The 57671-nt window shown below is 71.8% G+C and carries 49 protein-coding genes and 1 tRNA gene (1 of these 50 running past the window's edge); 22 read left to right on the forward strand and 28 right to left on the reverse strand.

All coding sequences use genetic code 11. The features are described 5' to 3' along the window. The coding region (locus AQJ58_RS10300; protein WP_199844562.1) for a beta-ketoacyl synthase N-terminal-like domain-containing protein at window positions 1–1191 on the reverse strand (1191 nt) is incomplete at its 3' end. A gap of 666 nt (window positions 1192–1857) precedes the next feature. Here AQJ58_RS10300 and AQJ58_RS10305 point away from each other — a divergent pair. The 4 genes from AQJ58_RS10305 (at window position 1858) to AQJ58_RS10320 (ending at window position 5323) form a co-directional block, all read left to right on the forward strand. Next, window positions 1858–2706, forward strand: a complete 849-nt coding sequence (locus AQJ58_RS10305) for a 3-hydroxyacyl-CoA dehydrogenase family protein (protein WP_067247844.1) — start codon at window positions 1858–1860, stop codon at window positions 2704–2706. 63 nt (window positions 2707–2769) lie between these two features. Then, on the forward strand, window positions 2770–3066 hold the full coding sequence (locus AQJ58_RS10310; protein ID WP_067247846.1) for an acyl carrier protein: 297 nt from the start codon (window positions 2770–2772) through the stop codon (window positions 3064–3066). 46 nt (window positions 3067–3112) lie between these two features. After that, complete coding sequence (locus AQJ58_RS10315; RefSeq protein ID WP_067249601.1) at window positions 3113–4198, forward strand: acyl-CoA dehydrogenase family protein; 1086 nt, start codon at window positions 3113–3115, stop codon at window positions 4196–4198. A gap of 18 nt (window positions 4199–4216) precedes the next feature. After that, window positions 4217–5323 carry an HAD-IIIC family phosphatase gene (locus tag AQJ58_RS10320; protein WP_067247848.1) on the forward strand — a complete coding sequence of 369 codons (1107 nt, stop codon included), beginning with the start codon at window positions 4217–4219 and terminating at the stop codon, window positions 5321–5323. Window positions 5324–5332: 9 nt separating this feature from the next. Here AQJ58_RS10320 and AQJ58_RS10325 read toward each other — a convergent pair whose 3' ends face one another. The 17 genes from AQJ58_RS10325 to AQJ58_RS10405 form a co-directional block, all read right to left on the reverse strand. Next, window positions 5333–5986 carry an O-methyltransferase gene (locus AQJ58_RS10325; RefSeq protein ID WP_420712154.1) on the reverse strand — a complete coding sequence of 218 codons (654 nt, stop codon included), beginning with the start codon at window positions 5984–5986 and terminating at the stop codon, window positions 5333–5335. A gap of 94 nt (window positions 5987–6080) precedes the next feature. Beyond that, on the reverse strand, window positions 6081–7436 hold the full coding sequence (locus AQJ58_RS10330; RefSeq protein WP_067249604.1) for an MraY family glycosyltransferase: 1356 nt from the start codon (window positions 7434–7436) through the stop codon (window positions 6081–6083). Window positions 7437–7630: 194 nt separating this feature from the next. Beyond that, window positions 7631–8881 carry a serine hydroxymethyltransferase gene (glyA, locus tag AQJ58_RS10335; RefSeq protein WP_067247851.1) on the reverse strand — a complete coding sequence of 417 codons (1251 nt, stop codon included), beginning with the start codon at window positions 8879–8881 and terminating at the stop codon, window positions 7631–7633. 657 nt (window positions 8882–9538) lie between these two features. After that, the gene (locus AQJ58_RS10340; RefSeq protein ID WP_067247854.1) at window positions 9539–10219 is read right to left on the reverse strand and encodes an arsenate reductase/protein-tyrosine-phosphatase family protein; all 681 of its coding nucleotides are present in this window, start codon (window positions 10217–10219) and stop codon (window positions 9539–9541) included. Then, window positions 10216–10863, reverse strand: a complete 648-nt coding sequence (locus tag AQJ58_RS10345) for an L-threonylcarbamoyladenylate synthase (protein WP_067247856.1) — start codon at window positions 10861–10863, stop codon at window positions 10216–10218. The genes AQJ58_RS10340 and AQJ58_RS10345 overlap by 4 nt, the downstream gene beginning before the upstream one ends. A gap of 67 nt (window positions 10864–10930) precedes the next feature. After that, entirely contained in the window at window positions 10931–11776 is an 846-nt protein-coding gene (prmC, locus tag AQJ58_RS10350) for a peptide chain release factor N(5)-glutamine methyltransferase (protein WP_067247858.1), read from the reverse strand. A 36-nt stretch (window positions 11777–11812) separates the two neighbouring features. Then, window positions 11813–12889: a peptide chain release factor 1 gene (prfA, locus tag AQJ58_RS10355; protein ID WP_067247861.1), complete on the reverse strand. Its 1077-nt coding sequence runs from the start codon at window positions 12887–12889 to the stop codon at window positions 11813–11815. A 108-nt stretch (window positions 12890–12997) separates the two neighbouring features. Further along, the gene (gene rpmE, locus AQJ58_RS10360) at window positions 12998–13222 is read right to left on the reverse strand and encodes a 50S ribosomal protein L31 (RefSeq protein WP_067247864.1); all 225 of its coding nucleotides are present in this window, start codon (window positions 13220–13222) and stop codon (window positions 12998–13000) included. A 148-nt stretch (window positions 13223–13370) separates the two neighbouring features. Further along, on the reverse strand, window positions 13371–14504 hold the full coding sequence (locus tag AQJ58_RS10365) for an LCP family protein (protein WP_067247866.1): 1134 nt from the start codon (window positions 14502–14504) through the stop codon (window positions 13371–13373). Window positions 14505–14689: 185 nt separating this feature from the next. Continuing rightward, entirely contained in the window at window positions 14690–16507 is a 1818-nt protein-coding gene (locus AQJ58_RS10370; protein ID WP_067247869.1) for a trypsin-like serine protease, read from the reverse strand. A gap of 227 nt (window positions 16508–16734) precedes the next feature. Further along, on the reverse strand, window positions 16735–18732 hold the full coding sequence (gene rho / locus AQJ58_RS10375) for a transcription termination factor Rho (RefSeq protein ID WP_067247872.1): 1998 nt from the start codon (window positions 18730–18732) through the stop codon (window positions 16735–16737). Window positions 18733–19137: 405 nt separating this feature from the next. Then, entirely contained in the window at window positions 19138–20082 is a 945-nt protein-coding gene (thrB, locus tag AQJ58_RS10380) for a homoserine kinase (RefSeq protein ID WP_067247874.1), read from the reverse strand. Between the two features lie 241 nt (window positions 20083–20323). After that, window positions 20324–21382, reverse strand: coding sequence for a threonine synthase (gene thrC, locus AQJ58_RS10385; RefSeq protein ID WP_067247877.1), 1059 nt, complete (start codon window positions 21380–21382; stop codon window positions 20324–20326). Between the two features lie 6 nt (window positions 21383–21388). Beyond that, entirely contained in the window at window positions 21389–22681 is a 1293-nt protein-coding gene (locus AQJ58_RS10390) for a homoserine dehydrogenase (RefSeq protein WP_067247879.1), read from the reverse strand. Window positions 22682–22996: 315 nt separating this feature from the next. After that, window positions 22997–24388, reverse strand: a complete 1392-nt coding sequence (gene lysA / locus AQJ58_RS10395; RefSeq protein WP_067247881.1) for a diaminopimelate decarboxylase — start codon at window positions 24386–24388, stop codon at window positions 22997–22999. Window positions 24389–24403: 15 nt separating this feature from the next. Further along, entirely contained in the window at window positions 24404–25888 is a 1485-nt protein-coding gene (gene nrtL / locus AQJ58_RS10400; protein WP_079078841.1) for an ArgS-related anticodon-binding protein NrtL, read from the reverse strand. 135 nt (window positions 25889–26023) lie between these two features. Beyond that, the gene (locus tag AQJ58_RS10405) at window positions 26024–26602 is read right to left on the reverse strand and encodes a response regulator (protein ID WP_199844580.1); all 579 of its coding nucleotides are present in this window, start codon (window positions 26600–26602) and stop codon (window positions 26024–26026) included. Between the two features lie 64 nt (window positions 26603–26666). Between AQJ58_RS10405 and AQJ58_RS10410 the strand changes: the two genes are divergently transcribed. After that, window positions 26667–26738: transfer RNA gene (locus AQJ58_RS10410), tRNA-Arg, on the forward strand. 79 nt (window positions 26739–26817) lie between these two features. Here the strand turns inward: AQJ58_RS10410 and AQJ58_RS10415 are convergent. From AQJ58_RS10415 to AQJ58_RS10430, 5 genes are all read right to left on the reverse strand, one after another. Then, window positions 26818–27240, reverse strand: a complete 423-nt coding sequence (locus tag AQJ58_RS10415; protein ID WP_067247891.1) for a hypothetical protein — start codon at window positions 27238–27240, stop codon at window positions 26818–26820. Between the two features lie 911 nt (window positions 27241–28151). Next, window positions 28152–28520 (reverse strand): hypothetical protein, encoded by a 369-nt coding sequence (locus tag AQJ58_RS10420; RefSeq protein WP_159056227.1) that lies wholly within the window; start codon window positions 28518–28520, stop codon window positions 28152–28154. A gap of 445 nt (window positions 28521–28965) precedes the next feature. Further along, on the reverse strand, window positions 28966–29130 hold the full coding sequence (locus AQJ58_RS45320) for a hypothetical protein (RefSeq protein WP_199844563.1): 165 nt from the start codon (window positions 29128–29130) through the stop codon (window positions 28966–28968). 421 nt (window positions 29131–29551) lie between these two features. Continuing rightward, window positions 29552–31219, reverse strand: a complete 1668-nt coding sequence (locus AQJ58_RS10425) for an FG-GAP repeat domain-containing protein (protein WP_079078844.1) — start codon at window positions 31217–31219, stop codon at window positions 29552–29554. 16 nt (window positions 31220–31235) lie between these two features. Then, complete coding sequence (locus AQJ58_RS10430) at window positions 31236–33020, reverse strand: alkaline phosphatase D family protein (RefSeq protein WP_067247897.1); 1785 nt, start codon at window positions 33018–33020, stop codon at window positions 31236–31238. A gap of 271 nt (window positions 33021–33291) precedes the next feature. Here AQJ58_RS10430 and AQJ58_RS10435 point away from each other — a divergent pair, with 271 nt between their 5' ends. After that, window positions 33292–34023, forward strand: coding sequence for a DUF4232 domain-containing protein (locus AQJ58_RS10435; RefSeq protein WP_159056228.1), 732 nt, complete (start codon window positions 33292–33294; stop codon window positions 34021–34023). 20 nt (window positions 34024–34043) lie between these two features. Here the strand turns inward: AQJ58_RS10435 and AQJ58_RS10440 are convergent, their stop codons facing one another. The 4 genes from AQJ58_RS10440 to AQJ58_RS10455 form a co-directional block, all read right to left on the reverse strand. Continuing rightward, window positions 34044–35111 (reverse strand): LacI family DNA-binding transcriptional regulator, encoded by a 1068-nt coding sequence (locus AQJ58_RS10440; RefSeq protein WP_067247901.1) that lies wholly within the window; start codon window positions 35109–35111, stop codon window positions 34044–34046. A gap of 125 nt (window positions 35112–35236) precedes the next feature. Further along, entirely contained in the window at window positions 35237–38020 is a 2784-nt protein-coding gene (locus tag AQJ58_RS10445) for a beta-galactosidase (protein ID WP_234360018.1), read from the reverse strand. Window positions 38021–38264: 244 nt separating this feature from the next. Next, window positions 38265–40022, reverse strand: coding sequence for a glycoside hydrolase family 35 protein (locus tag AQJ58_RS10450; RefSeq protein WP_067247903.1), 1758 nt, complete (start codon window positions 40020–40022; stop codon window positions 38265–38267). Window positions 40023–40446: 424 nt separating this feature from the next. After that, the gene (locus tag AQJ58_RS10455) at window positions 40447–41490 is read right to left on the reverse strand and encodes a non-homologous end joining protein Ku (RefSeq protein WP_067247906.1); all 1044 of its coding nucleotides are present in this window, start codon (window positions 41488–41490) and stop codon (window positions 40447–40449) included. 91 nt (window positions 41491–41581) lie between these two features. On the opposite strand from AQJ58_RS10455, the gene ligD reads away from it, so the two are divergent. The 3 genes from ligD (at window position 41582) to AQJ58_RS10470 (ending at window position 44013) form a co-directional block, all read left to right on the forward strand. Further along, window positions 41582–42475, forward strand: coding sequence for a non-homologous end-joining DNA ligase (ligD, locus tag AQJ58_RS10460; RefSeq protein WP_067247908.1), 894 nt, complete (start codon window positions 41582–41584; stop codon window positions 42473–42475). 165 nt (window positions 42476–42640) lie between these two features. Further along, entirely contained in the window at window positions 42641–43255 is a 615-nt protein-coding gene (locus AQJ58_RS10465; RefSeq protein ID WP_067247911.1) for a DUF1326 domain-containing protein, read from the forward strand. Then, window positions 43252–44013 carry a DUF2182 domain-containing protein gene (locus AQJ58_RS10470; protein ID WP_067249610.1) on the forward strand — a complete coding sequence of 254 codons (762 nt, stop codon included), beginning with the start codon at window positions 43252–43254 and terminating at the stop codon, window positions 44011–44013. Before AQJ58_RS10465 ends, AQJ58_RS10470 begins: the two co-directional genes overlap by 4 nt. 520 nt (window positions 44014–44533) lie before the next feature. Here AQJ58_RS10470 and AQJ58_RS10475 read toward each other — a convergent pair. Then, the gene (locus tag AQJ58_RS10475; RefSeq protein ID WP_067247914.1) at window positions 44534–45337 is read right to left on the reverse strand and encodes a hypothetical protein; all 804 of its coding nucleotides are present in this window, start codon (window positions 45335–45337) and stop codon (window positions 44534–44536) included. Between the two features lie 163 nt (window positions 45338–45500). Between AQJ58_RS10475 and AQJ58_RS10480 the strand changes: the two genes are divergently transcribed. The 13 genes from AQJ58_RS10480 to AQJ58_RS10540 form a co-directional block, all read left to right on the forward strand. Beyond that, on the forward strand, window positions 45501–46010 hold the full coding sequence (locus AQJ58_RS10480) for a protein-tyrosine phosphatase family protein (protein WP_067247915.1): 510 nt from the start codon (window positions 45501–45503) through the stop codon (window positions 46008–46010). Between the two features lie 181 nt (window positions 46011–46191). Continuing rightward, on the forward strand, window positions 46192–46971 hold the full coding sequence (locus AQJ58_RS10485) for a hypothetical protein (RefSeq protein ID WP_067247918.1): 780 nt from the start codon (window positions 46192–46194) through the stop codon (window positions 46969–46971). Further along, window positions 46968–48233, forward strand: coding sequence for an ATP-binding protein (locus tag AQJ58_RS10490; RefSeq protein WP_067247921.1), 1266 nt, complete (start codon window positions 46968–46970; stop codon window positions 48231–48233). The genes AQJ58_RS10485 and AQJ58_RS10490 overlap by 4 nt, the downstream gene beginning before the upstream one ends. A gap of 82 nt (window positions 48234–48315) precedes the next feature. Next, window positions 48316–49113: an SH3 domain-containing protein gene (locus AQJ58_RS45630; RefSeq protein WP_107122015.1), complete on the forward strand. Its 798-nt coding sequence runs from the start codon at window positions 48316–48318 to the stop codon at window positions 49111–49113. Window positions 49114–49166: 53 nt separating this feature from the next. Continuing rightward, window positions 49167–50546, forward strand: coding sequence for an FtsW/RodA/SpoVE family cell cycle protein (locus AQJ58_RS10500; protein WP_067247924.1), 1380 nt, complete (start codon window positions 49167–49169; stop codon window positions 50544–50546). A 17-nt stretch (window positions 50547–50563) separates the two neighbouring features. After that, window positions 50564–52021, forward strand: coding sequence for a penicillin-binding transpeptidase domain-containing protein (locus tag AQJ58_RS10505; protein ID WP_067247927.1), 1458 nt, complete (start codon window positions 50564–50566; stop codon window positions 52019–52021). Between the two features lie 45 nt (window positions 52022–52066). Further along, the gene (locus AQJ58_RS10510) at window positions 52067–52597 is read left to right on the forward strand and encodes a DUF3291 domain-containing protein (protein ID WP_067247929.1); all 531 of its coding nucleotides are present in this window, start codon (window positions 52067–52069) and stop codon (window positions 52595–52597) included. Between the two features lie 123 nt (window positions 52598–52720). Beyond that, window positions 52721–53659 (forward strand): AurF N-oxygenase family protein, encoded by a 939-nt coding sequence (locus AQJ58_RS10515; RefSeq protein WP_067247932.1) that lies wholly within the window; start codon window positions 52721–52723, stop codon window positions 53657–53659. Between the two features lie 50 nt (window positions 53660–53709). Continuing rightward, window positions 53710–54360 carry a TetR/AcrR family transcriptional regulator gene (locus AQJ58_RS10520; protein ID WP_067247935.1) on the forward strand — a complete coding sequence of 217 codons (651 nt, stop codon included), beginning with the start codon at window positions 53710–53712 and terminating at the stop codon, window positions 54358–54360. 14 nt (window positions 54361–54374) lie between these two features. Then, entirely contained in the window at window positions 54375–54683 is a 309-nt protein-coding gene (locus AQJ58_RS10525) for a hypothetical protein (protein WP_067247938.1), read from the forward strand. Window positions 54684–54796: 113 nt separating this feature from the next. Further along, the gene (locus AQJ58_RS10530) at window positions 54797–55975 is read left to right on the forward strand and encodes a C40 family peptidase (protein ID WP_067247940.1); all 1179 of its coding nucleotides are present in this window, start codon (window positions 54797–54799) and stop codon (window positions 55973–55975) included. Between the two features lie 297 nt (window positions 55976–56272). Continuing rightward, window positions 56273–57163, forward strand: a complete 891-nt coding sequence (locus AQJ58_RS10535) for an SDR family NAD(P)-dependent oxidoreductase (RefSeq protein ID WP_067247943.1) — start codon at window positions 56273–56275, stop codon at window positions 57161–57163. A gap of 77 nt (window positions 57164–57240) precedes the next feature. Next, a protein-coding gene (locus tag AQJ58_RS10540; RefSeq protein ID WP_067247945.1) for a TetR/AcrR family transcriptional regulator crosses the window boundary here: on the forward strand, window positions 57241–57671 show its 5' portion. Its footprint extends 148 nt past the window's final position; only the first 431 of its 579 coding nucleotides appear in the window; the start codon lies at window positions 57241–57243; its stop codon lies off the right edge, out of view.

Here is a 57671-nt window from a genome sequence, read left to right on the forward strand (position 1 = left end):
GCCCATACCGAAGGACGACACACCCGCAATGAGCGAATCGGTTTCCTGGGGCCAGGTTCCCAACTCGGTCTGAACGCGTAGCCGGAGCGAATCGAGTGGGATGTCGGCCGGGGGTTCCGTGAAGTTGAGGCTTGCCGGAATAAGCCTGTGCCTGATCGACAGAACGGCCTTTATGAGACCGGCGACACCAGCCGCGCCTTCCAGGTGTCCGAGATTCGTCTTCACCGATCCGACGCGCAGCGGATTACCGTTCGGGCGCTCCCGGCCGAAAGCGTTTCCGAGTGCTGCCGCTTCGATCCGGTCGCCCACGCGCGTACCGGTCCCGTGAAGTTCGACATACTGAACAGCGGCGGGGGCAATGCCGGCGCGTGCGCATGCGAGACCGATGACTTCTTGCTGCGCCGCCTGGTGCGGCACGGTGAGTCCCGGTCCGCCTCCGTCGTTGTTCACCGCGCTGCCGCGAATGACGCAGAGGATGCGGTCCCGGTCGGCGAGGGCGTCGGAGAGTCGCTTGAGGACGACGATTCCGCCGCCCTCTCCGCGGACATAACCGTTGGCCTGCGCGTCGAAGGTCCGGCACTCCCCGTCGGGGGAAAGTCCGCCGAACTTCTCCGAGCGTTCGGCGCTCTCGGGGGCGAGGGCGAGGTTGACGCCGCCGGCCAGGGCGAGGGTGCATTCTCCGGTGCGCAGCGCCTGGGCGGCCTGGTGCACGGCGACGAGGGAGGAGGACTGGCCGGTGTCGACGGTGATGCTGGGTCCGCGCAGGCCAAGGGCGTAGGAGACGCGGTTGGCGATGATGCTGCGGGCGAGGCCGGTCATGGCGTACTGGCCGACGGCGGCGGGCGCCTGGCGGTGGGTGAGCATCGCGTAGTCGTCCCACATGGCGCCGACGAACACGCCGGTCATGTGGCCTTGAAGGGTCGGCGGAGCGATGCCGGAATCCTCCAGCGCTTCCCATGCCAATTCCAGTGCGAGGCGCTGCTGCGGGTCCATCGCGGCGGCCTCGCGCGGAGAAACTCCGAAGAAACTCGGATCGAATTCTTCTACTCGTTCCAGCTTCCCTGGAACGACGGAATGCCCGTCCCTCAGCAAATCCCAGAATTCGACCGAACTGGACACGCCAGGAAAACGGCAAGAAGTACCGATGATGGCGATGTAATCAGCAGTTAAGGCGCACACGCCGACCGACATACTGTGAAGATCCCCCGTCTAGCATGGAAAGTGGACATTGCACCCGCGCCGCCTCTCCTGGAGGGCGACTGCGCACTTCGGGTACAACGACGTACATCCTGCAAGCCGTTTGCAGCCTAACCCCCTCAGGTGATCCGGAGTCAAGAAGATTCCCACCGCAACGAGTTGCCCCCCGGCGGCTCTTCGGCGTCACCAACGGCGCGGTCCGACCAATGCCATGGCTGCCTACTGCGCTGCTGCACATGCAAACTATGACGCATCTCACGCCCGAGTACGGCGGGCCGACTGGCGTTGCGAATTCACCCCAAGGAACGCACTCCGGACCGTCCTTCCCCTGCCTCGGACCGCGTGCTAGGTTGCAGTGAACGATCAAGGGGGAAGCCCTGGTGCGCTCATGACGTGACGTCACCAGGCTCGTTCGGCTGCCTAGTTGTGGGCGGCGCGAGTCCCAGGGGGTCTCGGCCACCCTGGAGCGCGGCCCATTTTCGGAGCCTCTCCCTCCCGGTGAACGCCCGTCCCCTGTCCCGTACTCGTACAGGAAGCCCGTTGCCGTCTGCCGCACCGCCGGTGACGACCGCGACCGTGGCTCGCGCAGATGAGCATGCCCCCGTTCCTGGCAGCCGTAGCGAGCCGGCCTGGTGAGCGTGAAGGAGTGTGTCCGGCACGATGAGTGAACCAACAGTCCGTCAAGTCGCCATCGTGGGTGCGGGGGTGATGGGTTCGGGGATCGCTGCCCTGGTGCTCGGACACGGCATCCCCGTCGTCCTGGTCGACGTCGACGTCACGACGCTGCGCGCGGCGCGCGTCAGGATCGAGCAGCAGCTGCGGCACGCTCAGCTCATGGGCGCGCTGCCCGCGGGCACGGCGCCCGGCGAGCTGACGACCAGCGTGTCCCTGGCGGACGTGGCGGACGCGACCGCGGTGATCGAGGCGATCGTGGAGCTGCCGGCGGAGAAGGCCAAGGTGCTGGCCGAGGTCTCGGCGGCCGTACGGCCCGGGACGCCGCTGATCTCCAACACGTCCGGTATCCCCATCGCCGAGCTGGCCCGGTCGGTGGACCGGCCCGAGGAACTTCTCGGCACGCACTTCATGAACCCGTCGTACCTGATCAAGATGGTCGAGGTCAGCCGGGGTCCGCAGACCGGTGACGCCGCCGTGGCGGCCGTGGTCGAGCTGCTGTCCGCCCTGAACCGCAAGGCGGTCATCGTGCGGGACGCGCCGGGCTTCGTCACGAGCCGGCTGCTGCATCCGATGATCAATGCCGCGGCGCGGATCGTCGGCGAGGGCACCGCGACGGTGGAGGCGGTGGACGAGCTGATGGAGGGCTGCCTCGGGCACCCGACCGGCCCGCTGCGCACCGCCGACCTGATCGGCCTGGACAACCTGGCCGACTCCCTCCAGGTTCTCTACGAACGCACCGGCGACCCCTCCTGCAAGCCCGCCGACCTGCTGCTGGAGAAGGTCCGCCAGGGTGACCTCGGCCGCAAGTCCGGCCGGGGCTTCTACGCGTACTGAGATACGCGTTCCGAGAGTCGAAGACCCCCCTGAAAGTCACTCTGAAAGCCGAAAGGTGTTGCAGTGAGCACTGAACAGACCCCGCAGAGCGCCGAGTTGCGCGCCGAATCCGTCGAGCGGGAGCTGCTGGGCTTCCTGGAGGCCAAGACCAGGAAGTCGCTGACGCCGGACCAGGACATGTTCGCCTCCGGCCTGGTGTCCTCCATGTTCGCCATGGAGCTGGTCGTCCACCTCGAACAGACCTACCAGGTCGCCATCGTGGGCGCGGATCTCAAGCTGGACAACTTCCGGACCGTGCAGCGCATGGTGGAGCTGGTGCTGCGGCTGCGGGCCGCGTCGGCCACGGTCGGCCGTGCCTGACCGGCACGTCGGCGATCCCGCTCCTGGCGACCGGCTCGCCGACGGGATCGCTCTCCTCGACTCCCTCGTCGACGGGCGGGCCGAGGAGTGGGATCTGTCCGGCGAGATCCCCCTGGAGGTGCTGCGCACCGCCGGCGAGCGGGGGCTGCTGTGCGCACAGGTCGCCGGTGAGCTGGGCGGACTCGGCCTCAGCAGCCGGGACAACGGTGAGCTGACGGCGTACGCGGGCAGTCTGTGCAGCTCGCTGCGCAGTGTGATGACCTCGCAGGGCATGGCCGCCTGGACGATCCAGCGGCTGGCCAACCCCGACCAGTCGGCCGCGCTGCTGCCGGAGCTGGTCGGCGGTCGGCTGGCCGCGGTCGGCTTCAGCGAGAGCGGCGCCGGCTCCGACGTGACCGCCATGACCACCAAGATCGAGGCATCGGGCGACTCCGTCGTGGTCACCGGCCACAAGGTGTGGATGACCGCTGCCCACTACGCCGATCTGCTGGTCGTGTTCGGGCAGTGCGAGGGCAGCGCGGCCGTCGTCGTGGTGCCCGCCTCGGCGCCCGGCGTGCACGTGGAGCGGGTCGCCGACCCGCTGGGCTGCCGTGCGGCCGGGCATGCGAACGTGCGCTTCGACTCGGTGCGACTGCCGCTGTCCAGCCTGCTCGGCACGCCGGGCATGCCCCTGCCGCTGCTGGTCACCACCGCCCTCGCCTACGGCCGTATCTCGGTGGCCTGGGGGTGTGTGGGCATCCTGCGCGCCTGCCGGAACGCCGCGGCGCGGCACGCCGCCTCGCGGGTGCAGTTCGGCAAGCCGCTGCACGAGCACCAGCTGGTGGCGGGGCACCTCGCCGACCTGTACGCGGCCGAGCAGGTCGCGGCCCAGGCGTGCGCGCATGCCAGCGCGTGCTGGGACGCCGGTTCCCCGGATCAGGTCGTGGCGACCGTGCTGGCCAAGCACGTCAGTGCCGGGCACGCCGCCCGCGGTGCCGCGGCGGCCGTGCAGGTGCTGGCCTCGGCCGGGGCGCGGGACGGTCATGTCGTGGCGCGCGCGTACCGGGACGCGAAGCTGATGGAGATCATCGAAGGCAGCAACGAGATCTGCCAGTTGATTCTGGCGCAGCACGCCGTGGCGACGGCACAGTGACCACCCTGGAGGATCTGCATGTCTGAAGTGCCGACCACGGTGAAGTGCCTGGTCTGGGACCTGGACAACACGCTCTGGCAGGGCACGCTGTCGGAGGGCGACGCGGTGCGGCCGCCGGACGGCGTGCGGGAGCTGATCATCGAGCTGGACGCCCGGGGCATTCTGCAGTCGGTGGCCAGCAAGAACGACCATGACCTGGCCTGGGCCAAGCTGGAGGAGCTGGGCCTCGCCGAGTACTTCGTCCTGCCGCGGATCGGATGGGGGCCGAAGTCGGACTCGGTGCGGGACATCGCGGAGGGGCTGAAGTTCGCGCACGGCACCATCGCGTTCGTGGACGACCAGCCCGCCGAGCGGGCCGAGGTCTCCTTCCACCTGCCGGAGGTCCGCTGCTACGCCGCCGACCGGTTGCCGGCGCTTGCGGATCTGCCGGAGTTCAGTCCGCGGAACGTCACCGTGGACGCGCGGCGGCGCCGCCAGATGTACCAGGCCGGCTTCAGGCGCGAGGAGGAGCAGGCCGCTTTCCGCGGGCCGACGGAGGAGTTCCTGCGCTCGCTGGAACTGGAGATGCGCATCGGCCGCGCGACCGAGGAGCAGCTGTCGCGCGTGGAGGAGCTCACGCTGCGTACCAGCCAGATGAACGCGACGGGCGTCCACTACTCCGACGCGGCGCTGCGCGAGCTGCTGGCCGACCCCGGGCACCAGGTGCTGGTGACGACCATGGCCGACCGTTTCGGTCCGCACGGCGCGGTCGGGGTGATCCTGCTGCGGACGCGGCCGGGTGTCTGGCACCTCAAGTTGCTGGCGACGTCCTGCCGGGTGGTGTCGTTCGGGGCGGGTGCGGCGATCCTGAACTGGCTGATCGACCAGGCCGCCCGGGCGGGTGCCCACCTGGTGGCCGACTTCCGGCCCACGGAGCGCAACCGCATGATGGAGATCGCCTACCGGTTCGCCGGCCTCGGCGAGGAGTCCTGCTCGTGCCAGGACGCGCTGCCCGGCGCGGGAGCCGCGGATCCACGACGGCTGCACTTGGTGCCGGCGCGTCGTGAGCCGCACGCCACGATCCGGATCAGTGCACCGGACCTGCCCCGGGACTCCCGTGTGGCCACCGTGGATCCGGTGCACTGACCGGAGTGTTCAGCAGGCCTTCTTGCGTACCAGCGTGATGCCATCGGCCATCGGGAGGAGTGATATCTCCACCCGGTGGTCCTCGTGCAGGAAGGAATTCAGCTCGCGGATCACGACCGTGTCGGGATCCTGAGCTCCCGGGTCAATGACCCGACCAAAGAAAAGGGTATTGTCGAGGACGATGAGACCTCCCGGCCTCACCAGTTCGAGCGACAATTCATAATAGCGACGATAATTCGCCTTGTCAGCGTCGACGAAGGCGAAATCAAAGGTGTTCGCTTTCCCCTCACCGAGTAGTCCGGTAAGGGTTTCGGAGGCATTCCCGATACGGACGTCGATACGGTCCGCGACCCCCGCCTTCAGCCAGTACTTCTGGGCAATATCGGGCCACTTGTCGCTGATGTCGCAGGTGATGACACGCCCGCCGGGCGCGAGGCTCCGGGCCATGCACAAGGTGCTGTACCCGGTGAACGTTCCGATCTCCAGCACCTCCCGAGCACCCGTCAGACCGACCAGGAAACCGAGCAACTGCCCTTCTTCGGCCATGACCTGCATTGCCTGCCCCATGGGAAGTTCCCCGGTCAGTTCGCGAAGCTCGTGCAATATATCGTCGTCTCGCAGGGAGACGTCACGCACATAGGAGAGCAATTCCGGCGAGGACATGATTTGAGTAGCCACCGCTTTAACATAGTGGTGGCGCACAATGTCAGGCAAGACCGGCCGACGAATTCCGGTTATGGAATGCCCTCGCCTTGTGTCAGCGAAGCGTGTCCCGGAGAGGCGTACGGGTGCCGATCGCGGTCGCTCCGTTGACACGCGAGACGCCGGCGACGGCCGGGCTGCGCGGCTGCTCCTCGGACTCGGCAGATCCCTCGACACCCGCGGGGTGCGGTGTGGTGGACGCCGGCTTGACGACGGCGAGGGCGGCCCCCGGCGCCATGACGGCCGGCGAGCGCCGACGGTAGCGCGGCGGCACGAACGCCTCGGCCCAGCGCGGGGCACGCGGTGTGAAGCGCGGCAGCAGGAGCAGCGCCAGACCGAGCGCGCTGAGGAACACCACACCGAGGACGATCCACATGGACGCCGCGTTGACGGAGTAGGCGAGCGCGCCGAACGCGATCAGCGCCGACCAGAAGTACATGATCAGCACCGCCCGGCTGTGCGAGTGGCCGATCTCCAGCAGCCGGTGGTGCAGATGCCCGCGGTCCGCCGCGAACGGCGACTGACCGCGCCAGGTGCGGCGCACGATCGCCAGGATCAGGTCGGCGGCCGGGATCGCGATGATCGTCAGCGGCATCAGCAGCGGGATGTAGACCGGCACCATCTGGTGCACGGTGGAGCGCTCGGAGCCGCCGAACAGATTGTCCGGGTCGACGTTGCCCGTGACGGAGATCGCCCCTGCGGCCAGCACCAGGCCGATCAGCATCGAGCCCGAGTCGCCCATGAAGATCCGCGCGGGGTGCATGTTGTGCGGCAGGAAGCCCAGGCACATGCCCATCAGGATCGCCGCGAACAGCGTCGCGGGGGCGGCGGACTCGATGCCGTACGAGTACCAGATCCGGTACGTGTACATGAAGAACGCGGCGGCGGCGATGCACACCATACCGGCCGCGAGACCGTCGAGGCCGTCCACGAAGTTGACCGCGTTGATGGTGATGACGACCAGCGCGACCGTCAGCAGGGTGCCCTGCCACTGGGTCAGCGCGACCGTGCCGACCGTCGGGATCGGCAGCCACAGGATCGTCAGACCCTGCATGACCATCACGCCCGCGGCGATCATCTGGCCGCCCAGCTTCAGCAGCGCGTCGATCTCGAACTTGTCGTCCAGGACGCCGATCAGCCAGATCAGCGCGGCGCCCGAGAGCAGAGCGCGCGGCTCGTTCGACTTCTCGAAGACTCCGTTGAGGTTGGTCAGGTGGTCCGCCACCAGCAGTCCCGCGCACAGCCCGAAGAACATGGCGATCCCGCCGAGCCGCGGAGTGGGTTCCCGGTGCACGTCACGGGCCCTGATCTCCGGCATCGCCCCGGCCACGATCGCGAACTTCCGTACCGGCCCTGTCAGCAGATACGTCACCGCGGCCGTGATGCAGAGCGTCAGCAGGTATTCACGCACGGGCTTCCCCACATGTCTCGCTGGCCATCTCAGCCTCACACCCTAGCCTTCGACTCGCGCGCGGCGCATATGTGTGGGGACTGCCGGGTAGCGACGATGGTTGCACGAGGAGCTGTGAGTTCGGTTGCGCGGGGGCGCGTCCGGCCTGCCGTTCGCTCCCTTTGGCCCGGGATACGGCGACTTCCACCCGAGGGTTACCCCGGGTACGGGGGAAAGGCCGTGGCCAGTTCCCGTACTTCCTCCCTGGCCCGTTTGCCCTCCACCTGTCCGCGCAGCACGCTCGCCATCAGCGCGCCGATGCCCGCCATCTCCTCCTCGCGCATGCCCTGCGTGGTCACGGCGGCCGTGCCCAGCCGCAGCCCGCGGGCATCAGCATGCGGCAGCGCACAGCAGTCCAGGACGATCCCGCCGGCCGCCAGCAGCCCGCGAACCTCCCGCCCGCCCATGCCGAGGGACGCCGGGTCGAAGGTGATCAGGTGCGTGTCGGTCCCGCCGGTCGTGACGACGAGACCCTCCTTCTCCAGCCGGGCCGCCAGCGCCCGCGCGTTGGCGACCACCTGATGGGCGTACGCCGAGAACGCCGGGGTCGCCGCCTCCCCGAACGCCACCGCCTTGGCGGCGATGGTGTGCATCTGCGCGCCGCCCTGCGTGAACGGGAAGACCGCCCGGTCGACGCGCTCGGCGAGCTCGCCGCCGCACAGGATCATCCCGCCGCGCGGGCCGCGCAGCACCTTGTGGGTGGTGGCGCACACCACATCGGCGTACGGCACCGGACTCGGCGCCGCTCCCCCGGCGACCAGCCCGAGCGGATGGGCGGCGTCGGCGATGAGATAGGCGCCGACCTCGTCGGCGACCTCCCGGAAGAACGCGTAGTCGATGTGGCGCGGGTAGGAGATCGAGCCGCACACGATCGCCTTGGGCCGATGGCTGCGGGCCAGCGCCCGCACCTGCTCCCGGTCGATCAGCCCGGTCTCCGCGTCCACCCCGTACGGCACGAAGTCGAACCAGCGCCCGGAGAAGTTCGCGGGCGAACCGTGGGTGAGATGACCGCCGTAGGTCAGCCCCAGGGCCAGTACGGTGTCCCCCGGCCTCAGCAGGGCCGCGTAGGCGGCGAGCACGGCGGACGAGCCGGAATGGGGCTGCACATTGGCGTGCTCGGCCCCGAACAGCCGCTTCGCCCGCTCCACCGCGAGCCGCTCCGCGACGTCGACGATCTCGCAGCCTCCGTGGTGCCGGGCGCCCGGATACCCCTCGGCGTACTTGTTGGCGAGCGGCGAGCCCAGCGCGGCCAGCACGGCCGGGGAGCAGAAGTTCTCGGCGGCGCTCAGCTGGAGCGTCGACGCCTGCCGCGTCGCCTCGCCGAGCAGCACCTCGGCCATCTCCGGATCCTGGCGCCGCAGGACATCCGCATCGGCGGCCGCAACAGATACAGGGGTGACCGACATGACGGACTCCGGGACGTCGACGATGCCGTACGACCAATGTAGGCCCGCCCCGCCGGCCCCGCTCCCCGCCTGCGCCGACATTCGCACCACCACCACCGGGCCCCTTCCCGAACGCCGGACTCGCCCCCGGGCAACGGACCGGTGCGGCGGCCCCCCGACCACCCGGGCCACGGCCCGCTGCGACGGACTCGACGGCCGCCCCGCCCCGCCTCAGACCCGCGCCGTCCCACCCCGTCAACGCCTGCACCACAACACCACCCCTCAGACCCCTCCGCCGGTCGGGCCCCGCCGCAGCCACCGCCCCGACCACCCGACTGCCCGGGCCACGAACCGATCCAGCGGACTCAACAGGCCGCCAGACCCCGAGACCCCGCCTCAAGCCCGCGGCCCCACACCCGTCAACCCGGCACCATCCCATCCCCACCCCTCACACCCCTCCACCGGTCGGGCCCCGCCGCGGCCACCGCCCCGACCACCCGACTGCCCGGGCCACGAACCGATCCAGCGGACTCAACAGGCCGCCAAACCCCAAGACCCCGCCTCAAGCCCGCGCCGCGCACCCGTCAACCCGGCACCATCCCGGCGCCACCCCTCGCACCGCTCGGCCTCGGCGGGCCGCTGCTGCGGACTCCGGCTACCGGGCCGCCCCGCCCCGCCTCACATCCGCGCCGGCACACCCGTCAGCGCCGTCACCACCGGGTCCAGGGCCTGGTGTATCTCGTCGCCGATCGAGCGGAAGAACGGCAGGGGCGCGCCGTAGGGGTCGTAGACCTCGTCCGCCTCCAGGGTGGGGGCCAGCAGCCAGCCGCGCAGGGCTGCGGCGGCGCGGACCAGGGCGCGGGCCCGGCGGACCACGCCCTCCTCCAGCGGGGGCAGGGTGGCGGGGTCGATCGCGTTCACCAGGCGGGTGAACTCCTTCAGGGTGAAGGTGCGCAGGCCCGCGGAGTGCCCCATGGAGATGACCTGGGCCCGGTGGTCACGGGTCGCGGTCAGGACGAGGTCGGCCATGATGACGTGCTCGTCGAGCAGTTCACGGCCGGTGAACCCGGAGGGGTCCGCGCCGAAGTCGGCCAGCACGGTCTCCGCGTTGGCCTCCATCGGCGCGCCCTCGTGGCCCCAGGTGCCCGCGCTCTCCACGATCAGCCCGCCCCCCAGCACCCCGAGCCGCTGCGACAGGAAATGCCGGGTCAGCCGCTCGGTGATGGGGGAGCGGCAGACATTGCCGGTGCTGACGTGGAGGATGCGGAAGGTGTCGCGCGGAAGTCCGACGAAGGTCGTCGTGATCTCCGCGGCGCGTTCCCCGTTGCCTATGCCACGCCCCGCGTCAGGGGCTGTCAATTCGCCACCTCGAGGTCGGGTACGACCTTCCTCAGCTCGTCGGCCGTGATCGTCCCCTCGCGCAGCAGCAGCGGGACCTCGCGGCTGACGTCGACGATCGAGGAGGGGACGTTCCCGGGGGTCGGGCCGCCGTCGAGGTAGACGGAGACGGAGTCGCCGAGCATCTCCTGGGCGTAGTCGCAGTTCTCCGGCGCGGGGTGTCCGGTGAGGTTGGCGGAGGAGACCGCCATGGGGCCGACCTCGGTCAGCAGCTCGATGGCGACCGGGTGCAGCGGCATGCGCACGGCGACCGTGCCGCGGGTGTCGCCCAGGTCCCACTGGAGGGACGGCTGGTGCTTGGCGACGAGGGTCAGCGCGCCCGGCCAGAACGCGTCGACCAGCTCCCAGGCCAGCTCGGAGAAGTCCGTGACCAGGCCGTGCAGGGTGTTCGGGGAGCCGATGAGGACGGGGGTGGGCATGTTGCGGCCCCGGCCCTTGGCCTCGAGCAGATCGCCCACGGCCTCCTTGGAGAACGCGTCGGCGCCGATGCCGTACACCGTGTCGGTCGGGAGGACCACGAGCTCGCCCCGGCGGACGGCGGACGCGGCCTCGCGCAGACCGGTCACGCGGTCGGTCGCGTCGTTGGTGTCGTATCGCCGAGCCATGTCTAACGGGCCTCCTCGTGCACGTACTGCTGGACAGAAGTCAGGGGGGTGTTCGCTCGAGCGGTGCTCACGGCATCGCCCGGCGGGCGGTCGCGAAGCGGGGGCGGTTGTTGAGGTCCGGGTGGTCGGCCGCGTCGGCCCAGCCCCGCTCCTCGGTGAAGATCCACGGCACCTGGCCGCCCTGGGTGTCGGCGTGCTCGATGACGACGACGCCGCCCGGGCGCAGGAGCCGGTGGGCGGTCCGTTCCAGGCCGCGGATGAGATCGAGGCCGTCCTCGCCGGAGAACAGCGCCATGTCCGGGTCGTAGTCCCGGGCCTCGGGAGCGACGTACTCCCATTCGGTCAGCGGGATGTACGGCGGGTTGGAGACGACCAGGTCGACCTGCCCGTCGAGGTCGCGGAAGGCGTCCAGGGCGTTGCCCTGGCGCAGGTCGACGCGCGACCCCTCCATGTTCTTGCGGGTCCAGACCAGCGCGTCCTCGGACAGCTCCACGGCGTGCACGCTGGAGCGCGGCACCTCCTGGGCGAGGGCGAGGGCGATGGCGCCGGAGCCGGTGCACAGGTCGACGATGCACGGCTCCACGACGTCCATGGCCCGGACGGCGTCTATGGCCCACCCGACGACCGACTCGGTCTCGGGACGCGGCACGAAGACGCCGGGGCCCACCTGGAGCTCCAGGTAGCGGAAGTAGGCCCGCCCGGTGATGTGCTGGAGCGGCTCGCGCTGCTCACGCCGGGCGATGACCTCCCAGTACCGGGCGTCGAAGTCGGAGTCCTTCACGGAGTGCAGTCCGCCGCGCTTCACGCCGTGCACGAACGCGGCGAGCTCCTCCGCGTCGTTGCGCGGCGAGGGCACGCCGGCGTCGGCCAGCCGCTGGGTGGCCTGGGCCACCTCCGAGAGCAGCAGGTTCACGCAAGTCCTCCGTGGTGGTACTCGTACGTGCCGTTGTTACGCGGCGGCGAGCTTCGCGGCCGAGTCCGCGTCGACGCAGGCCTGGATCACCGCGTCGAGGTCGCCGTCCAGGACCTGGTCCAGGTTGTACGACTTGAAGCCGACCCGGTGGTCCGAGATGCGGTTCTCCGGGAAGTTGTACGTGCGGATCTTCTCGGAGCGGTCGACGGTGCGGACCTGGCTGCGGCGGGCGTCGGCGGCCTCCCGCTCCGCCTCCTCCTGGGCCGCGGCGAGGAGCCTGGAGCGCAGGATACGCATCGCCTGCTCCTTGTTCTGCAACTGGCTCTTCTCGTTCTGGCAGGAGGCGACGACTCCGGTGGGAATGTGCGTGATGCGCACCGCGGAGTCGGTGGTGTTGACGGACTGGCCGCCCGGTCCGGAGGAGCGGTAGACGTCGATGCGGAGGTCGTTCGGGTTGATCTCGACGTCGACCTCCTCCGCCTCCGGGGTCACGAGGACACCGGCCGCGGAGGTGTGGATCCGGCCCTGCGACTCGGTCGCCGGCACGCGCTGCACCCGGTGCACGCCGCCCTCGTACTTCAGCCGCGCCCAGACGCCCTGACCGGGCTCCGTCGCCCCCTGGCCGCCCTTGGTCTTCACGGCGACCTGGACGTCCTTGTAGCCGCCCAGCTCGGACTCGGTGGCGTCGATGATCTCGGTCTTCCAGCCGACGCGCTCGGCGTAGCGCAGGTACATGCGCAGCAGGTCGCCCGCGAACAGGGCGGACTCGTCGCCGCCGGCGCCGGCCTTGATCTCCAGGATGACGTCCTTGTCGTCGGACGGGTCCCGGGGCACGAGCAACAGCCGCAGTTTCTCGGTGAGTTCCTCGCGCTGCTTGTCGAGTTCCTTGGCCTCGGCGGCGAAGTCCGGGTCGGCGGCGGCGAACTCGCGCGCGGTCTCGATGTCGTCGCCGGTCTGCTTCCAGGAGCGGTACGTGGCGACGATCGGGGTGAGCTCGGCGTAGCGCTTGTTCAGCTTGCGCGCGTTGGCCTGGTCGGCGAAGACCGACGGGTCGGCGAGCTGCTTCTCGAGGTCGGCGTGCTCACCGACCAACTCCTCGACTGCCTCGAACATGATGGGCTCCTGGAATGCTGTGGCGTGGATGAAGGCGAACGACCAAAAACGCCGGTCCCGGCGCACCCCGGGCGGGGGCACGGCCGTGGACCGGCGATGTGGGGCTCGCTACTTCTTGGAGCCGGCGGCAGCCTTGCCGAAGCGGGCCTCGAAGCGGGCCACGCGGCCACCGGTGTCGAGGATCTTCTGCTTGCCCGTGTAGAACGGGTGGCACTCGGAGCAGACGTCGGCGCGGATGGCACCGCTGCCGATCGTGCTGCGGGTGGTGAACGACGCGCCACAGGTGCAGCTGACCTGCGTCTCGACGTACTCGGGGTGGATCTCGCGCTTCAAGGTGTCTCCTAGTTTCGGGAGGGCGCCGGGTCGCTGCCGCGGGATACGGAAACGTGAACCGGAGCCGACGTACCAGTCTGCCAGGACTGGCGCCATCCCCCAAAACCGGGGGGTGCGCGGATCTATTCCGTGCGCGTGCGTCGTGGCCTCACGACGACGCCACGACCCCTGCGGCCTCCCCCGTCGCGTTGCCCTCCGTCGCCGCCGCCGGGATGGGCTCGTCGTTCTTCAGGGCCGTCCAGATCTGCTGGGCCTTGTCCGGCAGGACGACGACCCGGTTGGGGTCGGCCGGGTCGTAGCGCACCGGCAGGGTCACCATGTGCATCTTCGACGCGCTGATCCCCTTGAGGCCGTTGACGAAGGACATCAGCGCGTTGACGGTGCCGAGGTCGGAGTCGGTGGTGACGGCCTTCGTCGCGGTGTCGGCGAGGTCGTACAGGTTCTTCGGGCTGGTGAACAGAGCGATGTGCTTGACCTGGGTGACCAGTGCCTTGACGAACGCCTGCTGGAGCTGGATGCGGCCGAGGTCGGAGCCGTCGCCGACGCCGTGCCGGGTGCGGACCAGGCCGAGGGCCTGCTTGCCGTCGAGCCTGTGGGTGCCGGCCTTGAGGCGGAGGTGGCTCTCGGGGTCGTCGATCGCCCTGGTGGTGGTGACCTGGACCCCGCCCAGCTCGTCGATCAGCTTCTCGAAGCCGGAGAAGTCGACCTCGAGGTAGTGGTCCATCCGCAGGCCGGTGATCGACTCGACGGTCTTCACGGCACAGGCCGCGCCGCCCGTGGTGTACGCGGAGTTGAACATCACGCCGTCTGCGGGGTCGTGCCTGACTCCTTGCGGGTCCGTGCACGCCGGCCGGTCGATGAGGGTGTCGCGCGGGAGGGAGACGACACTGGCCCGCCTGTGGCCCCGGTACACATGGATGATCATCGCGGTGTCGGAGCGGGCGCTGCCGTCGTCGGTGCCGCCGCCGAGCCTGCGGTTGGCGCCGGAGCGGGTGTCGGAGCCGAGGACCAGGATGTTCTCCGAGCCGTTGTCGGCCTTCGTGGGCCGGTCGGTGCCGAGGGCCTGGTCGATGTCGACGCTCTTGATGTTGCCGTTGAGCTTGAAGTACAGGTAGCCCGCGCCGGTGCCGCCCAGGGCGACGATGCCGGCCGCCGTCCACGCCATGATCAGCAGCCCCTTGCGCCGGCCCCGCCGTCCGCGGTGCCTCGGGCCGCTGTCGTGCTCACCCGTCGGGCCGGTCTCGCCCGGTGTGCCGGGCTCCGGCGTGTGCTCGGCGGACATGTGCTCCTCTGTTCTCGTGCAACCTCACCATCGTCGCCCCGCCGGGTCGGACGGGGAAACTCGGGACGGGGTGGCACGACGCTCTGTGCCCGGTCAGTCAGTGGCTGACCGGGCCCGGAGCGTGGCGCGCGGAGCGGGGGGCGGAGCGGGGGGCGCCGCCCGCTCACCTGCGCCTTCGGCGGAACTCAGCCGAACAGGTCGTACTGCTGGAAACTGGTACCGAGTGACACCCTTGTGGCAAAGATCTCGCTCGTGGCCTTTCCGGTGCCCTTGTACAGATACAGCGTGCCGCCCGGCGTACGGGCCAGGAAGTCGGCCTTGCCGTCGCCGTTGACGTCGCCGACCGCGTCGAAGGCGTTGTACGTGGTGTTGCTCCAGGTGCGGACCTTGACGCGGGCCGAGAAGGCGCCCGTGCCGGCCTTGCCGGTCCCCTTGTAGAGGTAGAGCGCGCCGGTGCTCCTGTTGCGGGCGAGCAGGTCGGCCCGGCCGTCGTTGCTGAGGTCGCCGTGACCGCGCACGAGGTCGTACTGGTTCCAGCCGGTGCTCACCTTGACCCGCGAGGCGAAGGTGCCGTTGCCCTTGCCGGGGTAGATCCACAGGACGCCCGCGGAGTCGACGGAGAGCACGTCCGGGAGGGCGTCGCCGGTGACGTCCCCCGGGGCGACGATCGCGAGACGCGACGTCCAGTTGTCCCCGATCAGCTGGGTGGCCCAGCTGTCGGTCGAGCGGACGTAGTGCTTCCAGAAGACGTCGCCGTCGGAGGCGCGGCGCACGATCAGGTCCTGGTAGCCGTCCCGGTCGAGGTCCGCCTGCAGGATGAGGTTCTTGCCGCTGAAGGAGCCCCAGGAATGCCGGGAGGCCAGCGAGGTGCCCTTGGAGTCCAGCTCGTAGCCGGTCTTCGTGGAGGAGTTGCGCACGAAGAGGTCGGCCTTGTGGTCACCGCTGAGGTTGGTGTCGTCGACGCGCGGGGAGGCGGCGGCGACGTACGTGGTGAGCTTGGTGAAGACGCTGTACGCGCCCGCCGCCACGCAGTCCTTCACGCCCCAGGACACGACGCCCACGACCTTGCCGCCGACGACCAGCGGGCCGCCGGAGTCGCCGTTGCAGGCGGCGGTGGTGCCGGTGTCGGAGCCGGTGGCGGGCTCGCCCGCGCACACCATGTGCTGCGCGATGAAGTCGCCGCCGTACTCGCCCGAACAGGTGGCGTCCGACTGGATCGGCAGCGTGGCCGTCTTCAGGGTGTCGGAGATGTCCTGGCTGGTGGAACTGGTCCGGCCCCAGCCGAAGACCTGGGCGGTCCCGGCCGCCGCGCCGGTGTACGACGCGGTGTCACCGGCCGTCGTCATCGGGATCGGCTGCACCTTGACCGGGTTCGGCAGGGTCAGGACGGCGAGGTCGTTGTCGATGGTGTGGGCGTCGTAGGACGGGTGGTTCCACTGCCGCCAGACACTGCTGGCGGTGCCGCCGTGCAGGTCGGCGCCGCCACCGGAGGTCTCGGTGAGCAGCTGTGCGGTGCCCGTGACGACGAAGCCGTGCGCCTTCCAGTCGTAGCCGGCGACACAGTGCGCGGCGGTGAGGATCTTCGTCGGGGCGACGACCGCGCCCCCGCAGAAGAAGCCGATGTCGTCGCTGGTCGTGGCGGTGCCGCGGTCGTCGCCGTACCAGAGCTGGGCCATGTAGGGCGCGGTGGTGAGGGTCGTCGCCGAACCACCGATGATCTTCGGGTCGACGGTGGCGGAGCTACTGCCCGTGCTCGCGTCGAGGGACGACCTGGACGTCTTTCCCGGGGTGTCGTCGGCGGCGAGCGCGGTCGACAGGCGTGCCTCGATCTCGGACGTCGACAGGGTGCCGCGCACGGGCGGCGTGGGCGGCGCGGTGGCCGCCCCCGCCGACGTGGTCAGGAACACACCGGCGACGGCGGCGGCGAGACCCGCCGCGGCGACGGGCAGCGCGATCCGCGCCCGTCGTCTGTGCCGTCGGCCCCCGGACGTGGGTGTACCCACTCGAGTCCCCCCTAGGGATCAGAAGTCCTGAGCTTCGGTCCCGGCTCGAACGGCCGACCGAAGGGCGCGATCGTAACAACGCCCACCGGCACGCCGAAGGGCCGCCCCCCACGAAAGGGAGCGGCCCCGGAGGCGCCCCTTCAGGGACGCGGGGAACTGCGTGACGAGCCACCGACGGCCCGCGGTGAGCCGACGTCCTCAGCGGGTCGGCTCACTCGGCGGAGCGTTCAGTCGCCGTTGCCGGGCGACGGGGTCGTCTTCTGGATCTGCATCAGGAACTCGGCGTTCGACTTGGTCTGCTTCATCTTGTCCAGGAGCAGTTCGATCGCCTGCTGCTGGTCGAGCGCGTGCAGCACCCGGCGCAGCTTCCACACGATGCCCAGCTCCTCGGCACCGAGCAGGATCTCCTCCTTGCGGGTGCCGGACGCGTCGACGTCCACCGCCGGGAAGATGCGCTTGTCGGCGAGCTTCCGGTCGAGCTTGAGCTCCATGTTGCCGGTGCCCTTGAACTCCTCGAAGATCACCTCGTCCATGCGGGACCCGGTGTCCACCAGGGCGGTGGCGAGGATGGTCAGCGAGCCACCGTCCTCGATGTTGCGGGCCGCGCCGAAGAAGCGCTTCGGCGGGTACAGGGCGGTCGAGTCGACACCACCGGACAGGATGCGGCCGGAGGCCGGGGCGGCGAGGTTGTACGCACGGCCCAGGCGCGTGATCGAGTCGAGCAGCACGACGACGTCGTGGCCCAGTTCCACCAGACGCTTGGCGCGCTCGATGGCCAGCTCGGCGACCGTGGTGTGGTCCTCGGCCGGGCGGTCGAAGGTCGAGGAGATGACCTCGCCCTTGACCGACCGCTGCATGTCGGTGACCTCTTCCGGACGCTCGTCGACGAGGACGACCATCAGGTGGCACTCGGGGTTGTTGTGCGTGATCGCGTTGGCGACCGCCTGCATGATCATGGTCTTGCCGGTCTTCGGCGGGGCCACGATCAGACCGCGCTGGCCCTTACCGATCGGCGACACGAGGTCGATGATGCGGGTGGTCAGCACGCCCGGGTCCGTCTCCAGGCGGAGGCGGTCCTGCGGGTAGAGCGGGGTCAGCTTGTTGAACTCCGGTCGGCCACGGCCGTGTTCGGGCGCCATGCCGTTGACGGAGTCGAGGCGGACCAGCGCGTTGAACTTCTCGCGCCGCTCGCCTTCCTTGGGCTGGCGGACCGCGCCGGTGAGGTGGTCGCCCTTGCGCAGGCCGTTCTTGCGGACCTGGGCGAGGGAGACGTACACGTCGTTCGGACCGGGCAGGTAGCCGGAGGTCCGGATGAACGCGTAGTTGTCGAGGATGTCGAGGATGCCCGCGACGGGGATCAGGACGTCGTCGTCGGCGAGCTGCGGCTCGGGGGTACCGATCTCGTCGCGCCCGCGGCGGCCACGGCGGTCGCGGTAGCGGCCGCGGCGGCCACGACGGTCACCGAACTCGTCGTCGTCCTGCGGACCGGTGTTGCGGTCCTGACGGCTCTGCTGCTGGGTCTGCTGGCCGCGCTGCTGCTGGCCGCCCTGCTGGTCGTCGCCCTTGCCGCGGCGGTCGCCACGGTCACCGCGGTCACGGCCGCGGTCACCGCGGTCGCCCCGCTCACGGCGGCCCTGGCGGCGGCCGTCGGCCTCGGCGGCGTCGGCCGTGCGGGCCTCGGCCTGCGGCTGCGCGGGCGTCTCGGCCTTGGCCTCGGCGACGACGGTCTCGGCGCCGGAGGCGGTGGGGCTGCCCGCGTCGGCGGTGGCCCGGCGACGGCGGCGCTCGACGGGAGCGTCGTTGCTGGCCGGCTGGCCGGGGATCTCGATCTGCTGCTGGGCCACGGCCTTCTCGGCGGGGGCCTCGGCCTTGGGCGCGGCGTCCGCCTTCTTCTCGGCGGCGTCCTCGCCCGCGCGGGCCTTGGTGGCGGCGCGGCGCTTGGGCTTGGTCTCGGCGGCCGGGGCGTCGGCCTTCGCCGGGGCGGAGCCTCCGGCGGCCTGCGCCTCCTTGATGACCTCGATCAGCTGGCTCTTGCGCATCCGCGCGGTGCCCCTGATGCCGAGGCCGGATGCGACCTGCTGGAGCTCGGCCAGCACCATGCCCTCGAGGCCGGTACCGCGGCGCCGCCGGGAGCCGGCACCGGTGGCAGGCGCGGAGGCGTCCGTGGCGGGCGCGGCAGCGGTCTCCTCGACACGTGCGCCCATCAGATCGGTGGTGTCGCTCACGAAGGGTCCTTCCCTGGAGCGGACGTCGGCCTGTCTGGCTCGGCGACCGGTTGTGCTGTCCGACTTCGGTCCATGCTCTGGCGAAGCCGGGGCGGTGGTCCGCCACAACGGCGGAGAGAGATTTGCTGGTGATGGCGCTTCCGCGCCAAAGCGTGACACCCAGTGTCACGTGGCGTGGTAGCACCGATTCCGGAGCGTGCCCCGCGGACCGCTCAGCGCCGGTGTACGGCGTACTGCCCAGATACGACGTACGGAACGCAGTGCGGCTTGGGGAGCTCCCGGAAGAATGTCTGTCCCGGACGGGGACACGAAGCACCTCGCCATGGTGGGGTCGGGTGCAGACTTGAGGTTAACACTACCGGATCCAACAAACATTCCCCCTCTCGAAATCCGGCAACCGTGCACTTAAATGTCGCCGGAGTGCGTTTCACCAGCGGGAGCGAGCGGCAGAACACTCGCCCCCCGCAGGTCCAGGGCCAGGCGGTTGGCGGCCCAGTCCGCGCCCGCCAGAGCCTCGACCTTGTCGGCCGTCTCCGCGTCGGCGAGCGCCATCACGGTGGGGCCGGCGCCGGAGATCACCGCGGGGATCCCGTCGGCGCGCAGCCGCTCCACCAGGGCGGCGCTCTCCGGCATCGCGGGGGCGCGGTACTCCTGGTGCAGTCGGTCCTCGGTGGCCGGCAGCAGCAGCCCGGGGCGCCGCGTGAGGGCCTCGACGAGCAGGGCGGCACGGCCCGCGTTGGCGGCGGCGTCGACGTGCGGCACGGTGCGCGGGAGCAGGCCGCGCGCGGTTTCCGTCAGTACCGGCTTTCCGGGGACGAAAACCACCGGAACGATGGAATCGGCGGGCTCCATCCTGATCGCCCGCGCGGCGCCCGCCTCCATCCAGGAAAGCGTGAATCCGCCGAGCAGACAGGCGGCGACGTTGTCGGGGTGGCCCTCGATCTCGGTGGCGAGTTCGAGCAGACCGGCGTCGTCGAGCCGGGACTCGCCGCCTATGGTCACCGCGCGCGCGGCGACGATGCCGGCGCAGATCGCGGCGGAGGAGGAGCCGAGGCCCCGGCCGTGCGGGATGCGGTTGGCGCAGACGATCTCCAGGCCGCGCGGCTGGCCGCCCAGGACGTCGAAGGCGGTGCGCAGGGAGCGGACGAGGAGGTGCTTCTCGTCACGCGGCAGGGTCTCGCTGCCCTCGCCCGCGATGTCGATGTGCAGCCCGGAGTCGGCCACCCGGACGACGACGTCGTCGTAGAGCCCCAGCGACAGGCCCAGGGCGTCGAAGCCGGGGCCGAGGTTGGCGCTGGTTGCGGGGACGCGCACCCGTACGGGGGCGGCGCGGAAGGCGGGACCGGCCATCTCTCGATGACTCTCCTTGAGCTGCGTGGCTGTCGAATGACATGCGCTAGATACGTGACGACCCCGGGGCCGCGAGGGCGACACGACGCTGCGGCATATGCAGCGGGCGGGTTCGGTACAGCCTATCGAAGGAAGGTTCTGCGGCGACATAGGGCGCACAGGAGGCGCACGATGCGTGTCGTAAGCCCCCTGTGCATCCCCTACGGGGTTAACCCCGCGTCGACCGGGTGCGCGCGGCGCCCTAGGCGAGACCCAGGCGGCCCGCTGCCGCCGCCGCGTCGACCGGGACGACCACCGGACGCGGGGCGCCCTCGGTGGCCCAGCCCGGGTCCTTGAGGCCGTTGCCGGTGACGGTGCAGACGATCCGCTGGCCCGGGTCGACGTCGCCGCGCTCGGCGGCCTTCAGCAGACCGGCCACGGACGCGGCGGACGCGGGCTCCACGAAGACACCCTCCTGCGCGGCCAACAGCCGGTAGGCGCGCAGGATCTCACGGTCCGTCACCTCGTCGATGAGGCCGCCCGACTCGTCCCGCGCGGCCAGCGCGTACTGCCAGGACGCCGGGTTGCCGATCCGGATCGCGGTGGCGAGGGTGGACGGGTCCTTGACGACCTCGCCGCGCACGATGGGCGCCGAGCCGGAGGCCTGGAAGCCCCACATCCGGGGCGTCCGCGAGGCGATGCCGTCGCCGGCGTACTCCTTGTAGCCCTTCCAGTAGGCGGTGATGTTGCCCGCGTTGCCGACCGGCAGGACATGGATGTCCGGGGCGTCGCCCAGCATGTCCACGATCTCGAACGCGGCGGTCTTCTGCCCCTCGATGCGCACCGGGTTGACCGAATTGACCAGCGCGACGGGGTAGTTGTCGCTCAGCTGACGGGCGAGCGTGAGGCAGTCGTCGAAGTTGCCGTCGACCTGGAGGATCTGCGCGCCGTGGACGAGGGCCTGCCCCATCTTGCCGAGCGCGATCTTGCCCTGCGGCACGAGCACGGCGGAGACCATGCCCGCGCGGACGGCGTAGGCGGCGGCCGAGGCGGAGGTGTTGCCGGTGGAGGCGCAGATGACCGCCTTGGCGCCGTCCTCCTTGGCCTTGCTGATGGCCATGGTCATCCCGCGGTCCTTGAAGGACCCCGTCGGGTTGGCGCCCTCCACCTTGAGGTGGACCTCGCAGCCCGTGCGCTCGGAGAGCACCTGCGCGGGCACGAGGGGCGTACCACCCTCACGGAGCGTCACCACGGGAGTGCTGGCGGACACCGGCAGCCGATCCCGGTATTCCTCGATGATTCCGCGCCACTGGTGGGTCATTGCTGGTTACTCTCCTTCAACCCGCATGATGCTGGCGACACCCCGCACGGTGTCGAGCTTGCGCAGCGCCTCGACGGTCCCGCTGAGGGAGGCGTCGGACGCGCGGTGGGTGACGACGACGAGGGAGGCCTCGCCGTCCTTGCCCTGCTGCCGAACGGTGTCGATCGACACCCCGTGCTCGGCGAAGACGGTGGCGACCTGGGCGAGAACCCCCGGTTTGTCGGCCACGTCCAGGCTGATGTGGTACCGGGTGACGACGTCACCCATCGGCGACACGGGCAGGGCGGCGTACGACGACTCGCCGGGCCCCGTTGCCCCGCTGAGCCGGTTGCGGCAGACGGCGACCAGGTCGCCGAGCACGGCGGAGGCGGTGGGGGCACCGCCGGCGCCGGGGCCGTAGAACATCAGCTGGCCCGCCGCGTCGGACTCCACGAAGACGGCGTTGTAGGCGCCGCGCACGGAGGCGAGCGGGTGGGTCAGCGGAATCATGGCGGGGTGCACGCGCGCGGTGACGGAGCCTCCGTCGGCGGCCCGCTCGCAGATGGCGAGCAGCTTGATGGTGCAGCCCATGTTCTTGGCGGAGGCGAAGTCGGCCGCGGTGACCTCGGTCATCCCCTCGCGGTAGACGTCGTCGAGGTGCACGCGCGTGTGGAAGGCGATGCCGGCGAGGATGGCGGCCTTGGCGGCGGCGTCGAACGCCTCCACGTCGGCGGTCGGGTCGGCCTCCGCGTATCCGAGGGCGGTCGCCTCGTCGAGGGCTTCCTGGTACCCCGCCCCCGTGCTGTCCATCTTGTCGAGGATGAAGTTGGTCGTCCCGTTGACGATGCCCATCACCCGGTTGATCTTGTCGCCGGCGAGGGATTCCCGCAGCGGCCGGATCAGCGGAATGGCCCCGGCGACGGCGGCCTCGTAGTACAGGTCCTTGCCGTGCTCGTCGGCGGCGGCGTGCAGGGCGGCCCCGTCCTGGGCGAGCAGCGCCTTGTTGGCGGAGACGACGGAGGCGCCGTGTGCGAAGGCGGTGGTGATGAGCGTCCGCGCGGGCTCGATCCCCCCGATGACCTCCACCACGACGTCGATGTCCCCGCGTTTGACGAGGGCGGTGGCGTCGGTGGTGACGAGGGACGGGTCGATGCCGTCGCGCACCTTCGACGGCCGCCGCACGGCCACCCCGGCGAGCTCCACCGGGGCGCCGATCCTCTGGGCGAGGTCGTCGGCGTGCGTCGTCATGATGCGCGCCACCTCTGAGCCGACCACTCCACAGCCCAGCAGCGCCACCTTCAGCGGACGCGTACGCATCATCCGACCTCGTTTCCTCATACCGTCTACGGTTGGACCAGTCTCACCCACCGGACCGGAGTTTCTGCCCCTGGTCCGGATCGTGAGACATCTATTTCATTTTCACCGGGGCGGGCGGCAGAAGATTCTCCCGCCCCCTCTGTTTTCGTTTCCGTGCGGCTTTTCCCTTACCGGAATCCGGTCTCACCGGAGATCGTGTTCACCCGACACCCAGCGATCCAGGCCCCCGACCCCGAACGATCCAGATCCCCCGGCCCCGAACGAACCAGGTCTTCCGGCCCCGAACGAACCAGGTCTTCCGACACCGAACCCTCCGGGTCACCCGACGTCGAGCCGCAGCAGGTCGTCCTCCGTCTCCCGCCGGACGATGACCCGCGACTCGCCGTCGGCCACGGCGACGACCGGCGGCCGCAGCACATGGTTGTAGTTGCTCGCCATGGACCGGCAGTAGGCACCCGTGGCCGGTACGGCGATCAGGTCACCCGGTGCCAGGTCCGACGGCAGGAACGCGTCCTTGACCACGATGTCCCCGCTCTCGCAGTGCTTGCCGACGACCCGCACGAGCATGGGCGCGGCGTCCGAGGTGCGCGAGACGAGCGCGACGCTGTACTCGGCGTCGTACAGCGCGGTGCGGATGTTGTCGGACATGCCGCCGTCGACGGAGACGTACGTGCGCAGCCCGTCGAGCGGCTTGATGGTGCCGACCTCGTAGAGCGTGAAGGCGGTCGGTCCGACGATGGCCCGCCCGGGCTCCACCGAGATCCGCGGCGTACGCAGCCGGGCGGCCTCGCACTCCCGTGTGACGATCTCGGTGAGCGCCTTGGCGATCTCGTGCGGCTCGCGCGGGTCGTCATCGCTGGTGTACGCGATCCCGAGCCCGCCCCCGAGGTCGATCTCGGGCAGCTCGACGCCGTGCTCGTCCCGGACGTCCTTCAGCAGCCCGACGACGCGGTGCGCGGCGACCTCGAACCCGGACATGTCGAAGATCTGCGAGCCGATGTGGCTGTGGATGCCGATGAGCTCGATCCCGTCGAGCTTCAGCGCCCGCCGCACCGCCTCCGCGGCCACGCCGCCGGCCAGGGGGATCCCGAACTTCTGGTCCTCGTGCGCCGTGGCGATGAACTCGTGGGTGTGCGCCTCCACCCCCACGGTGATCCGGATCTGCACCCGCTGCCGCTTGCCCAGCGACTGCGCGATATGGGCGACCCGCACGATCTCCTGGAACGAGTCCAGCACGATCCGCCCGACCCCGGCGCTCACGGCGCGGTGGATCTCCTCGCTCGACTTGTTGTTGCCGTGGAAGGCGATGCGCTCGGCCGGCATGCCCGCGGACAGCGCGGTGGCCAGCTCACCCCCCGAACACACGTCGAGGTTGAGCCCCTCCTCGTGCAGCCACCGCACGACGGCCCGCGAGAGGAAGGCCTTGCCGGCATAGAAGACGTCGGCATCGTCACCGAACGCACTGCGCCAGGCCCGCGCCCGGGCGCGGAAGTCGCTCTCGTCGAGGACGTAGGCGGGGGTCCCGTACTCCTCGGCGAGCGTCTTGACGTCGATACCCCCCACGGTCACGACCCCGTCCTCGTCCCGCCCGACGGTCTGCGCCCAGACCTTCGGGTCGAGGACGTTGAGGTCACTGGGCGGCGCGGAGTAGTGCCCCTCGGGAAGGACATCGGCGTGACGGGGCCCGGCGGGGTGTGCGGAACGGCTCATGTTCTGACTGGCTCTCTAGAGATGGTCGGGTGCGTCGATGCCGAGCAGGGACAGGCCGCCGGCCAGCACCGTCCCGGCGGCTTCGGCGAGCGCGAGCCGGGCGCGGTGGGCGGCCGAGGGTTTCTCCTCGCCGAGCGGCAGCACGACGGGGAGCAGCGCCAGCGTGGCGTCCGCGAGCACGACGAGATACCGAGCGAGCCGCGAGGGCGCGGCGACCCCCTCCGCGCGGGGCAGGGCGGCGACGGTGGCGAGGACGCGGGGGTAGTCGGCGAGAAGGGGCAGGAGAGACAGGGACGCCGCATGCCCCCCTTCCTCCCCTTCCTCCCCCATGCCTCCAGCCTCGGCGGTGAACCCGAGATCGCCGGCGTTACGGCCTAGGGCGCGGGTGCGGGCGTGGGCGTACCGGACCCGGAAGAGGGGGTTGCTCTCACGCTGGACCAGATGATCGGCGGTGACGCGCGGCCGGTCGTGGGGGGCGGGGTGGAGCAACGCCCAGCAGGCGGCGTCGAGCCCGAGGGGGGTGGGGTCCTCGGGGGCGGGGTGGGGGCGCAGGTCGAGGGGGGTGGGGGTGGCCGTGGGGGGAGCGGTGGGTCGGGGGTCACCGGCGGGCTGCGCGGCCTCGAGCGGCGTGGTGAGCTCGGTGGGAGCGCTGCGGCTGTTGAGGTGGGGGCGCTGGACGGCGATGCGGGTGGCCGGGGAGGCGGCGGTCCGGGTGGCCTGCGAGGCGGCGCGAGGGGACTGGGAGGGGTGGGAGCTGCCGGGGAGGGGCTGCGAGCTGCCGGGGAGTGGTCCCGGGGCGCCTGGAAGGGGCTCCGAGACAGCGAAGGCAGGCTCCGAGACAGCGAAGGCAGGCTCCGAGACAGCGAAGGCAGGCTCCGAGACACCTGGACGGGGCTCCGAGTCGTCGAACGGGGGCTCCGAGGCGCCGGGAGAGGGCTGCACGGCGAGGTGTTGGGCGTCGAGAGGCTGGGCGTCGAGAGGTTGGGCGTCCAAGTGGTCGAGAGGTCGGGCGTCGAAGTGTTGGGCGCCTGCGAGGTGATGGACGGCGACGCGCCCGCCCTGGGAGGCGACGATCCGCGCCAGGGCGTCGGCGAGAACCTCGGCCCGGACCTCGAACGGCACGCGCACCTCGTACACCTGCCCGGCAAGGCTGTCGCCGTGCCCGTACCGCATCCCTTCCGCCAGGATCCGCCGGACGAGCGCGGTGCCGGCGGCGTGCCGATCGAGGCTGATGTTGAGGAACCCGGGCCCGGTGATCTCGACGCAGGTGACGCCTTCGGAGCGGGCGAGATGGGTCCGCAGCACCTCGGCGACCCGGAGGGCGGGCTGCCCGGCGGGGCGGGCCAGCTGCAGGGCGATGTTCGTGGCGTAGTCCCCGGCCCCTCCGGGCCCCGGCGGCGAGACGACGGCCCGCGCCGGGACGGCCACGCTCAGCTCTCCGGCATCGACAGCACGACGTACCGCGTGCAGCACGGTGCGGGAGAGCTCGACGGGGGTCACGGGACAAGCGTAGGGGAGGAGGGGGGTGGGTAGGCGAGCCGGTTTGGGGAGGTCCCGGGATGTGGACGCCGGGCTTGATGGCCCTGGCCTCCCGCACTGCCCCTACTCCCAAACCTTCCGAAACCTTCCGAAACCCTATTCCGAAGCGGCAGGCCCCCCACTCCCCTGCCCGGCCCCAAGGGAGGTCCCGAGCCCGAATCCCCTACCGAGCCCACTGCCTCGGCGGTCCTCGCTCGGCGCCCCGTCCAGCAACTGCCGTACGAGGGCGACGAGTTCATGGGGTTCGAAGGGCTTGGCGAGGAACGCGTCGATGCCGACGTCAAGGCCGGCCTCGATCTCGTACGGAGTACACGCGCTGATGATCGCGAGGGGAAGATCACGCGTCCGGGGATCGGAACGCAGCCGAGCGGCGGTCCGAAGGCCGTCCAGACGGGGCATGACGACGTCGAGCGTGACGACGTCGGGCCGCACCTGATGAACGACTTCCAGACACTCGGCACCATCGGAGGCGGTCACGACCTCGAGACCCTCAAGCTCGAGATTGACCCTGATCAGCTGCCGGATGACCTTGTTGTCGTCCACAACAAGCACCCGACCCGACGCGCCTGGCACAACTCGAGAGTAGGTCGACACCGGCCACCGCGTCCGGGTTTTCCCCACTTCCACCCCGTGCGGGCGACACCCGCCCCTCCTCGCCGACGTAAACCCGTTCATGAACACCCCGGGGGAGCTGGTAGTGTTCCACCTGTCGCCGCGAGCAACAGCCCGCACCCGACACGCCCCCGTAGCTCAGGGGATAGAGCAACGGCCTCCGGAGCCGTGTGCGCAGGTTCGAATCCTGCCGGGGGCACCTTGGATTAGGTGCCTAAAGACCCCGTCACCAGCGGAAACGCTGATAACGGGGTCTTCGCGTATGGTACGGGTTGCCCCTAGTCGGCGGTGACACCCCAGTAGCCGATCTGCGCGGGCCTACCGTCGCGGTAGAGGACTGTGCAGTTCCCTTGGGCGCGGCCCGGGTATTCCAACTGCTCGGAATAGAGAGCGAGGTCCCACTCCTCGTAGGTGGGCCGGCCGTGGGGAGCCCACGCACGCACCTCACCATCGGTCAGCGGTCGCATGAACGGGCCGTCGTCGCTGTCCGCGGCCTCGATCATGAGAGGGAAGTCCAGCACGGTGCCTGTGCCGCCGGTGAAGATGTACTCCTGCCACTCCGGGTCGCGCCAGAGTTCCTCGAGGGACCGGCCCTCGAAGCCGTGGTTGTCCCGCGCCAGCTCGTCTTCCTGGGCCTGCCGGAACGCGGCCGCCAGATCACGCTGATACGGGCCTGTGTGGGTCCATGCGTTGGCGCCCATATGCGTCCCCTCTCCATCGAATTGTTTGTGCAACAGCGGAGCGTAAGAGACGGCAGTGACAGGGCACCGGGGCCCGACGATGGGCACACCCTGGAGCCCACCCACAGATCCCGCAGGGAAAGCCGGCAGGCACCTCGCTGAGGCGCGGGGTCAGGCCCGACTCCAAGTCTGGCGAGGGCGAGCGACGCTGTACACCTGTTCGACCTTCTCAGCCGTCAGCACCCCCGAGAGCGGCGCCAGTGCCGGTACCTGCTTTCGGCAGGCACTTCGGTGCGAGCCGCGAAGATCATCCAACGTCATGCCTTGTCCCTGAGGCGCCGCTTCCACCATGGGTCCCCGCTCGCCGCGTAGGGATCAGGGAGTGTTCGTGCCACATAGCGTTCGTCCAAGGGAGCAACCACCGCCAGGAAGTCACGTCTGCTCCTGCGTCGCATCGAGGCCGCGACATCCTGCAACAGCGTTCGGGCGTGCATGTCCTTCCAGCACGTTGTCCCGTAGCCGTGGTTTGCGCCCTGCCCCGGCCACTCGTGCAGGGCCAGAGCCCAGGCGCTGAAGGCACGGGCCACATGCCCTGCCGGCAGCTGATGACGGGACTCGAACCGAGCGATCTCGTGATTCGTCGCGGCGCACAAGCCGTCAATGACCGGGATTCTGCTGGTCAGTTGGCGTCTAGGCCATTCAGCCCTGATCTCGCCCGGGGAACGGCGAGCCATGAGAACTTCCCTTATGACGAAGGACGGAGTACTTCAAGGTACCGCGCACGTACTCGGGTGAGTGCCGCGAGCGAGTGGGAACGCTTGCAACCGTCGCCTCGACGCGGGCCGTTGAACAGCACATCGGCAATGAGGGTGTGCTGCGGTCGAGTTGCCGGGTGCCTCGCGGGAATCAAAACCGCAGGTCACCTGGGCGGATCAGGCATGATCAAGACCCGGTTGCGAGCGGAATACCTCTCGGATGGCAACCGGGTCCGTGGGAATCATGTGGAGCGGGACCATACTATGTGTGCGGTATTGCTCCCTCTGGTTGCCAGAGATGAAGAACCCTCGGTCCGGCAACCAAGCTCGCCCGTCCCGGCGGAAGCGGACGACCCCGAAACCGATGTACGCCTTCTCTCCCGATTCGGCCAGCGTGTTGGAAAAGATGTAACGAAACGTCCGGGTCTTTTTGTCCAAGTAGCTGACCTCGGTGGTCCAGTGACAGAACGGCCTGCCGTCATTGTGGTAGTTGGTTCCGTCAAACGCCGACATGCCTCGACGCTTGTTGAATCTGATCTCACTCATACTGCACCGCTGTTCGGCGAGCGGAGCCGTAGCGGTTCTGGACTACCCACGCCAAGCGACACGGAAGCCTCTGGCGCCCTCAGGGGTGAGGGCCGCCGACAACGCGGGACCGGCCGGGCAGTCGTCCCGCACTCGGTACCCGTAGGGGGCGAGCCACTCCGATCACCTCATCGCCTCATCGCCTCATCGTCCCTGGGTACTTGAGGCCTTCCGGCACAGCCGCTTCGGTGGAAGTGCCGCTGCGGGTCGTCATGGAGGATGAGAGGGGTGGGGATCCATGGCTTGCAACCAGAGTCCCGAGGTGGCTCCCGGGGACCTTTGTGCCCACCCGGGCGGCACTGACAGCGGGCAGCAGTCGGCACTCAGCCCCACGGCCCCCGACCGGTCTGCCCGGTCAGGGGCCGTCCTTTTCCGGGCGCGGGGCGCGTTCGGGGGGTGGCAGGGGTCAGGTGCGGCTCTTGGAGCGGTAGAGGTACGTCGTCAGCGGGGCGAAGATCCAGCTGACGCTGACCGCGTAGACCAGTAGCAGGAGCATCGTGGCCAGTACGCCGCGCACTCCGCCGTCGGGGCGGAAGCCGGGCGCCAGGCCGACGGCCGTCGTGGTGGTCAAGACAGCGTGCGTGCCATGGTGGCCTGGGAGTTTGGTGAGGTCGAGTGACCGGGCCCCGTCGGGGAAGGCACAGCAGCTCGGCCCGGACCCGGTAGCCGTGCGCCCTGCCGAAGCCGCGGACCACCCCGCGGACCACCCCGAGGACGGAGCACCCCGAGGATCAAGAGCTACGGCGTCGTCATCATCCGTCTCGTCCAGGACGCCCACCGGTCAGGGGCAGCACCGGGGCGTTGCCGCTCGGCATCGGGACCGCGCCGGCGACGGTGCTGCGCGAGGGGCACCGATGTGCTGCGGCGCAGCAGGGTCGGCGGCGGGGCAGCGTCCGGCTCCGGCGGAGAGGCACAGAGAGGCGGGAATCGGCCCGCTTCCCGGAGGAGAGCTGCTCGGGGAGGCCGTCACCCGGTGCCTGAACCGGCCCGGTTCACAGCAGGTCCGCCCAACTCCCCCAGCCGCTGCTCGCCTTGCTCACCCGGGCCTTGAAGGCGCCCGTCCCCGTGCCGGCGTAGAAGTACAGGGCGCCCGCGGACGTCGTGGCCATCAGGTCGGGTTTGCCGTCGCCGTTGGCGTCGCCGGGCGAGAAGAGCTTCTTGTAGGCCTGCCAGCCCGTTCCGACCTTCACCCGGGCGGCGAAGGGCGCGGTGGCCGAGCCCGTGCCCGCGTAGCGCCACAGGGTGCCCGAGGTGTCCCGGGCCAGGAGGTCCGGGCGGCCGTCTCCGGTGAAGTCGCCCGCGCCGAGCAGGGCGTTGTAGCGCTGCCAGCCGGTGCTGATCTTGGCCGGGGCGGCGACCGAGGTGCCGGTGCCGTCGCCCGGGTAGAGGTAGAGGGTGCCGGCGCCGGTGACGGCCAGCAGATCGCTCCTGCCGTCGCCGGTCACGTCACCGGGGCCCACGATCCGGCGGTAGGAGGTGGAGCCCGTGGCGAGGGTGGGGTCCGAGAGGGCGTAGTACGCCGGGTTGGTCAGTCTGCCCGTGCCGACGGAGTGGACGACCAGGTCCGCCAGGCCGTTCTGGCGCAGGGAGACGGCGTAGGACAGGCGGGTGGTGGAGGTGGGCCAGCCCGTGCCGACGAGGAGTCTGCCGGTGAGGGTGCCCGTGCCGCTCACCTGGTAGCTGTAGACCGCGCCGGCCGAGGTGCGGGCCAGCGCACCGAACTTGCCGTAGTGCGGGTTGTTCCCCGCCCCCGCGAACTGGGTCACCTTGCCCCAGCCCTTGCTGCGGGCGGCCCTGGCGCCGAAGGTGCCGGTGCCGGTGCCGGGGTAGAACCAGAGCTGACCGGCGAAGTCCCTGGCCAGCAGGTCGGTCCTGCCGTCGCCGTCCCAGTCGCCGCCGCCGATGATCTGGCCGTACGAGGCCCACTCGGTCTTCGTGTCCTTGACCCTGGCGTTGAAGGTGCCGCCCTTCTTGCCCGTGTAGCGGTAGAGGACCCCCGCCGGGGTGCGGGCCAGGACGTCGCCGACACCGTCGCCGTTGAGGTCACCGGCGCCGATCAGCTGGTCGTACTGCTGCCAGCCCGTGCCGACCGTCACCCGGCTGCCGAAGGCACCGGTGCCCGTGCCGGGGTAGTAGTACAGGGTGCCGCCCGGGGTGCGGGCCAGCAGGTCGGCCTTGCCGTCGCTGTTCAGGTCGCCCGGGGCGACGACCTTGTCGTAGATCTGCCAGCCGGACGCGACCGTGCGGTACGAACCCAGACCGCCGGGGGTGCGGGCGTAGACGCCGGTGTGGAAGTAGAGCACACCGGCCGGGCTCAGGGTCAGCACGTCCTGGACGCCGTCCGAGTCGAGGTCGCCCGGGGTCAGGACGTCCTTGACCTTGGCCACGTCCGTGTCGAGGGCCATCGTCTCGGCCGCGCCGGTGTTGACGTACAGCTGGCCCGCCACATTGCGGTAGACGAGGTCGGACGTGCCGTCCCCGTCGAAGTCGCCGCGCGCCGGTGCGGTCGCGTCCGCGTCGCCGGGCGTCAGTACGAAGACGCCGGCCACCAGCACCGCCACCGTGCCGGCCAGCGCCGAGGTCTTCCGCGCGCGGGGGCGGCGGCGCCCGGAACGGCGCCCGGTACCTGCCTCGTGCCGCCGGGATCGGAGGGTGAACACATGCTCTCCCGGAGGGTCAGGGGGTGGTGGAGGCGACGGGGGTGACGGGAACGCCGGAGCCGCCAGGGGTGCCGGAGGAGGCGTCGGAGGGGAGGTCGGGGGGCGTCCCGGAGGCGGTGTCGGCGGTCGCGTCCGCCGTGGCCGTCGCCTCTTCCGGGGTGGAGGCCGGGGAAGGCGTCGCCGGCCCGGCCGGGTCGGCGGTGGCCGTCGCCCCGTCCGTCCCGGACGGTGAGTCCTGCGCGCTCGCCGCCGTCTCCCGCTCCACGCCCACCTGGTACACGCCCGGCACCCCGTCCTCCACCCGGAAGGTCGCGGCCGTCGCCGTCGTGCCGTTCTTCGTGAGCACCGTGGAGATCGCCCGCAGCCGGGCCTCGATGCCGTCGGCGGTGATGTCGAGGAGGAGATAGCCGCGCCGGGCGTCGATCATCTTCCAGTGCGGGTTGTCCGCCAGCTTGGGCGCCCACTCGGCGGCGAAGGCGGCCAGGTCCTCGTCGCCGCTGCTGGAGATGGACGTCCCGACGAACTCCGCGCCGACCACGGCCGAGTCGGGGTCGGCGAAGTCCAGCTTGAGGTCGCTGACGATGGTGCGGTGACGGTCGCCGGACAGCACGACCGGGTTGCGGACGTCCTGGAACTCGGCCAGCAGGGCGGCGCGTTCCTTCTGGTAGCCGTCCCAGGCGTCGTACGACCACTCCTTGCCGACCCCCGCCAGGAAGTCGGTCTCGGCCATCATCACCTGGGAGGCGACCAGGTTCCAGCGCGCACCGGAGCCGCTCATGCTCTGCACCAGCCACTCCCGCTGGGTGTCGCCCATGATGACGCGGCCGTTCTGCAGCGCGCCGGCGGCGGTGGTCGCCTGGTCGTCGCGGTACTGCCGGGTGTCCAGGACGTGCAGCCGGGCCAGGGTGCCGAAGTCGAGGGAGCGGTACATCTGGACGTCCGGGCCGCTGGGCCGCTGCGCGGTCCGGATCGGCATGTGCTCGTAGAAGGCCTGGAAGGCGGCGGCACGGCGGGCCCGGAACTTGGCGGTGGGCCAGGCCACCGGGTCGTTCGCCACGTCACCGGCCCAGTCCTGCTCCACCTCGTGGTCGTCGAAGACGACGACGAACGGGGCGGCGGCACGCATCGCCTGGAGGTCCGGGTCGGTGTTGTACTGCTCGTGGCGGGCCCGGTACTGGGCGAGCGTGACGGGCTGTCCGGTGCCCTCGTGGCGGCGGACGCGGTACGAGTACGCGGAGCTCTCGTAGATGTAGTCGCCGACGAACAGCACCAGGTCCGGCTGCTGTGCGCGCATGTCCCGGTAGGCGGTGAAGTAGCCGTGCTGCCAGTTCTGGCAGGAGGCGAGCGCGATCCGCAGGTTCTCGGGGGTGCTGCCGGCGGCAGGGGTGGTACGGGTGCGGCCGGTGGGGGAGGTTCGGTCCAGCGCCTTGAACCGGTACCAGTAGTCGGTGGCCGGCGTCAGACCCGTGACGTCCACGTGGACGCTGTGCCCGAGGCTGCCGCTCGCGGTCGCCGTACCGCTCCTGACGATCGAGGTGAATCCGCTGTCCGCGGCGAGTTCCCAGGTCACGGGCACCGTGGGCGGCAGGATTCCGGAGTTGCCCGGGGTCGCGGGCAGCACCCTCGTCCACAGCACGATCGCGGTGGGCAGGGGATCTCCGGAGGCGACGCCGAGCTTGAAGACCGTGCCGCTCACCTCCGCGCCCGCGCCGGCCGCGGCGGCCGCGCCGCTCACCGAGGCGGAGGCGCGCTCCGGCAGCAGCTGCCCGGCGGCGGCCGCCCCCGCGGCTCCCAGAGTCACGGCTCCTGCGCCCAGGAACCTGCGTCGGCGCATGGCATGGTCGCTCGACTGCACGCGTGTGCCTTTCCCCCGGAAGGCGGTGCGCTGCGCGGCACCGGTGAAAGTGATCGCCGTGGATTCTATGCAATACCCTCACAGTCGTGGCCGCGGGGGCATGATCCGTTGATCTGCCCGCCCCGTCGGCCCGCCCGTCCACCTCCCTGTCCACCCGCCTGTCTCTCCGTCCGTCCGTCCGATGAAGCGTCCGTCCGCCGATGAAGCAGCAGGAGTCATGCGCCGACCGATGAGGTACGCCTTCGTGGCGGCCCTGCTCCTCGTGGGGGCGGCGGGCTGCTCGTCCGGCCCTGGTACGGCGTCCGGTGGCTCGCCCGACGTGTCGTCGGCCGAGACCGGGTACGTCCCGAGGGGTGGGTCCGGCGCGGGCTCGGCCCCGGACGCGGACCCGGACGCGAGCGCCGAAACCGACGACACCGGAAAGACCGGGAAGACGGGGAAGACGGGGAAGACCGGCGAGGAACGTGCCGGTGCCGGTGCCGACCGGGGCACCTCAGGCCCGTCCGCCGGCGTGCTCTTCGGCGCCGATTCCCTGCCGAGTCCCGCCGCCGATCACTGCCGTACGCAGGAGCTGACGGCCGTGGCGCGGAGCACCGGGCAGGGCCGGGCCTCCGTCGTGCTCACCCACGTGGGCGACGGCTCCTGCACGGTACGCGGCTTCCCCTCGCTGCTCTTCGAGGGCCGGACCGGGCGGACCGAACTGCCGGTGGACTGGGCCGGGTCGGCCGCCGAGGCCCCGAAGGTCACCCTCGGGCCGGGCGATTCCGCCGTCGCCGCGCTCACTTTCGCCAGCCTCGACGAGTGCGACGCGTTCCCCGGGCTCGACGTCGTCCCGCCCGGGGAGTCACGGCCGCTGACCCCTGCCTTCACCGCCTCGGACGGCAGGAAGAAGGCGGTGCGCGTCTGCGACACCGGGGTGCGGGTCAAGGCGTTCGCGCCCTCGACGTGAGGACGCCCGCCGCCGGTGGGTCAGAGCGTGCGCGTGCTGTCCCGGACGCGTAGGTCCACGGGGACCAGGGTCAGCGGCGGTACCGGTGGCCGCGGGCCGGCGGAGGCGTCGATGCGGTCCAGCAGGATGCGCAGCGAGATGGTGCCGATGTCCGTGAAGTCCGTACGGATGGTGGTCAGCGGGGGCAGGAAGTGCGCGGCCTCCGGGATGTCGTCGTAGCCGACGACGCTGACGTCCTCGGGGACGCCGCGGCCGGCCTCGTGCAGGGCGCGCAGGACGCCCAGGGCCATCTGGTCGTTGGAGACGAAGATCGCGGTGACGGACGGGTCCTTGGCGAGTGCGCGGCCCAGGTCGTAGCCGGAGTCGGCGCTCCAGTCGCCGATGAGCGGGGCGTGGATCTCGGCGCCGGCCGCCTTCAGGGTGTCCCGCCAGCTGTCGGCGCGGCGGTCGGCGGAGGTCCAGCCGGTCGGGCCCGCCACATGCCGGACGGTTCTGTGGCCGAGGGACAGGAGGTGTTCGGTGGCCTTGCGGGCGCCGGTGCGGGCGTCCGAGGTGACCATGGGGGTGCCGTCGCCGAGGTCGTTGTCCATGACCACCAGCGGGGTGTCCAAGTGGGCCTCGGCCAGCGCCCGCGCGACCCGCAACTGGGGGGCGATCGCGATCACTCCGTCGGCGCCCTCGGCGGAGAGCCGGTCCGCCGCGCGGATGACGGTGTCCTTGTCGGCGGTGTCCAGGGCGATCGAGCTGACAAGGTAACCGGCCTCCTGTGCGGCCGTGTTGATGGCCGTGAGGGTGGAGGCGGGGCCGTAGCGCGCGGCGTCGAAGGAGATCACCCCGAGCATCCGGGTGCGGCCGCTGGCCAGGGAGCGGGCGCTGCTGCTCGGGCGGTAGCCGAGGGTGCGCATCGCCGCCCGGACGGCCTCGCGGGTCTCGGCGCGCACGGCCGGGTTGTCGTTGAGCACCCGGGAGACCGTCTGTTTGGAGACGCCGGCGAGTTTCGCCACGTCGTCCATCACGGGGCGCGTGCCGGCGAAGTTGCGGCGGCTGCGTCCCTTGGTCGCCGGGCCGTCGGCGGCGCCTTGGGTCATGGTGGGTGCTCTGCTTCCTTCGGCCTGGACTGCTCCGCGGACCGGCCCGGCGCCGGCCGTGGATCCACCGGGCCTGCCCCGCCCGGCTGCCCACAGGATAGGCCGGGCGGGGTGCGGCGCCGGGGTCAGGTGGCGCGGAGCGTCCACGTCGGGCGGTGTATCCACTCCGCGCGAGTCACCTCCGCCACGCCCGGGGCCGGCTCCACCGGCGTGTACACCTTCGCCCCGGCGGCCGCCGGCAGCACCTTCAGCAGGACGGGTTCGCCCGGCGGCACCAGCTCCGCGGCCAGCTCCCAGGGGCGCCCGGAGAAGAACTGGTCCGCCACGAGGTGCCCGGCCCGCGTGTACGCGCGTGCCGTGTCCCCCGTCCAGTGCAGTCGCAGCAGGGTGCCCTCGGGGACCTGCGCGGGGACGTCCACCCGGTACACGGCCGCCACGGTGTCGTAGTGCTCGTCGGCCGGGGCGCTCGCGCGGTTCAGGACACCGGTGACGGGGGTGGGCGCCGGGCCCGGCGGGCGCAGGAGCCTGACCGAGGGGTCCGGCAGGAGGGTGGCCACCGGCTCCCGGTGCGGGTACGGGTCGGGGGCAGGGTCAGAGTCAGGGTCCGGGTCGAGGCTGAGGCCGAGGTCGAGGTCCGGGTCGAGGCCGAGGTCCGGGTCGAGGCGGTCGAGGCCGGGGCCGGGGTCGGGGCCGGGGTCCGGGTCGAGGCCGAGGTCGAGGCCGGGGCCGGGGCCGGGGTCGACGCCGGGGTCCGGGTCGAGGCCGAGGTCGAGGCCGAGGTCGAGGCCGAGGTCGAGGCCGAGGTCGAGGCCGGGGCCGGGGTCGGGGCCGAGGTCGAGGCCGGGGTCGAGGCCGGGGCCGGGGTCGACGCCGGGGCCGGGGTCGACGCCGGGGCCGAGGTCGACGCCGGGGCCGAGGTCGACGCCGGGGCCGAGGTCGGGGAAGAGGGTGTAGCGGGTCAGGGCGCCGTCCCGGGTCTCTTCCAGGGTGGCGCCCGCGGCCGTCGGGGGGTGGGCCGGGGCGGGGAGGACCGCCAGGGTGGGCCGCCGGCCGGATCGCGGGTCCGTGCGGGCGTGCAGGCGTACCTCGTCCCGGACCTCGTCGAAGACGACCCCCTCCGGGGAGAGGATGAGCCGTGGGGCTCCCCAGGCCCGGCCCTTGTAGGCCGTACGGGCCGTCGTCGCGTCCAGGACCAGCAGGGCCACCGGGGTGCCGTCGGCGGTCTCCGTCTCCACGAGGGCGTCGGTACCGGGGCGCAGGCCGGTGATCAGGACCCGCCCGTCCTCGCGGCGTACGGTCCCCGTGCCCGCCGTGACGACCCTCCCCACCGTCCGTGCGTCCAGGGCCAGTTCGGGAGCGATGCCGTCCGTCGCGGCGAGCACCAGCACCGTACGGCCGTCCTCGTCGGCGACCGTGCAGACCGGCTGGGCCGTGGCCCAGTCGAGGCGCAGGCCCGCCACGTCCAGGCGCAGGGGCCAGCAGAAGTAGGCGCCGGAGGGGACGGTGACGGGGGTGGTGGGGAGGGTGAGGGGTGCGGCGTCCGGGAACGCGACCGTGAAGGTGGTCCGCTCGTGGTCGGGCAGCGGCTCGTGCGGCTGGTGGTTGGTGACGAAGAGGAAGCCGCGGGCGCGGCCGTCGGTGCGGACCGCCCAGCGCAGGGTGGTGCTGTCGTGCCGGCCGGCCGGGCCGTCGGCGGGCAGGGCCGACTCCATGGGGGCGATCCGCTCGCCGAACTCCGCGAGCAGCAGGTGCTGGAGGCGGAGTTCGTCGTACGCCGGGCGGTACTGGCCGTACTCGCCCAGCGGGGCCTGGAAGTCGTACGTCAGGACGGGCAGGTCGTTGGGGTAGCCGGTGGCGTGGGACTCCTGGAGGGTGGTGCGGTCGCCGGGCGGGTTGGTGCCGCCGTGGACCATGTAGTAGCCCTGCCAGACGGAGCCGCAGCCGATCTTGGTGAGCGCGAGGGCGCCGATGTCGGCGGCGTCGACGCGCGGGCGGCGGTGGTAGGCGACCGCCATGCCGCCGCCCAGCTCGCAGGTGACCCAGGGGAAACGGTCGGCCTGGGCCGCCGGGTCGGTGCCGCGGACGGTCGTGGGGTGCAGGTCGGCGCGCAGGTCGGCGCCGATGCCCTCGTCGTCGCGCTGGTGGGTGAAGAAGAAGTGCGTGCGGCAGGTGTCGGGCCAGCCGCCGTCGTGCTCGGTCCAGAAGGCCTCCGGGTAGCCGCCGTAGAGCGGGAGCAGTTCGTCGCCGGGGAGCCGCACGCCGCCCCAGGCGGTGGAGGTCCACAGGGGTGCGTCGAGGCCGGCTTCCCGAGCCATGCGTTTGAGGGTCAGCAGGTGGCCGGGCTGGTCGTACAGCTCGTTCTCGATCTGCACGGCGACGATCGGCCCGCCGGACGCGCGGTCCAGTCCGGCGAGCCGGGCGCCGATCGCCGCGAACCAGGGGCGTACGGCGGCGAGGTACGCCGGGTCGTCCGTGCGGGGTCCGGTGGTGCGGGCCAGGACCCAGTCGGGGAGACCGCCGTTGCGCACCTCGGCATGGGACCAGGGGCCGATGCGGGGAATGAAGTCGAGGCCGTGGCGGGCGCAGAGGCGGGCGAACCGGCGCACGTCGCGGTCGCCGTCGAAGCGGAGGTCGCCCTCGGTCTCCTCGTGGTGGATCCAGATGAGGTAGGAGGTGACCGCGGTCACGCCGCCCGCCTTCATCTTCAGGAGCTCCTCCTCCCAGCGGGCCGCGGGATGGCGGGAGTAATGGAACTCACCGGAGACGGGGAACCACGGGCGCCCGGCGCGGGTCAGCCAGCGGCTGGTCACCTCGATGGGATCGGGAACCCCCGGAGCGTCGAAGAAGGGAAGATGCCCCCGCAGGGGCGGTGCGGAGGCTCCGGGAACCTGAAGGTGGTGACACGGCATCGGGTGAACTCCGGGGTGGGGCGGGCGGCTTGACGCGGGCGGGGGTGGCTGTGGGCGGGGGACAGCCGGACCCGAGCCGGGAGCCGAGCCCGAGCCCGAGCCGGATCCAGGCGCGAGGCCGGCCTGGTTCACGGCCGAGCCGGGACCCGGGCCGAGCCGGGTCCACGTCGGGAACGGGGTGGGCCTGGGCCTGGGCCGCGGCGGGCCGGGCCGGGCCGCAGGCAAGGCGAGGTCGGGGGCGGTGTCAGGGGGTCGTAGGGCCCAGGTCCGGGGTGTTCACGAGGTGGGCCCTGGGGGTCGTCGTGCCGTGGAGTTCGAGGAGGACCAGGGCGTTGGTGCCGGGGCGCAGGACGGGGGCCGGGACGTAGAGGGTGCGCTGGGGGCCCCGGTTCCAGTAGCGGCCCAGGTGGAAGCCGTTGACCCAGGCCTGGCCCTTGGTCCACCCGGGGAGGGAGAGGAAGGTGTCGGCGGGTTCGTCGACCTCGAACGTGCCCCGGTGGAAGGCCGGTTCGGCCGAGGTGGGGGTGGTCGCCGGGGCGAAGGCGGCGGTGGGCGGCGCCTCGTCCGCGGGCAGCGGGTGGCAGTCCCAGCCCTGGAGGGCCTCGCCGTCGAGGGTGACCGGGCCCAGCAGGCCCTTGGGGACGCCGATGCGGGGGCCGTAGTTGACCCGGCCCATGTTCTCCACCAGGACGTCGAGTCGCGCGCCGGCGCGGGGGGCGTGGATCGGGAGGGTCTCGTCGTAGCGCTCGCGTTCGAGGACGCCGGCGGGGGCGCCGTCGACGAAGACCTGGGCGCGGTCGCCGACTCCGCCCTCGAAGTGGAGCAGGCCGGGCCCCGCGGCGGGGACGGTGGTCCGGTAGAGGACGTAACCGGCGCGCCGGCCCAGCGCGTCGGCGGTGACGGGGTCGGCGGAGTGCACCCCGTCGTGGCCGAGCTGCTGGAGGAGAGCGAGCCGATGGGTCAACTCGACCTCGGTGACGGGCAGTTTGCGGGCCGGGGACGGCACCGGCTCGTCCGGGAGCCCGGCATGACGGGCGATCACCTCACGGAACGCGTGGTACTTGGGGCCGGGGTCGCCGCTCTCGGTGAGCGGGGCGTCGTAGTCGTACGAGGTGATGGTGGGCGCGTAGGCGTGGTGGTGGTTGGCGCCGTTGGTGTAACCGAAGTTGGTGCCGCCGTGGAACATGTAGATGTTGACGGAGGCGCCCGCGGCGAGGAGGCGGTCCAGGTCGGCGGCGGCGTCCGCGGCGTCCCGGCCGTGGTGCGGGCCGCCCCAGTGGTCGAACCAGCCGATCCAGAACTCCGAGCACATCAGCGGGCCTTCGGGCTGGTGCTCGCGCAGCCGGGCGAGGGAGGTGTCGACGCGGCTGCCGAAGGTGCCGGTCGCGAGGACACCGGGGAGGGTGCCCCGGGTGAGGTGGTCGCCGTCGGTCTGGTCGCAGGTGAAGAGGAGTTCCTCGACGCCGCGGGAGCGGAGGCTGCTTTCCACGTGCTTGAGATAGGCGGTGTCGTCTCCGTACGCGCCGTACTCGTTCTCCATCTGGACGGCGATGACCGGTCCGCCGGACGCGGCCATGTACGGCAGGAGGGCGGGCAGGAGCAGGTCGAGGTAGCGGTCGAAGGCGTCGGTGAAGCGGGGGTCGCTGGTGCGCAGGCGGATGTCGGGGTCCGAGGTCAGCCAGTAGGGGAGGCCGCCGCCGTCCCACTCGGCGCAGATGAAGGGGCCGGGGCGCAGGAGCACGTGGAGGCCCTCCTGCTGGGCGAGGCGCAGGAAGCGGGGGAGGTCGAGGAGGCCGTCGAGGTCGAGGGTGCCGGGGGTGGGCTCGTGGAGGTTCCAGGGGAGGTACGTCTCCACGGTGTTCAGGCCCATGAGGCGGGCTTTGCGCAGGCGGTCGGGCCATTGGTCCGGGTGGACGCGGAAGTAGTGGAGCGCTCCGGAGAGGATACGGAAGGGGGTGCCGTGCAGGAGGAAGCCGTCGGTGGTCGTGGTCAGGGCGGGCATGGGGTTCCCCTTCGGTGCGGTTCGGTACGGAGTGACGTGCTGCGGGCGGGGTGCGGGCCGGGGGTGACGGTCAGGCCGAGGTGCGCGTCGCCCGGGTCGGCCGGAGGGTCGCGGCGAGAGACACAGCTCCGACGGCGGGACACAGCGCCGACACCGCGGCGAGCAGCAGGGGTAGGGCGCGGACGCCCGACCACCCGAACCTTGCCGGGTGCAGGGCCCGCCGCGACCCCGCCCGCCGGGGAGGCCGGCCCGCCGAGGCCGCGGATGTCGTGCTCTCCGCCGAAGTTCGATGTTACCGGTAACATCCACCCCGTCAAGAGTGCCGGAGCCGGGGTGAGCGGGTGAGCGGGTGAGCGGGTGAGCGGGTGAGCGGGTGAGCATCGAGGACGCCGGCTCCCCGAGGAGCCGGCGGAACGCCGCCCGCTCAGGCCGTACGCTTGCGGGCCGCCGTCTTCTTCGCCGGGGTCTTCTTGGCCGTCGCCGTCTTCTTCGCGGCGGTCTTCTTGGCCGTGCTCTTCGTCGCCGACGTGGCCTTCTTGGCGCTCTGGGCCGACTTGGCGGTCTTGGCGGTCCGGGCCGTCGACTTGCGGGCGGCGGGCTCCGCCCGCTTCGTGGCCGAGGTGGACTTCTTCCCGGCCGGCTCCTTGGGGCGCGAGAGGGATCTGACCCCGGCCTCCGCCGGGGGCGCCTCGCCCCGCGACTCCTTGGCGGCGCGCACGCTGTTCTCCAGGGCCGCCATCAGGTCCAGGACCTTGCCGCCGGAGGGTGCGGAGGGCGTCTCGGGCGGTGCCTCGCCGGCCGCCTTCGCCGCGATGACCTCCTCGACGGCCTCCCGGTACTCGTCGTGCAGGTCGTCGAGGTCGACCTCGCCGAGGGTGTCCATCAGGGCGTCCGCGAGGTCGAGTTCCTTGTCGCGGACGGTGACGTCGGTGTCGGGGGCGAGGCCCTCGGGGGCGCGGACCTCGTCCGGCCAGAGCAGGCCGTGCATGGCGATCGCGTCGCCGACCACCCGGAGCATGCCGAGGCGCTCACGGCCTCGTAGCGCGTACTTGGCGATGGCGACCTTGCGGCTGCGCTTGAGGGCTTCCCGCAGGAGGGTGTACGGCTTCGCGGCGGGCGCGCCGCCGGCCTGGAGGTAGTAGGCGGCGTCCATCTGGAGGGGATCGATCCGGTCGGCCGGGACGAAGGCCACGATCTCGATCGTCTTCGCGGTCGGCAGGGGGAGGTGGGACAGGTCCTCGTCGGTGATCGGGATGATCGTGCCGTCCGCGTCCTCGTAGCCCTTGCCGATCTCCGCGGTGCTCACCTCGCGGTCCTCCAGCTCGCAGACCTTGCGGTAGCGGATGCGGCCGCCGTCCTCGGTGTGGATCTGGCGGAAGGAGATCGAGTGGCTCTCGGTGGCGTTCACCAGCTTGATCGGGATGCTGACGAGACCGAAGGAGATGGCGCCGTTCCAGATGGATCGCACGGGCAGCGGCCTCCTGAGCACGGGAAATTACGGCAAATTGAATGATTCGCACTCTTTGCGTGATTTGTGCGATTCATGTGATTCTCATCGTATGACGCCGATCGCGGAGGTGGAGGGGCGGAGGCTCGCCCTCAGCAATCTGGAGAAGGTGCTGTATCCGGCGACCGGCTTCACCAAGGGCGAGGTGCTCCACTACTACGCCACGGTCGCCGACGTCCTGCTCCCCCATCTGCGGGACCGGCCGCTGTCCTTCCTGCGCTATCCGGACGGCCCGGGCGGCCAGGTGTTCTTCGCCAAGAACGTGCCGCCGGGGACGCCCGAGTGGGTGACCACGGCGGAGGTGCCGCGCTCGGAGGGGCCGGCGCGGATGGTGGTCGTACAGGATCTGGCGAGCCTGATGTGGGCGGCGAACCTGGTGACCGAGTTCCATACGTCCCAGTGGGTGTTCCAGGACCCCGGGCACGCCGACCGGCTGGTCTTCGACCTCGACCCGGGGGCGCCGGCGGGCGTGGCGGAGTGCTGCGGGGTCGCGCTGTGGCTGCGCGAGCGGCTGGCGGAGGACGGGATCGAGGCGTACGCGAAGACGTCCGGGTCGAAGGGGCTGCACCTGGTGGCGGCGGTGCGGGGGGCTTCGTCGCAGCGGGTGACGGAGTATGCGAAGAGGCTGGCGGTGGAGGCGGAGCGGGCGATGCCCTCGCTGGTGCTGCACCGGATGACACGGAGTCTGCGGCCGGGGAAGGTGTTCGTGGACTGGAGCCAGAACGCGGCCCGCAAGACGACGGCCACGGCCTACACCCTGCGGGCCCGGGAGACTCCGCTGGTGTCGGCGCCGGTGCGCTGGGAGGAGGTGGACGACGTCGCGGGGTCGGGGGAGGCCGGCCGGATGACGCTGGGGGCGGGCGAGGTGATGGAACGGGTGCGGGAGTGGGGCGACCTCCTGGCGCCGGTGCTGGACCCGGACCGCGCGGGCGGGGTGCCGGGGTGAGGGGGCGCGTCCGACCCGGTTTCACGGGGGCCGTCCGGCGACGGGCGGCGGATCTGCGCCCCGGGGCCCGTCGGGAATAGCCTGGAGTGAAGCGGCGCCGGGGCGGAGCGGATCCTCCCGATGCGTCCCCTTGCCCCGGGGGCCGCACGACAGGGAGGAAGTGTCATGCCCTGGAAACTGAGCGGCACGTACCTGGAGACCTGCAACTGCGACGTGGTGTGCCCCTGCACCACGTCGGGCCTGACCGCGCCGGCCGACCACGAGCGCTGCCAGGTGACCTTCGCGTTCCACGTGGACAGCGGGACCGTGGACGACGTCGACGTCTCCGACCGCAGCGTGGCCGTCTTCGTCGACGGGCCGCGGGTGATGGCCGAGGGCGGCTGGCAGGTGGCGTTGTACGTCGACGCGGCAGCCGACGACGGCCAGGCGGAGGCGCTGGGCAAGGTCTTCTCGGGCCAGGCGGGCGGGCCGATGGCGGGGCTCACCCCGCTCATCGGCGAGGTCCTCGGCGTGCAGCGCGTCCCCATCGACTACCGCGACGACGGTCGCCACCACTCCGCGCGGGTGGGCGAGACCATCGACGTCGAGATCGAGGACCAGGTCGCCCCTCAGCACGGCGAGGACGGCCCGGTGATGAAGCTGACGGGCTTGTTCCACCCCGTGAACAGCACACTGACGGTCGCCCGGTCCACCCGGGCGACGGGCACCGGTGTGTACGGCCGGACCTGGGACTTCACGGGCGGCAACGGACACTCGGCCCCGTTCACGTGGTCCGGATGACCGCGGGGCCGGCCACCGGCCGCGTGCGGGTGGCCCCCGTCGGGCTGCTGCTGGTCGTGGCGGCCGCCGCCTGGGTCTGGACGGTGACGCGCTGGGGCGGCATGTCGGCGATGCCCGGCACCATGGGCCTGGGGCCGGCCGCGTTCCTGGGCGTGTGGACGCTGATGATGACGGCGATGATGCTGCCCGCCACGGCACCGGTCGCCGCCTTGTACGCGCGCACCATCACCGTGCACCGGGCCGCGCGCATGGTCGTTTTCACGGCCGCCTACCTGCTCGTCTGGGCCGCGGCCGGGCTGCCTGCGTACGCGCTGGCCGTCGGCCTCGGCCGGGCGGCGCGGCTGCCCTCCGCGGCGGGCACGGCGGTGGCCGCGGCCGTGTTCGCGGTCAGCGGCGTCTACCAGCTCACGCCCCTCAAGGACCGTTGCCTGGCGAGGTGCCGCTCGCCCCTGGGCCTGATGCTGCGCTACGCCGCGTACCCGGGACGCTCGCGCGATCTGCGTGCCGGAGCCCACCACGGGGCCTACTGCCTGGGCTGCTGCTGGTCGCTGATGGTGCTGCTGGCGGCGTTCGGCGTGATGAACGTGTGGGCCATGGTGGCCCTGGCCGCCGTGATCACCGCCGAGAAACTCGCTCCGGCCGGCCGCCTGGTGGCCCGCGCGGTGGGGATCGCCTCGATCGCCCTGGCCGTGGCCGTCTTCTGGTTCCCGTCACTGGCTCCGGGCCTCACCGGCGGCGGCGGTATGACCGGCATGTGAGGACGGGCGCGCCCGGTGGCTGGTGTGCTGGTGTGCGGTGAGCGACCGACACCGCCCGACGGGGCCGGCACATACCCGCCTGGGGTATCATCCCGGCCATCGCACGCTCCGGGCCTCCCCGGCGGTGGCGGGGGCGGGCGGCCCGACGTGTGAGGTGGGGGCGCGCGCCCGGTGGCGGGCGAGCGGCGGGACAGCCGACCGGGGCCCGCACGGCCGGGACAGCCGACCGGCGCCGCGCATACCCTCCCCGGGGTATCGTCCCTGCCGTCGCCGACTCCGGAACCCCCACACCGGCCCAGGCCTCACCGGCGGTAGCGAGGGCGGCCGGCATGCGAGGTTTGGGGCGCGCCCGCCGCCCGCACGGCCGGGGCAGTCGACCAAGGCCCGCACGGTCGCGGCAGCCGACCGGGATCCGCACGACCGGGGCAGTCGACCGGGACCCGCACGGCCGGGACAGCAGGCCGAGGCCCGAGGTATCTCTTTCCCGCGGAAGAGCGAGCGCTCCCGGCCGCCGGGGTGGTCAGAGGTGGGTCCAGGTGTTGCGGTCGCGGGCCATCGCGTGCAGCGCCTCGACGTCGGCCGGCTTCAGGACTCCGCCGAGGCGGGTGAAGTTCTCGATCTCGGGGGCCGTGAGGACGCGGACCTCGCGGGGGGCCGTGGTGAAGGTGACCTCCGTGGGGGCGACCAGCGCCAGGACGGAGCGGACCTCGGCGGTGAGGGCGTGGGAGGCGCGGGCGGCGTCGGCGCGCAGGCGGCGCAGCAGGGGGGCGGGGTCGCGCCGGCCCAGGGTGACGTGCGGGTCGGCGACGCGGACGCGGGCCTTACGGGCGTAGAGGGAGTGGATGGTGAACAGGCCGCCCGGGCCGATCGTCAGGTGGTGGAGGCGGTCGCCGCCGGGGAGCGGGATCGAGTGCAGGGTGTGCCAGCCGGCCCCGTCCAGCCGGTCCAGGGCCTCGCCGACCGTCTGCTCGGCGGTCAGGGCGTGCCGGCGCGGGTCGGGCCGCAGCCGATGGGCAGGGGCCGGGTCGCGGTCCAGGGAGACCAGGAGGGCCTCGCCGGGACGGTTGGGGGCGAGGTCGTCGTCCGGGTGGAGGGCGAGGCGGGCCAGTTCGGCGGGGGTGGGCACCGGGGGCGGGCCGACGGTGACCGAGCCGGTCAGGAAGGGGCCGAGCGCCTCCAGGACCTCCTCGCGTCGGTCGTCGGCGAGCAGATTGACCCGGGCCGCCTCACGGTCGTACCAGGCGATGTTCCTGCCGTCGGTGAGACAGACGTAGAGCCGCTCCCGGCCATGCCGCCAGGTCGGTACGACGCGCAGTCCGGTCATGCGTCATCACCCCATGACCATGGGAACAGGCGGGGTGCTGCGAGGGCAAGAAGGCGGTTACCTTGGGGAGGAGTTGGGCAGGTCATAGGGCTCGGGCCCTGTGTCATGTCCCCGACCTGGGGCAGAACACGGGCCCTCAGGGAGCGCGCGTGGGGAGGCGCCGTTGCGGACCCGCAGGAAGCAACCCGAGGTACCGGCTCCGGACCGTCCGTGGGACGAGATCGTGCCGGGGCTGTGGATGGGCTGCCACGAGTACCGGGGGCCCTCCGGGCAGCCGGCCCTCGCCGTGGTGCGGGACGAGTTCGATCTCGTCCAGACGCTGACCCGGGCCCGCTCGGGCCACGGTCCGGACCCGGGGGTGGTGCACCATGTGTGGCCGATCCCGGACGGGCCGCTGGACGGCACCCAGCTCGCGGGCGTGATCCGGCTGGCCCAGGCCGCCGGCGAGGCCCTGGAACAGGGGCGCAGGGTCCTGGTGCGGTGCTACAGCGGATACAACCGGTCGGGGCTGGTCGTCGCCCACACGCTGGTGAGGCGGGGCCACCCGGCCGACGAGGCGATCCGGCTGATACGGTCGCGGCGCTCTCCCTGGGCCCTGCACAACGAGTTGTTCGTGGAGTACCTGCGGGCCGGACTGCCGACGGCCAGGCTGCTGGAGGAGCTGGCCGAGTGACCGTGCACAATCGTTTCCTCTCCATCCTCCGTCGCATCCACAGTCGCATCCTCCGCGCCGCCCTCCGATCCACTCTCCGATCCACTCTCCGCTCCGCCCTCCGGCCCTCGTACCACCCGGCACTACCCGGTACGCAAAAAGGACTTCCCTACGAATAAGGTGTACGGGGCCGCGCATCGCCATGCACCTCAGGAGTCCCGTGCCGCTCAGCCTCCCCCCTCGCCCGGCCCGCATCGCCCGCGCCGTCGCCACAGCCGCCCTGCTGGCCACGGCGGCGGCGGCCTGCGGTGACGCGGGCGGGCTCCAGGGCGCCGGACCGACCGCGACCGCGATCAGCCCCGACCGGCTCTGGCCGAACCTGACCCCCGCCTCCAGCCCCGCCTTCGCGATCGGCGAGGTGGAGACCGAGGTGGTGAAGGGCGTCACCGTCCCCGGCGGGGACATCCACAAGGTGGACCCGGTCGCCGTCGTCCGCGCGGAGATCGCCGCACATCCCGGCGACTACGGCCCGGGGGCGTACCAGCAGACCGCCCGGCGGATGAGCGACTGCGGGAAGAGCGGCACGGCCGGGCGGGCGTGCCCGGTCCTCCAGGCGTACTACCGCGATCTGACCGGCGACGGGCGCGACGACATGACGCTCGGCTTCCGGCAGCTGCCCGGCAAGCTCACCGCCGTCCGGGTGTACACCGTCCGCGGCCGGCGGCTCGTCCAGGTCATGGCCTACGAGGACGCGGTCAGCGGCGTAGAACTGGCCGGCCGCGCCCTGATCATCCGGGCCCCCTCGGAGGTCGCCGGCTACGAGTACCGGTTGCAGTGGACCTGGGACCCGCAGCAGCGCGCCATGCTGCTCACCCACGACGAGATGCTGCGCATCGGAACACCCGGGAGACGCCTCTCGCCGCGCCCTTCCGCGTCCGCCTCCCCCGGCACCTCCCCCGCCGCCCCGGCGAGCGGCCGATGAGGCTCGCGCTCCCCCGGTGGGCCGGCACGCTCGCCCTGAAGACCGCCGTGTTCATCACGGTGATGTGCTGTGCGCTCGCCGCCCTGCTCGGGGTCCTCGTGCACGTGTCGGTGACCAACCAGACCGTCGGCCAGGCCCGCGACCTCGCGCTGTCCCGGCTGACGGACGCGACGAAGGCGTTCGAGGCCGGGGACAGCCTCGGCGGGGGCGCGGGCGTCGACCCGCCGGGGCTGCCCGCCCCGCTGCGGTCCCTGGCGCTGGCCGGGGAGCGCGGCACGATGGTCGCCGACACCGCCGGGCGCCCCACGATGTGGGCGGCCGGTCCGGCCGACGGGGGACGGGCCCTCGCCGTCCGCGTCGACTACACGCAGAGCGCCCGCACCATCGAGGCGCTCGACTCCGCGATCCTGTGGTCCGCGGGGCTGGCCATCGGCGCCACGCTCCTCGTGGGCGCGTTCGCGGTGACCCGGGTGACCCGCCGGCTGCACACGACCGCGCGGGTGGCCCGGCGGATCAGCGCCGGCGATCTGGACGCGCGGGTGGACGACCCCCGGGCCAGGCAGCCGGGCCGGCCGCAGGACGAGGTCGGGGCGGTCGCCGCCGCGCTCGACACCATGGCGGCCACGCTCCAGGGCAAACTGCTGAGCGAGCAGCGCTTCACCGCGGACGTGGCCCATGAGCTGCGCACCCCGCTGACCGGACTGCACGCCGCGGCCGAGCTGCTGCCGCCGGGCCGGCCGACGGAGCTGGTGCGCGACCGGGTCGCCGCGCTGCGCACCCTCACCGAGGACCTGCTGGAGATCTCCCGGCTCGAGACCGGGCGGGAGCGGCTGGAGCTGGACACCGAGGAGCTGGGCGCGCTGGCCCGGCGGGTCGTACGGGCGTCCGGAGCCGACACGGAGATCAGGGTCGTACGGGACGTACGGGTCGAGACCGACCGGCGGCGCCTCGAACGGGTGCTGGGCAATCTGGTGGCCAACGCGCACCGGCACGGGCGGGGCCCGGTGGTCCTCACGGTGGACGGGCCGGTGGTCGCCGTTCGGGATCACGGGGACGGCTATCCGGAGTACCTCCTCGCGCACGGGCCGCAGCGGTTCCGCACGGAGGGCGGGGCGAGGGGACACGGGCTCGGGCTGACCATCGCGGTCGGCCAGGCGGAGGTGCTGGGGGCCGTGCTGGCCTTCGCCAACGCGCCCGAGGGCGGGGCGGTGGCCACGCTGACACTGCCTCAGGCCGCGCAGCTCCCCGATGGCGCAGCGTGACGGGCGACACGCGCGAGCTGCTCCTAATCTGGCGTCAAGTCAGCTTCTGAGCCGGTTTCACCCTCTTCATGGAGGTATCGCCATGTCCCTGGCCCGCTCCGCCCTCACCCGCCTCGCCCTGGCGACCGCCGTCGGCGCACTGGTCACCGCGACCGTCGCCACCCCCGCCACCGCCGACGACGACTGGAACGGCGACGGCGGCGACCCCGGCACCAGCTCCTGGGACGAGGGGGGCCAGGGTGACGAGGGTGGCGGCGGTGGCGGTGGCGGCGGCTGGAACCAGGGCGGAAACGGGAACACCAACGGCAACACCAACACCAACAACGGCAACGGCAACGGCAACTGGAACGGCACTGGCACCGGCACCGGCACCGGCACCGGCAGCTGGAACGGCAGCTGGAACGGCAGCTGGAACGGCAGCGGCAACACCAACAGCAACTCCAACAGCAACAGCAACAGCAACAGCTGGCAGAACCAGGGCACCAGCCAAGGCGGCAACGGCGGCCAGTGGAACCAGAACGGTGGCGGCAACGGCGGCCAGTGGAACCAGGGCACCGGCCAAGGCGGCAACGGCGGCGGCTGGAACCAGGGCGCCGGCCAGGGCGGTGACGACCAGTGGAGCCAGGGCGGCCACCAGGACACCCAGCGCCTCTTCCGCGGCCGCGTCACCGCGAGCACCCTGCTGTTGCGCAGCAAGCCCACCCGGGCCGGCGACGTGATCCGGTCCGTCCACCGCGGCGAGATCGTGTCGATCTTCTGCAAGACGCCCGGCGAGACCGTCGACGGCAACCCCCTCTGGTACCTCCTCACCGACGGCACCTGGGCCTGGGGCTCGGCCCGCTACATCGAGAACATCGGCGAGGCGCCGCGCTGGTGCTGACACACCCTCACTCCCAGGACTCACACAGCGCATCATTTGGGTAGGTTCCGGACATGACGAGTGCCGGAACCGGAACCGGAGCCACGACCGCGTTCGCCGCGGCCGGCGCACCCTCCCCCGCCGTACGCCTCCCCCGGCGCCGCGGCATCGAGCTCGCCCTCATCGTCGTGGCCGTCCTGCTGTCCGTGTACGGCTACTGCGCGGTCGGCTTCGCCCGGCACGGCTCCGTCCCGCCCGGGGCCGCGGGCTACGGCGCCGGGCTCGGCGTGCTGGCGCTGGTCGCCCATCTCGCCGTACGGCTGCGCGCCCCGTACGCCGACCCCCTCCCGCTCCCGATCGGGGTGCTGCTCAACGGCATCGGGCTCGTGCTGATCTACCGGCTGGACCTGGAGACACCGGGCGACCGGGCGGCGCCGACCCAGCTGGTGTGGTCCACCCTCGGCATCACCCTGTTCATCCTGGTCGTGGCGGCGCTGCGGGACCACCGGGTGCTCCAGCGCTACGCCTACGTCAGCGTGGTCGCCGCGCTCGCCCTGCTCACCCTGCCGATCCTCTTCCCGGCCGTGAACGGCGCCCGGATCTGGGTCCGGGTCGCCGGGTTCTCCATCCAGCCGGGCGAGTTCGCCAAGGTACTGCTCGCGGTGTTCTTCGCCGCGTACCTGGCGGCGAACCGCACGGCACTGGCGTACGCGGGCCGCACGATCTGGTTCGTGCAGCTGCCGACCGGCCGGGTGCTCGGTCCGATCGTGGCGATCTGGCTGCTGAGCGTCGGGGTGCTGGTCCTGGAGCGGGACCTGGGCACCTCGCTGCTCTTCTTCGCGCTCTTCGTGGTCATGCTGTACGTCGCCACCGGCCGCACCGGCTGGATCGCGGTCGGTCTGCTGCTCGCCTCGCTCGGCGCGGTCGCGGTCGGCCGCCTCGAACCGCACGTGCACGGCAGGATCGAGGACTGGCTGCACCCGTTCGCGTCGATCGACGCGGGCCTGGGGCCCAACCAGCTCGCGCAGTCCCTGTTCGCCTTCGCGGCGGGCGGGGTGCTCGGCACCGGGCTGGGGCTCGGCCACTCCGTCCTCATCGGGTTCGCCACGAAGTCGGACTTCATCCTGGCCACGGCAGGCGAGGAACTGGGCCTCGCCGGTCTGTCGGCGCTCTTCCTGCTCTACGCGCTGCTGGTGGAGCGCGGCTACCGGGCCGGCCTCGCCCTGCGCGACCCGTTCGGCCGGCTCCTCGCCGTCGGGCTCGCCTCGATCGTGGCGCTCCAGGTGTTCGTCATCGCGGGCGGGGTGACCGGTCTGATCCCGCTGACCGGCATGGCCATGCCCTTCCTGGCCCAGGGTGGCTCGTCGGTCGTCACCAACTGGGCGATCGTGGCGCTGCTGATCCGGGTGAGCGACTCGGCACGACGGCAGTACGACGGCAGCACCGCCCCCTGACCAGAGAGGTACCGCCCGTGACCCGGCACATCCGGCACGCCGCCGTGTTCTGCGCCCTGCTCCTGCTGGCGCTGCTGGTCAACGCCCTGCGCGTGCAGGTCGTCCGGTCCGCCGCCTACGACGGCAACCCGGCCAACCGGCGCGAGTCCATCGCCCGGTACGGCCAGCCGCGCGGCGACATCCTGGTCGGCGGCGCGCCGGTCACCGGCTCCCGGGACACGGGGGAGCAGCTGCGCTACGAACGGACGTACACCGACGGGCCGTTGTACGCGCCGGTGACCGGCTTCGCCTCGCAGGAGTACGGGACGACGTTCCTGGAGCACGCCGAGGACGATCTCCTCTCCGGTCTGGACCCGATGCTCTCGCCCTTCCCGCTGTGGAACGACGTGACGCGCGGCCGTCCGCCCGGCGGAACGGTCGTCACCACCCTCGACCGGCGCGCCCAGCGGGCGGCCTTCGCGGCGCTGGACGGGCGCAAGGGCGCGGTCGCGGCGGTGGAACCGGCGACCGGCCGGGTGCTGGCGCTGGTGTCCAGTCCGTCGTACGACCCCGCGCTGCTGTCCGGGAACGACCCGGGCGCCGAGGCGGCCTGGGAGCGGCTGAACGGCGATCCCGACCGGCCGATGCTGAACCGGGCGGTGCGGCAGACGTATCCGCCGGGGTCCACCTTCAAGGTGGTGACCGCGGCGGCGGCGCTGGACGCGGGCGTGGTGACGGATCTGGACGCGCCGACCGACTCGCCCGTGCCGTACCGGCTGCCGGGGACGACGACCCGGCTGACGAACTCGGGCGACGGCTGTGCGGACGCCCCGGTGCGGGAGGCCTTCGAGTGGTCGTGCAACACCGTGTTCGCGAAGCTCGGTGTGCGGGTCGGGCTGGCCCGGATGTCGCGCACGGCGCAGGCGTTCGGCTTCAACGACCCGGACGTGCGCATCCCCTTCCCGGTGGCCACCAGCACCTTCGACACCTCGCTGGACCAGGCGCAGCTCGCGCTGTCGTCGATCGGGCAGTACAACACCCGGGCCACCCCGCTCCAGATGGCGACGGTGGCGGCGGCGGTGGCCAACGGGGGTCAGGTGCGTGAGCCGTACCTGGTGGAGCGCACCACGCGGCGGGGCGGGGCCACGGTGGGGACGGCCGGTTCCCGGTCGGCGCGGCAGGCGATGTTCCCGTCGACCGCCGTACGGCTGCGGGAGCTGATGGAGGACGTGGTGCGCGAGGGCACGGGGACGAGGGCGGCGATCCCCGGTGCCCGGGTCGGCGCCAAGACCGGCACCGCGCAGCACGGCATCGGCAACGCCGGGACGCCGTACGCCTGGTGCGTCTCGTGGGCGCAGGGGCGGCGGGACGTCGAGCCGAGTGTGGCGGTGGCGGTGGTGGTGGAGGACGGCTCGGCCGACCGCGGGGAGATCACCGGGGGCGGGATGGCGGCGCCGATCGCGCGGGCGGTGATGGCGTCGGTGCTCGCTCCGTGAGACGGGGGCTTTCCGGGGGCGACAGGTCCGTCCTACGGTTCGCGCATGACTGACGCCACCAGGACCAGGACCACGGAACCCGCCGCCTTCGAACTCGCCCAGGTCAATATCGCCCGTCTCAGGTTTCCTCTGGACTCACCGGAGTTGAAGGACTTCGTCGACGCGCTCGACCCGGTCAACGCGGACGCGGACGCCGCGGACGGGTTCGTCTGGCGGCTCCAGTCGCAGGAGGGCGACGCGACCGGCATCGAGGTCTTCGGCGACGCCTGGCTGATCGTGAACATGTCGGTGTGGCGGAACACGGACGCGCTGACGGCGTACATGTACCAGGGACGGCACCGGGAGATGCTCGCGCGGCGGCGGGAGTGGTTCGAACGGGTGCGGGAGGCGATGGTGACCCTGTGGTGGGTGCCGGCGGGCCACCGGCCCACCGTCGAGGAGGCGGAGGCCCGGCTGCTGCACCTGCGGACGCACGGCCCGACGCCGTACGCCTTCACCCTGCGCACGTCGTTCCCGCCCGAGGGCGCCCGGCCGGAGAGCTTCGAGGTGCCCGAGGGGCTCGGCTGCTCGGCCTAGCCAGGGGGTGTCTCGTCCGGGCAGGCGGGTGACGCGTCAGCACGTCGGTCGTGGAGGCCGCCGGCGAGGAGCCTGCGCGCAGGGGGATTGACGTGCTTGCTGACAAGCAGTCTCATAAGAGCCATGACGACCCTCACGGACGACGGGGCGCCGGCCGCGCTGCGTGACGCGCTCGGCCTGCTCAAGGACCGCGAACAGGTGGCCGAGCGGCTCCTCGCCTCCTCCGCCAAGCACTCCTTCGACCCCGACCGGGAGCTGGACTGGGACGCGCCCTTCGAGGAGGGCAAGTGGTTCTGGCCGCCGGAGCTGGTGTCGCTCTACGACACCCCGCTGTGGAAGCGGATGGGTGAGGAGCAACGGATCCTGCTGTCGCAGCACGAGTCGGCGGCGCTGGCCTCGCTGGGGATCTGGCTCGAGCTCATCCTGATGCAGCTGCTCGTCCGGCACATCTACGACAAGGCGGCGACGAGCGCGCACGTGCGGTACGCGCTCACCGAGATCGAGGACGAGTGCCGGCACTCGAAGATGTTCGCCCGGCTGATCGCCCGGGGCGGCACCCCCGGGTACCCGGTCAGCCGGGTCCACCAGAACATGGGCCGCCTGTTCAAGACCGTCTCCACCACCCCCGGCTCCTTCACCGCGACCCTCCTCGGCGAGGAACTCCTCGACTGGATGCAGCGCCTGACCTTCCCGGACGAGCGCATCCAGCCCCTGATCCGGGGCATCACCCGCATCCATGTGACGGAGGAGGCCCGGCACGTCCGGTACGCCCGCGAGGAACTCCGCCGCCAGATGGTGACCGCCCCCCGGTGGTCCCAGGAGTTCACCCGGGTGACGTCGGGCGAGTTCGCCCGCGTCTTCTCGGTCGCCTTCGTCAACCCGGACGTCTACACGAACGTCGGGCTGGACCAGCGCGAGGCGATGGCCCAGGTGAAGGCGAGCGCCCACCGCCGCGAGGTCATGCAGACGGGCTCGAAACGCCTGATGGACTTCCTGGACGACATCGGGGTCCTGCGCGGCGTGGGCCGCCGCCTGTGGAGGTCGTCGGGCCTGCTGGCTTAGAGCCGCCCGGTCCAGGGGGCACGGGGCCGGGCAAGAACTACGCTGCACACATGACCCCCGCCGCCCCCGCCTACCGCCGCCTCAGCGTCGAGGAGCGGCGCAGCCAGCTCCTCGACGCCGCGCTCACCCTCTTCGCCCACCGGCTCCCCGAGGACGTCTCGCTGGACGACGTGGCGGAGGCCGCCGGGGTGTCCAGACCGCTGGTCTACCGCTACTTCCCGGGCGGGAAGCAGCAGCTCTACGAGGCCGCGCTGCGCTCCGCCGCCGAGGAGCTCCGGCACTGCTTCGACGAGCCCCGCAGCGGCCCCCTCCTCCCCCGCCTCGCCCGCGCCCTGGACCGCTACCTCGGCTTCGTCGGCCGCCACGACGCCGGCTTCAGCGCCCTGCTCCAGGGCGGCAGCGTGGTGGAGACCTCCCGTACGACGGCCATCGTGGACGGTGTACGACGGTCCGCTGCCGAGCACATCTACCGCCACCTCGGGGTCACCGATCCGGGCCTCCCGCTGCGGATGACCGTGCGGATGTGGATCACCGCGGTCGAGGCGGCCTCGCTGATCTGGCTGGACGAGGGCAAGGAGCCGCCCGCCGAGGAGCTGCGGGACTGGCTGATGGAGCAGTTCGCGGCGGCGCTCACGGTGACCGCGGCCCGTGATCCGCAGACCGCCGGGCTGGTCCGGGCCGCGCTGAGCGACGCCGACTGACCGACACTGGTGCGGTGAAGAGCGAAGACACCCCCTTCGAGGGCGGCCCGATGGACGGCCGGGTGCTGCCGGTCCTGGTGGGCATGACCGGGCACCCGCCGAAGACGTACCGCATCCCGGTCCCCGACGCGGCGGGCGGACCGCCGACGGTCCTGGTGTACCGGCGGGTGCCGCGCGGGCACAGCAAGCGGCTGGGGCTCCAGCAGGGGTGGAAGTACGAGTACGCCGCCGAGGGCGACACGGGGTCCGGCCGCCTGAGGTGGCCGTGGTCGAAGCCGGAACCCACCACGCCCGGGGAGCGCCGGGACGACACCGAAGGGTGATGTGACTGGGCCGAACCGAGCAGCCGGGCGCGCACTTTCTTCCTACATGTCCCATTATCACCCTGCGGGTCGAGGGGCCACCCGGGTCGCCTCCCCGCAGTGGAGGTGATGGCGTGTCAGGAAGGCTGTTGCGTCTGGCCTGTGCGGTCTCCACGGCGGCGCTCGCAGCGCAGGCCGTCTGGGCGGGCGGTGCCGCCCTGGCCGTACCAGGACCGCAGCCCCCGGCCCCGGCCCCGAGTCCGACCCCGGCCGCGACCCCGCCCGGCGGCCGCACGGTGGCCGAGCTGCTGACGGAACTTCAGCGCCTGTACCGGGAGGCCGAGAAGGCGACCGAGGCCTACAACGCCACCAAGGAGGCCCTCAAGCAGCGTCAGTCCGAGACCGACCGACTGGACGCCGATCTGGCCGCGGCCCGGCTGACCCTGCACGAGAGCCGGGGCGCGGCCGGGCGACTGGCCCGCCAGCAGTACCAGAACAGCCTCGACGTCTCCCCGTACGTACGCCTGCTGCTGGCCCGCGACCCCCAGCAGGCCCTCGACCAGGGGCATGTCATCGGCCGGCTGGCGCGGGAGCGGGCCGAGACGGTGGACCGGCTGGAGGGCAGCGAGCGCCGGGCGGACGGGCTGGCCCGCGCGGCACGCACGGCCCTGGACCGCCAGCTCACGCTCACCGAGCGGAGCCGGAAGGAGCGCGACGACGTCCGCCGCCGCCTCGACGACGTCGAGAGACTCCTCGCCTCCCTCACCGCGGCGCAGCTCGCGGCGATCGCCGAACTGGAGCAGGACGGGGTGGCGCAGGCCCAGCGGAAGCTGATCGCGTCCGGCGCGCTCAAGGACGACCACAAGGCCTCACGCGAGGGCGAGGAGGCGCTGCGCTACGCCGTCCGTCAGATCGGCAAGCCGTACGAGTGGGGTGCGGAGGGCCCGAAGACGTACGACTGCTCGGGCCTGACCTCCCAGGCCTGGCACCAGGCCGGCACCCCGATCCCCCGCACCAGCCAGGAACAGTGGGCGAAGCTCCCGCGCATCCCTCTCACGGACCTGCGCCCCGGGGACCTGGTCCTCTACTTCCCCGAGGCCACCCATGTGGCGATCTACATGGGCGACGGCATGGTGATCCAGGCTCCCCGGACAGGCGAGAAGGTCAAGATCTCCCCCATCGCGTCGAACCCGATCCTGGGAGCGGTACGCCCGGACTCCCCGCCCGAAGAGGCCCGGGACTGTGGCCCCTGCGAGTCCGCCGCGCGGGCGCGAGCGACCCCGGACCGCCCGCGTCCGCCCACGGACCTCTAGCACCCCGTGACCTCGGCCGGACACGCGGCCGCCTCCTCGGGCCGCAACTCGCACACAGCCGCCGCCACCTGGGCAGACGCCTGACATCAACGACGCCGGACAGGGGCGTACGCCAGTGACTCTGTCCGGCCGTCGCACCAGCCGCCGGTGCAATTCCCCAGGCATCCGCCTGTCTCCGGTCGGCGGGCGGAGCGCCGCAGCCCGGAAGCCTCAACCGGATAGTCCATCCGCATGTGTGCTACCGTCCGGGACTAAGTGGATGATCTATCCGATTGGCTGCCCGGGGTGGAGGAGCACATGAAGAAGACAGCAGTGGTCACGGCCGGAACAGGGGGCATCGGCCTGGAGACGGCGCTGGGGCTGGCCGTCGCCGGGTTCGCGGTCACGGTGATCGGGCGCGACGCCGAACGGGGAGCCGAGGCCGTCGAGCGGATCAACGCGACGGGCCCGGTGCACCCGGCCCGCTTCCTGGCCGCGGACCTCGCCTCGCTCGACCAGGTGCGTGCGCTCGCCCGCAGGATCGCGGCCGACCACGCCGCCTCGGGTGATCCGCTGACGGTGCTGGTCAACAACGTGGGGGCGATGTTCGCCGAGCGCCAGACCCGGGGCGGTGTCGAGGCGTCGTTCGTCGTCAACCACCTCTCGCCCTACCTGCTGACCGAACTGCTGCTGCCCACACTCACGGCCGGCGCCCCGAGCAGGATCGTGAACGTGACGTCGGGCGCGATCACCCTGGCCAAGCGAGTGTTCGACGCCATCGAGCCGCCGGGCGGCTACTACGGCTTCCACTGGTACGGCCGCGCCAAGCTCGCCAACCTCGCCTACACCTTGGACCTGGCGGCCCGGCTGGACGGCACGGGCGTCTCGGTCTTCGCCGCCGATCCCGGAGGGGCCGCGACCGACATGACCAACGGCACCATGACCGACCCGAAGATCGTCTCACCCGCCCTGCGGCTGCTGTGGCCCCTGGTGCGCCGCACGTTCGAACGCTCGACCTCGGGTCCGGCATCCGTGGCAGCCAGGCCCTCCATCACGGCCGCCACCGACGACACGCTGACGGGCCGAACCGGCATCGTCATCGGCGCCCAGGCACAGCCAGTCGCCCCGCACCGCGCGGCAGCCGACCCCCGCGTCGCCGAATCCGTACGCCGACTCAGCGAACGGCACGCACCGCTCGCCCTCAGCTGAGCGTCGTACGCACGGCGGGGCGGCCACCAGGCCGGCGACAGAACTATCCGGATGAAACATCCGATTAGCATGGCCCCATGACGACGCCTCTACGCAAGGACGCGGCCCGCAACTGGCAGCGGATCGTCTCCGTCGCCCGCGACCTGGTCGACGAGGGCACACCACTGCAACTCAACGACGTCGCCCGCCGGGCAGGACTCGGGGTCGGCACCGTCTACCGGCACTTCGCCACGCCCGAGGCGCTGCTGGAGACCGTCGCCGCCCCGTGCCTGGAGGCCCTGGCCGCCCACGGCCGGCAGGCGCTGACCGATGCCGACCCCTGGCGCAGCCTGACGGGCTTCCTCTTCCAGACCGTCGAGGCGCAGGTCACCGACGCCGCCCTGCCCCCCGTCGCCGCCGCGGCCACGAACGCCGTGCCGCGCACCACGGAACTCAAGAAGTCACTCGCGTCGACCGGCGCCACCCTCCTCGCCCGGGCCCGCGATGCCGGAGTGGTCCGCCCCGACCT

It is taken from the genome of Streptomyces sp. DSM 15324 (genome assembly GCF_001514285.1).
Lineage (GTDB): Bacteria > Actinomycetota > Actinomycetes > Streptomycetales > Streptomycetaceae > Streptomyces.

Coding starts and splice junctions, on each gene's coding strand:
- lysA (WP_067247881.1), bottom strand. CDS start 24,388: ATGAGCCGTTCCGCACACCCCGCCGGGCCCCGTCACGCCGATGTCCTT.
- AQJ58_RS45630 (WP_107122015.1), top strand. CDS start 48,316: ATGTCCCTGGCCCGCTCCGCCCTCACCCGCCTCGCCCTGGCGACCGCC.
- AQJ58_RS10490 (WP_067247921.1), top strand. CDS start 46,968: ATGAGGCTCGCGCTCCCCCGGTGGGCCGGCACGCTCGCCCTGAAGACC.
- AQJ58_RS10535 (WP_067247943.1), top strand. CDS start 56,273: ATGAAGAAGACAGCAGTGGTCACGGCCGGAACAGGGGGCATCGGCCTG.
- AQJ58_RS10465 (WP_067247911.1), top strand. CDS start 42,641: ATGCCCTGGAAACTGAGCGGCACGTACCTGGAGACCTGCAACTGCGAC.
- AQJ58_RS10440 (WP_067247901.1), bottom strand. CDS start 35,111: ATGACCCAAGGCGCCGCCGACGGCCCGGCGACCAAGGGACGCAGCCGC.
- AQJ58_RS10475 (WP_067247914.1), bottom strand. CDS start 45,337: ATGACCGGACTGCGCGTCGTACCGACCTGGCGGCATGGCCGGGAGCGG.
- AQJ58_RS10365 (WP_067247866.1), bottom strand. CDS start 14,504: ATGTCCGCCGAGCACACGCCGGAGCCCGGCACACCGGGCGAGACCGGC.
- AQJ58_RS10435 (WP_159056228.1), top strand. CDS start 33,292: ATGCGCCGACCGATGAGGTACGCCTTCGTGGCGGCCCTGCTCCTCGTG.
- AQJ58_RS10510 (WP_067247929.1), top strand. CDS start 52,067: ATGACTGACGCCACCAGGACCAGGACCACGGAACCCGCCGCCTTCGAA.
- glyA (WP_067247851.1), bottom strand. CDS start 8,881: ATGTCGGTCACCCCTGTATCTGTTGCGGCCGCCGATGCGGATGTCCTG.
- AQJ58_RS10325 (WP_420712154.1), bottom strand. CDS start 5,986: ATGTCCTCGCCGGAATTGCTCTCCTATGTGCGTGACGTCTCCCTGCGA.
- ligD (WP_067247908.1), top strand. CDS start 41,582: ATGACGCCGATCGCGGAGGTGGAGGGGCGGAGGCTCGCCCTCAGCAAT.
- AQJ58_RS10420 (WP_159056227.1), bottom strand. CDS start 28,520: ATGAGTGAGATCAGATTCAACAAGCGTCGAGGCATGTCGGCGTTTGAC.
- AQJ58_RS10320 (WP_067247848.1), top strand. CDS start 4,217: ATGTCTGAAGTGCCGACCACGGTGAAGTGCCTGGTCTGGGACCTGGAC.
- AQJ58_RS10415 (WP_067247891.1), bottom strand. CDS start 27,240: ATGGGCGCCAACGCATGGACCCACACAGGCCCGTATCAGCGTGATCTG.
- AQJ58_RS10485 (WP_067247918.1), top strand. CDS start 46,192: ATGCACCTCAGGAGTCCCGTGCCGCTCAGCCTCCCCCCTCGCCCGGCC.
- AQJ58_RS10390 (WP_067247879.1), bottom strand. CDS start 22,681: ATGATGCGTACGCGTCCGCTGAAGGTGGCGCTGCTGGGCTGTGGAGTG.
- AQJ58_RS10515 (WP_067247932.1), top strand. CDS start 52,721: ATGACGACCCTCACGGACGACGGGGCGCCGGCCGCGCTGCGTGACGCG.
- prfA (WP_067247861.1), bottom strand. CDS start 12,889: ATGTTCGAGGCAGTCGAGGAGTTGGTCGGTGAGCACGCCGACCTCGAG.
- AQJ58_RS10450 (WP_067247903.1), bottom strand. CDS start 40,022: ATGCCCGCCCTGACCACGACCACCGACGGCTTCCTCCTGCACGGCACC.
- AQJ58_RS10520 (WP_067247935.1), top strand. CDS start 53,710: ATGACCCCCGCCGCCCCCGCCTACCGCCGCCTCAGCGTCGAGGAGCGG.
- AQJ58_RS10405 (WP_199844580.1), bottom strand. CDS start 26,602: ATGAACGGGTTTACGTCGGCGAGGAGGGGCGGGTGTCGCCCGCACGGG.
- AQJ58_RS10500 (WP_067247924.1), top strand. CDS start 49,167: ATGACGAGTGCCGGAACCGGAACCGGAGCCACGACCGCGTTCGCCGCG.
- AQJ58_RS10470 (WP_067249610.1), top strand. CDS start 43,252: ATGACCGCGGGGCCGGCCACCGGCCGCGTGCGGGTGGCCCCCGTCGGG.
- AQJ58_RS10305 (WP_067247844.1), top strand. CDS start 1,858: ATGAGTGAACCAACAGTCCGTCAAGTCGCCATCGTGGGTGCGGGGGTG.
- AQJ58_RS10445 (WP_234360018.1), bottom strand. CDS start 38,020: ATGCCGTGTCACCACCTTCAGGTTCCCGGAGCCTCCGCACCGCCCCTG.
- thrB (WP_067247874.1), bottom strand. CDS start 20,082: ATGGCCGGTCCCGCCTTCCGCGCCGCCCCCGTACGGGTGCGCGTCCCC.
- thrC (WP_067247877.1), bottom strand. CDS start 21,382: ATGACCCACCAGTGGCGCGGAATCATCGAGGAATACCGGGATCGGCTG.
- AQJ58_RS10345 (WP_067247856.1), bottom strand. CDS start 10,863: ATGGCTCGGCGATACGACACCAACGACGCGACCGACCGCGTGACCGGT.